At 67.3% G+C, this 57,384-nt stretch carries 48 protein-coding genes (1 of these 48 running past the window's edge); 24 read left to right on the forward strand and 24 right to left on the reverse strand.

Translation table 11 applies throughout. From position 1 onward, the window contains the following. Positions 1 to 526 carry the end of a pyridoxal-phosphate dependent enzyme gene (locus J5T34_RS18595; protein WP_208581763.1) on the forward strand. It extends 656 nt beyond the left edge of the window, so 526 of the gene's 1,182 nt are visible here — the last part of the coding sequence; the start codon falls outside the window, past its left edge; its stop codon occupies positions 524 to 526. A gap of 25 nt (positions 527 to 551) precedes the next feature. Next, a complete protein-coding gene (locus J5T34_RS18600; protein ID WP_208581641.1) occupies positions 552 to 1,520 on the forward strand; it encodes a tripartite tricarboxylate transporter substrate binding protein in 969 nt (322 codons plus the stop codon). A 41-nt stretch (positions 1,521 to 1,561) separates the two neighbouring features. On the opposite strand, the gene J5T34_RS18605 is transcribed toward J5T34_RS18600, so the two are convergent. The 10 genes from J5T34_RS18605 to J5T34_RS18650 all read right to left on the reverse strand — a co-directional run bounded on the left by J5T34_RS18605 (position 1,562) and on the right by J5T34_RS18650 (position 14,496). Beyond that, on the reverse strand, positions 1,562 to 3,028 hold the full coding sequence (locus J5T34_RS18605) for a 3-deoxy-D-arabino-heptulosonate 7-phosphate synthase (protein WP_244259053.1): 1,467 nt from the start codon (positions 3,026 to 3,028) through the stop codon (positions 1,562 to 1,564). A 98-nt stretch (positions 3,029 to 3,126) separates the two neighbouring features. Beyond that, entirely contained in the window at positions 3,127 to 4,236 is a 1,110-nt protein-coding gene (locus J5T34_RS18610; RefSeq protein ID WP_208581643.1) for an NAD(P)H-dependent flavin oxidoreductase, read from the reverse strand. Positions 4,237 to 4,262: 26 nt separating this feature from the next. Further along, positions 4,263 to 5,150: a LysR family transcriptional regulator gene (locus J5T34_RS18615; RefSeq protein WP_208581645.1), complete on the reverse strand. Its 888-nt coding sequence runs from the start codon at positions 5,148 to 5,150 to the stop codon at positions 4,263 to 4,265. Between the two features lie 465 nt (positions 5,151 to 5,615). Continuing rightward, the gene (locus J5T34_RS18620; protein ID WP_208581647.1) at positions 5,616 to 7,082 is read right to left on the reverse strand and encodes an MFS transporter; all 1,467 of its coding nucleotides are present in this window, start codon (positions 7,080 to 7,082) and stop codon (positions 5,616 to 5,618) included. A 122-nt stretch (positions 7,083 to 7,204) separates the two neighbouring features. Beyond that, positions 7,205 to 8,131, reverse strand: coding sequence for a VOC family protein (locus J5T34_RS18625; protein WP_208581650.1), 927 nt, complete (start codon positions 8,129 to 8,131; stop codon positions 7,205 to 7,207). A 199-nt stretch (positions 8,132 to 8,330) separates the two neighbouring features. Further along, a complete protein-coding gene (locus J5T34_RS18630) occupies positions 8,331 to 9,683 on the reverse strand; it encodes an MFS transporter (RefSeq protein ID WP_208581652.1) in 1,353 nt (450 codons plus the stop codon). A gap of 54 nt (positions 9,684 to 9,737) precedes the next feature. Further along, complete coding sequence (locus J5T34_RS18635) at positions 9,738 to 10,553, reverse strand: alpha/beta fold hydrolase (protein WP_208581654.1); 816 nt, start codon at positions 10,551 to 10,553, stop codon at positions 9,738 to 9,740. After that, on the reverse strand, positions 10,550 to 12,286 hold the full coding sequence (locus J5T34_RS18640) for a benzoate-CoA ligase family protein (RefSeq protein ID WP_244259054.1): 1,737 nt from the start codon (positions 12,284 to 12,286) through the stop codon (positions 10,550 to 10,552). Before J5T34_RS18640 ends, J5T34_RS18635 begins: the two co-directional genes overlap by 4 nt. A gap of 150 nt (positions 12,287 to 12,436) precedes the next feature. Beyond that, positions 12,437 to 14,005 carry a 3,4-dehydroadipyl-CoA semialdehyde dehydrogenase gene (locus J5T34_RS18645; protein ID WP_208581656.1) on the reverse strand — a complete coding sequence of 523 codons (1,569 nt, stop codon included), beginning with the start codon at positions 14,003 to 14,005 and terminating at the stop codon, positions 12,437 to 12,439. Further along, a complete protein-coding gene (locus J5T34_RS18650) occupies positions 14,002 to 14,496 on the reverse strand; it encodes a DUF4863 family protein (RefSeq protein ID WP_208581658.1) in 495 nt (164 codons plus the stop codon). Before J5T34_RS18650 ends, J5T34_RS18645 begins: the two co-directional genes overlap by 4 nt. 430 nt (positions 14,497 to 14,926) lie before the next feature. Here J5T34_RS18650 and boxC point away from each other — a divergent pair, with 430 nt between their 5' ends. The 3 genes from boxC (at position 14,927) to boxA (ending at position 19,458) form a co-directional block, all read left to right on the forward strand. Continuing rightward, positions 14,927 to 16,585, forward strand: a complete 1,659-nt coding sequence (gene boxC, locus J5T34_RS18655; protein WP_208581660.1) for a 2,3-epoxybenzoyl-CoA dihydrolase — start codon at positions 14,927 to 14,929, stop codon at positions 16,583 to 16,585. A 70-nt stretch (positions 16,586 to 16,655) separates the two neighbouring features. Next, complete coding sequence (boxB, locus tag J5T34_RS18660) at positions 16,656 to 18,083, forward strand: benzoyl-CoA 2,3-epoxidase subunit BoxB (RefSeq protein WP_208581662.1); 1,428 nt, start codon at positions 16,656 to 16,658, stop codon at positions 18,081 to 18,083. 85 nt (positions 18,084 to 18,168) lie between these two features. Beyond that, on the forward strand, positions 18,169 to 19,458 hold the full coding sequence (boxA, locus tag J5T34_RS18665; protein ID WP_208581664.1) for a benzoyl-CoA 2,3-epoxidase subunit BoxA: 1,290 nt from the start codon (positions 18,169 to 18,171) through the stop codon (positions 19,456 to 19,458). 107 nt (positions 19,459 to 19,565) lie between these two features. On the opposite strand, the gene J5T34_RS18670 is transcribed toward boxA, so the two are convergent. The 4 genes from J5T34_RS18670 to J5T34_RS18685 all read right to left on the reverse strand — a co-directional run bounded on the left by J5T34_RS18670 (position 19,566) and on the right by J5T34_RS18685 (position 24,761). After that, positions 19,566 to 20,702 carry a CaiB/BaiF CoA transferase family protein gene (locus J5T34_RS18670; protein WP_208581666.1) on the reverse strand — a complete coding sequence of 379 codons (1,137 nt, stop codon included), beginning with the start codon at positions 20,700 to 20,702 and terminating at the stop codon, positions 19,566 to 19,568. 12 nt (positions 20,703 to 20,714) lie between these two features. Further along, on the reverse strand, positions 20,715 to 21,698 hold the full coding sequence (locus J5T34_RS18675) for a tripartite tricarboxylate transporter substrate binding protein (protein ID WP_208581668.1): 984 nt from the start codon (positions 21,696 to 21,698) through the stop codon (positions 20,715 to 20,717). A 235-nt stretch (positions 21,699 to 21,933) separates the two neighbouring features. Continuing rightward, the gene (locus J5T34_RS18680) at positions 21,934 to 23,145 is read right to left on the reverse strand and encodes an acyl-CoA dehydrogenase family protein (RefSeq protein ID WP_208581670.1); all 1,212 of its coding nucleotides are present in this window, start codon (positions 23,143 to 23,145) and stop codon (positions 21,934 to 21,936) included. A 62-nt stretch (positions 23,146 to 23,207) separates the two neighbouring features. Further along, positions 23,208 to 24,761, reverse strand: coding sequence for an AMP-binding protein (locus tag J5T34_RS18685; protein WP_208581672.1), 1,554 nt, complete (start codon positions 24,759 to 24,761; stop codon positions 23,208 to 23,210). Between the two features lie 106 nt (positions 24,762 to 24,867). Here J5T34_RS18685 and J5T34_RS18690 point away from each other — a divergent pair, with 106 nt between their 5' ends. Further along, complete coding sequence (locus J5T34_RS18690; protein ID WP_208581674.1) at positions 24,868 to 25,758, forward strand: LysR family transcriptional regulator; 891 nt, start codon at positions 24,868 to 24,870, stop codon at positions 25,756 to 25,758. Between the two features lie 206 nt (positions 25,759 to 25,964). Beyond that, positions 25,965 to 26,384 carry a hypothetical protein gene (locus J5T34_RS18695; protein WP_208581676.1) on the forward strand — a complete coding sequence of 140 codons (420 nt, stop codon included), beginning with the start codon at positions 25,965 to 25,967 and terminating at the stop codon, positions 26,382 to 26,384. On the opposite strand, the gene J5T34_RS18700 is transcribed toward J5T34_RS18695, so the two are convergent. After that, the gene (locus tag J5T34_RS18700) at positions 26,356 to 28,449 is read right to left on the reverse strand and encodes a TonB-dependent receptor (protein ID WP_208581678.1); all 2,094 of its coding nucleotides are present in this window, start codon (positions 28,447 to 28,449) and stop codon (positions 26,356 to 26,358) included. The two genes, J5T34_RS18695 and J5T34_RS18700, sit on opposite strands and share 29 nt — an antisense overlap. A gap of 249 nt (positions 28,450 to 28,698) precedes the next feature. Between J5T34_RS18700 and J5T34_RS18705 the strand changes: the two genes are divergently transcribed. Next, positions 28,699 to 29,406 carry a DUF2062 domain-containing protein gene (locus J5T34_RS18705; RefSeq protein WP_244259056.1) on the forward strand — a complete coding sequence of 236 codons (708 nt, stop codon included), beginning with the start codon at positions 28,699 to 28,701 and terminating at the stop codon, positions 29,404 to 29,406. Here the strand turns inward: J5T34_RS18705 and J5T34_RS18710 are convergent. From J5T34_RS18710 to J5T34_RS18725, 4 genes are read right to left on the reverse strand one after another with little or no spacing between them, the layout of a single operon-like run. Beyond that, on the reverse strand, positions 29,375 to 30,085 hold the full coding sequence (locus tag J5T34_RS18710; protein ID WP_208581680.1) for a ribonuclease activity regulator RraA: 711 nt from the start codon (positions 30,083 to 30,085) through the stop codon (positions 29,375 to 29,377). The genes J5T34_RS18705 and J5T34_RS18710 overlap by 32 nt on opposite strands. A 25-nt stretch (positions 30,086 to 30,110) precedes the next feature. Further along, positions 30,111 to 31,841, reverse strand: a complete 1,731-nt coding sequence (gene araD, locus J5T34_RS18715; protein ID WP_208581682.1) for an L-arabinonate dehydratase — start codon at positions 31,839 to 31,841, stop codon at positions 30,111 to 30,113. 48 nt (positions 31,842 to 31,889) lie between these two features. Further along, the gene (locus J5T34_RS18720) at positions 31,890 to 32,720 is read right to left on the reverse strand and encodes an HpcH/HpaI aldolase family protein (RefSeq protein ID WP_208581684.1); all 831 of its coding nucleotides are present in this window, start codon (positions 32,718 to 32,720) and stop codon (positions 31,890 to 31,892) included. Then, positions 32,717 to 33,703: a Bug family tripartite tricarboxylate transporter substrate binding protein gene (locus J5T34_RS18725; protein ID WP_208581686.1), complete on the reverse strand. Its 987-nt coding sequence runs from the start codon at positions 33,701 to 33,703 to the stop codon at positions 32,717 to 32,719. Before J5T34_RS18725 ends, J5T34_RS18720 begins: the two co-directional genes overlap by 4 nt. 148 nt (positions 33,704 to 33,851) lie before the next feature. Here J5T34_RS18725 and J5T34_RS18730 point away from each other — a divergent pair, with 148 nt between their 5' ends. Beyond that, on the forward strand, positions 33,852 to 34,886 hold the full coding sequence (locus J5T34_RS18730) for a LacI family DNA-binding transcriptional regulator (RefSeq protein ID WP_208581688.1): 1,035 nt from the start codon (positions 33,852 to 33,854) through the stop codon (positions 34,884 to 34,886). A 189-nt stretch (positions 34,887 to 35,075) separates the two neighbouring features. After that, a complete protein-coding gene (locus J5T34_RS18735; protein WP_208581690.1) occupies positions 35,076 to 35,261 on the forward strand; it encodes a hypothetical protein in 186 nt (61 codons plus the stop codon). A 172-nt stretch (positions 35,262 to 35,433) separates the two neighbouring features. Here the strand turns inward: J5T34_RS18735 and J5T34_RS18740 are convergent, their stop codons facing one another. From J5T34_RS18740 to J5T34_RS18755, 4 genes are all read right to left on the reverse strand, one after another. Beyond that, positions 35,434 to 35,805 carry a 2Fe-2S iron-sulfur cluster-binding protein gene (locus tag J5T34_RS18740; RefSeq protein ID WP_244259057.1) on the reverse strand — a complete coding sequence of 124 codons (372 nt, stop codon included), beginning with the start codon at positions 35,803 to 35,805 and terminating at the stop codon, positions 35,434 to 35,436. 55 nt (positions 35,806 to 35,860) lie between these two features. Beyond that, the gene (locus J5T34_RS18745; RefSeq protein ID WP_174104902.1) at positions 35,861 to 36,154 is read right to left on the reverse strand and encodes a ferredoxin; all 294 of its coding nucleotides are present in this window, start codon (positions 36,152 to 36,154) and stop codon (positions 35,861 to 35,863) included. Between the two features lie 22 nt (positions 36,155 to 36,176). Next, the gene (locus tag J5T34_RS18750; RefSeq protein WP_208581692.1) at positions 36,177 to 36,539 is read right to left on the reverse strand and encodes a 2Fe-2S iron-sulfur cluster-binding protein; all 363 of its coding nucleotides are present in this window, start codon (positions 36,537 to 36,539) and stop codon (positions 36,177 to 36,179) included. A gap of 71 nt (positions 36,540 to 36,610) precedes the next feature. Continuing rightward, positions 36,611 to 38,149: a hypothetical protein gene (locus J5T34_RS18755; protein WP_208581694.1), complete on the reverse strand. Its 1,539-nt coding sequence runs from the start codon at positions 38,147 to 38,149 to the stop codon at positions 36,611 to 36,613. A gap of 277 nt (positions 38,150 to 38,426) precedes the next feature. On the opposite strand from J5T34_RS18755, the gene J5T34_RS18760 reads away from it, so the two are divergent. From J5T34_RS18760 to J5T34_RS18825, 14 genes are all read left to right on the forward strand, one after another. Next, positions 38,427 to 39,224, forward strand: coding sequence for a sulfite exporter TauE/SafE family protein (locus J5T34_RS18760; RefSeq protein ID WP_244259058.1), 798 nt, complete (start codon positions 38,427 to 38,429; stop codon positions 39,222 to 39,224). A 55-nt stretch (positions 39,225 to 39,279) separates the two neighbouring features. Next, positions 39,280 to 40,197: an ornithine cyclodeaminase family protein gene (locus tag J5T34_RS18765; protein WP_208581696.1), complete on the forward strand. Its 918-nt coding sequence runs from the start codon at positions 39,280 to 39,282 to the stop codon at positions 40,195 to 40,197. A 173-nt stretch (positions 40,198 to 40,370) separates the two neighbouring features. Then, positions 40,371 to 41,108, forward strand: a complete 738-nt coding sequence (locus J5T34_RS18770) for a TenA family transcriptional regulator (protein WP_208581699.1) — start codon at positions 40,371 to 40,373, stop codon at positions 41,106 to 41,108. An 84-nt stretch (positions 41,109 to 41,192) separates the two neighbouring features. After that, positions 41,193 to 42,638: an aldehyde dehydrogenase family protein gene (locus J5T34_RS18775; RefSeq protein WP_208581774.1), complete on the forward strand. Its 1,446-nt coding sequence runs from the start codon at positions 41,193 to 41,195 to the stop codon at positions 42,636 to 42,638. Positions 42,639 to 42,681: 43 nt separating this feature from the next. Continuing rightward, positions 42,682 to 43,161: a GlcG/HbpS family heme-binding protein gene (locus tag J5T34_RS18780; RefSeq protein ID WP_208581701.1), complete on the forward strand. Its 480-nt coding sequence runs from the start codon at positions 42,682 to 42,684 to the stop codon at positions 43,159 to 43,161. 63 nt (positions 43,162 to 43,224) lie between these two features. After that, positions 43,225 to 44,226: a 2Fe-2S iron-sulfur cluster-binding protein gene (locus J5T34_RS18785; RefSeq protein ID WP_208581703.1), complete on the forward strand. Its 1,002-nt coding sequence runs from the start codon at positions 43,225 to 43,227 to the stop codon at positions 44,224 to 44,226. Between the two features lie 160 nt (positions 44,227 to 44,386). Beyond that, positions 44,387 to 45,091, forward strand: coding sequence for a GntR family transcriptional regulator (locus J5T34_RS18790; protein WP_208581706.1), 705 nt, complete (start codon positions 44,387 to 44,389; stop codon positions 45,089 to 45,091). A 229-nt stretch (positions 45,092 to 45,320) separates the two neighbouring features. Then, positions 45,321 to 45,512 carry a hypothetical protein gene (locus J5T34_RS18795; RefSeq protein ID WP_208581708.1) on the forward strand — a complete coding sequence of 64 codons (192 nt, stop codon included), beginning with the start codon at positions 45,321 to 45,323 and terminating at the stop codon, positions 45,510 to 45,512. A gap of 519 nt (positions 45,513 to 46,031) precedes the next feature. Continuing rightward, on the forward strand, positions 46,032 to 47,438 hold the full coding sequence (locus tag J5T34_RS18800) for an amidase (RefSeq protein WP_244259063.1): 1,407 nt from the start codon (positions 46,032 to 46,034) through the stop codon (positions 47,436 to 47,438). A gap of 98 nt (positions 47,439 to 47,536) precedes the next feature. Then, a complete protein-coding gene (locus tag J5T34_RS18805; protein WP_208581710.1) occupies positions 47,537 to 48,871 on the forward strand; it encodes an MFS transporter in 1,335 nt (444 codons plus the stop codon). Between the two features lie 386 nt (positions 48,872 to 49,257). Beyond that, positions 49,258 to 49,578 (forward strand): cobalt-zinc-cadmium resistance protein, encoded by a 321-nt coding sequence (locus J5T34_RS18810; protein ID WP_244259059.1) that lies wholly within the window; start codon positions 49,258 to 49,260, stop codon positions 49,576 to 49,578. 155 nt (positions 49,579 to 49,733) lie between these two features. After that, entirely contained in the window at positions 49,734 to 51,188 is a 1,455-nt protein-coding gene (locus J5T34_RS18815; protein WP_208581714.1) for a TolC family protein, read from the forward strand. Between the two features lie 2 nt (positions 51,189 to 51,190). Then, positions 51,191 to 52,351 (forward strand): efflux RND transporter periplasmic adaptor subunit, encoded by a 1,161-nt coding sequence (locus J5T34_RS18820; protein ID WP_208581715.1) that lies wholly within the window; start codon positions 51,191 to 51,193, stop codon positions 52,349 to 52,351. A gap of 5 nt (positions 52,352 to 52,356) precedes the next feature. Continuing rightward, the gene (locus tag J5T34_RS18825) at positions 52,357 to 55,476 is read left to right on the forward strand and encodes an efflux RND transporter permease subunit (protein ID WP_208581718.1); all 3,120 of its coding nucleotides are present in this window, start codon (positions 52,357 to 52,359) and stop codon (positions 55,474 to 55,476) included. 85 nt (positions 55,477 to 55,561) lie between these two features. Here J5T34_RS18825 and J5T34_RS18830 read toward each other — a convergent pair whose 3' ends face one another. Beyond that, positions 55,562 to 57,214 (reverse strand): hypothetical protein, encoded by a 1,653-nt coding sequence (locus J5T34_RS18830; RefSeq protein ID WP_208581720.1) that lies wholly within the window; start codon positions 57,212 to 57,214, stop codon positions 55,562 to 55,564. Positions 57,215 to 57,384 lie beyond the last annotated feature (170 nt).

The following is a 57,384-nucleotide window of genomic DNA, read 5'->3' on the forward strand; positions in this document are numbered from 1 at the left end:
GGTGGGTAGTCCGGTGTTCGGCGTGGAAGGCTATCGCGCGGCCGCGTTCGAATGGGTGCATCAGGGATGCGAGCCGGACCACGTCATCGTCCCGACCGCGCGAGGCGATCTGCTGTGGGGCATCTACAGCGCGCTGCGCGATCTGGTGGCGGCAGGGCGGCTGGCCCGCATGCCGAAGCTATGGGCGGTCGAGCCGTTTCCACGGCTGTCGCGCGTGCTGGCCGGCGAGCCGCAGCAGGCGGATTTCCCTGGTGCCACGCAGCAGTTTTCCACCGCGGGCTCGACGGTGACCGCCCAGCAGGTTCAGGCGGTGACGCGCTCGGGCGGTGGGGCCGTGGTCGTTGGCGATGATGCCGCCCGCGCCGGCACCGCCAGGCTTGCGGCAGCGGGATTCTGGGTCGAGTTGTGCGCGGGAGCAGGGCTGGCCGCGGCGCAAATGCTCCGCGCCGACGGGCGCATCGATGCATCGCAATCGGTTCTTCTGATGTTGACCGCACGGGGCGATCGCGACCCCGCGCAAGGCTGACGCTTACACAGGCTGGAGTCTTCCCATGAAGCTGCGCTATCTGATCGCTGCACTGTCCTTCTGCTTCACCGCCCATGTGCCGACGGCACATGCCGCCTATCCCGACAAGCCGATTCGCATCGTGGTGCCCTGGGCCGCGGGCGGCAGTACCGATGCGCTGGCGCGCGCCGTGGCGCAGCGGATGAGCGAGTCGATGGGTCAGCCCGTGGTCGTGGAGAACCGGGCAGGGGCCTCGGGCCGTATCGGCGCCGAAGCCGTGGCCAAGGCCGCGCCGGACGGCTACACGCTGGGTGTTATCGAGCTGGCCCATACCGTGGCGCCGTCGGTGTTTCGGCAGATGCCCTACGATGTGCTGCGCGACTTCACGCCGGTCTCGCTGCTCGGCGAATCGCCGCTGGTGCTGTTCGCCGATAGCGCGCGTTATCGTCCGGGCGAGGCACAGCGGTTCCTGGCCGATGCGCGCAAGCAGGGCGCGCCGCTGCAACTGGCGACGAGCGGCAACGGCACGATCAGCCATCTGGCGGCGAAGATGCTGGAGGCGCAGGCCGCCATCCCGATCGATGCGGTTCCCTACCGCGGCTCCGCGCCTGCGCTGACCGATGTGTCGAGCCAACTGGTCGCCGGCCATTTCGCGACGCTGGTCAGCGGCAGCAGCCTGCTTGGCGCGGGCAAGATCACGGCGCTGATGGTCACCGGGCCTGCCCGCATTCCCGCGCTGCCCAATGTGCCGACGGCCGCGGAGGCGAAACTGCCGTCGCTGCAGATCAGCCAGTGGTGGGCGCTGGTGGCGCCGGCCCGCACGCCGTCAGCCGTGGTAACCCGGCTGGGGGACGAGGTGCGCGTGGCGCTGGCGAACCCGCAGACCAAGGCACGGCTGGACAGCCAGGGCATCGACCTGAAGGCCTCGTCGTCCGCGCAACTCGGTGACAGGCTGCGCGGCGAGGTCGATCGTTGGGCGACGGTGGTCAAGCAGGCGGGCATCCAGCCGGAATAGAAGCCGGCGCGGATATCCGCATCGAGGCGTGAATGCGCGATTCAAGAACCTTGGCCCACATCGCAGATCGCGGACAGCAGGTCGTCCGTATGGACCATCAATTCCCGGCCTCGCTGCAGCGTCCGGTATTGGTTCAGCACAGCGGCCCACTGCCGCGATTCAAGTAATGGATGCCAGACGGGCTCGAGTTTTCGTGGATCCGCATCCTGCTTCTCGGCCAGCTCGCTCGCGAACTCGAGGCTGGCCGGTGCAGACAACAGCTGCATCCGCGCGGCCGCACCGAGCAGACGTGGATTCGATTCGGCGGGGGCATCGGTGCAATACAGAACCCGGCTGGCGAGACCCGCTTCGTCGGTCGGCAGCGCGCGCAACGAGGCACCGCGCAGGCGTACCGTCTCTTGCTCCGTCTGGAATGCATAGATGACGTGTTCCTCGGCATGGGCCAGCAAGCGCAATCCACGCAGCAGCCGGGGGAGGTCGGTCGTGACCGCGTCCGCGGAGGCCTTCGCTTCCACCAGCAGGCAGACGTCCCAGACAGGCGTTTCGTCGTCCGCTTCATCGGCCGCTTCATGGGCCACTCGATCGTCCGATTTATCGTCCCGCGTGGCCCGCCTCAGCAAGACCGCATCCCATTCGGTCTTGGCGCGCTCATGGCTGGCCGGCAGCGATGCCGGCACACGCATCGACGTGACGACGCGGTAGGGCGCCGACGCTCCCTCACGCTCGTTGAGTCGTTGCGCCAACGCGCGAAGCGCCTGCGCGGCCAACGCTTCAACGGCGGCCCCACGCTGCCGCGACGAAACGCCGTGCGCCGTGGCGGTAGCCGTTCCCGAGCGCGGACCATGTCGTTCCCACAGCGATCGATACTGGCGGACCAGCGCATCCGAGCTCAGCGCTTCGAGACGTCGCAAGCGTTCCAATGCAGGACTGTCGAGCAGTGGCGTCAGTGCGCGCTGGATGGACGTCGCGTTGGGCGTTCCATCCGAGATCGCCGGCATGGCAAGCAGGCGTCGAACGGTATCGTGCAGCGCCGCCCACGACGAAGCGGACGCGGACGCGTGGAGCCGGGCCATTTCCTCACGCTGCGCACCGGGAGCGATTCGCTGCTGCTTGTTCGGATGCGCCACCGCATTGACGGCCGACAGGACCATCCTGCGGTCCTGCTCCGCGCGAGCGGACAGCGACGCGTACTCTCGCACATGCGCCACCCGATGCCGAAGCACCATCGCCTGAAACACCGGGTCGCCGGCATCCGCGCGCATCGCTTCCCGCACCATCCGAGCGAGCGATTCGATGAACAGATGCTTCAGCGCGGCGCCGGGAACTTCGCCGTTTGCCAAGGCCATGCGAGCCTGCTCGATGGCCACCGCGAGGGCAGTCGCCGGATTGGCCTCTCCAATGTGTTCCGAGACGGCGCCGATCGCCGGCAAGCGATACCGACGGGCGACGGCGCGCAGCGTCTCATCGAGCAAGGCGAGCGATGGCGGTAGCGGCAGCGGCAGTGACATGGAGCAATGGTAGCAATGACGACGATGCCCCAACATGCCGCGATGCCGTGCGGTCCCCAGGGGCGGCTGCCAAGCCCTCGTTGCCCTCGGTGCCCTCGTCAGCCCGCGCGCGCCATGGCGCCGAGGCGTCCGAGTACCTCGTCCAGTTCCGTCTTCAGCGTCGCCACCAATTCCGCCGCGGGCAGCGACCGCGCCAACGGTGCCGCCTGACCCGCCCACTGCGCGGCGAATTCCGCGCTGCCGGCCGCCTTGGCCGCGGCATGCAGCGCCTTGCCGGCGTCATAGGTGATCGGGTAATCGGGGATCGGCGGCGCATCGGGCGCGACGCCCAGTTCGGTGAGGCGATTGACGAAACCGCGCGCGGGGCGTCCGGAGATGGCGCGCGTCAGCGTGGTGGGGCGGGCTAGCGCTCCCGCCAGCAGCGCGTCGCGATACGGGGCGTCGGCCATTGTCTCGGGGCACGCTACGAAGGCCGTGCCCAGCTGCGCAGCCTGCGCGCCGAGAGCCAGCGCAGCGGCGATGCCGGCGCCATCCATGATGCCGCCCGCGGCGATCACCGGCAGCCGGGTGTGGCGCACCAGCAGCCGGACCAGCGCCATCGTGCCCAAACCTTCGTCGACACCCTGCGTATCGAACATGCCGCGATGGCCGCCGGCCTCGACGCCTTGCGCGACCACAGCATCGATGCCGGCCGCTTCGACCTGGCGCGCTTCGGCGATCGTCGTCGCCGATGCCAGCAGCACGATGCCGGCCTCGCGTAGGGCGTCGATCCTGGCCTGTGCCGGCAATCCGAAGTGGAAGCTGACGACCGCCGGCCTTTCCTGCAGCAGCATCTCGTACATCGCGTCGTCGGCGACGAAGCTCAGATAGATCTCGCGCAGCGCGGTCGGCGGCGTCGCGCCGAACTCGGCAAAGCGCGGCGCCAGATAGTCGAGCCAGCCGCGCTCGCGTTGCGCATCGGCCTTGGCGGGCGGATGGCAGAACAGGTTGATGTTGAATGGTCGGTCGGTCAGCGCGCGCGTGTCGCGGATGGTCTGGCGTGCGGCATCGGCGTTCATCGCGCCGACGCCGAGCGACCCGAGGCCGCCGGCGTTGGAGACGGCCGCGGCGAGCGCCGGCGTGCTGACGCCTGCCATCGGGGCCTGGATGATCGGCGTCGACATGCCAAGCCGGGCCAGCAGCCCGTTTGCAGCGGAAGTGGGGGTCATGGGTTGCTCCTTCGGGATCGGGCCGCTCAGCCCTGGCGCAGCTCGTGCAGCAATGCTTCGCAGGCGGCGGTGGTGAAGCCGGCGCGCTTGACCAGAAAGGTATGCGCGGAACGCACCGGCACGGTATGGAAGTCGGCGCTGTCTCGATGCAAGGCGAGCAGCGATTTGGGCAGGATGGCAAACGCCGAGCCCGCGCTGACGCAGGCGAGGATCGCGTGATAGGACGGCATTTCGCGCACGGTCAGATTGCGGCGCAGCGTCTCGTCGGCCTCGGCCAGCCACTCCTCCGCGCAGCGGCGATAGGTGCAGCCGCGCGAGAAGCCGGCCAGCGTGCGCAGCGTGACGTCCTGGGGCCGGCGTACGCGCGGATGGCCGGCCGGCAGCACCAGCACCAGTTCCTCGGTGAACAGAAACGCCCCTTCGAGGCCCGGCGCCATGTCTTCCATCGACAGCTGTCGCGGCGAGCCGATGCCCGGATGCGCGACGATCGCGCAGTCGAGCTGATGCGATGCCACCGCATCGGCCAGCGCCTGCGCGGTGCCGGTGCGGATCTCGACGTCGACCAGTGGATAGTTGGCGTGATAGCGGGCCAGCGGTTTGGGCAGGCGGGCGGCCGCGGCGCTCTCCATGGTGCCCAGTCGCAGCTTGCCGGTGGGAACGTCATGCCGCATCGCTTGCCGCGCTTCCTCGGCCAGCGCCAGCAATCGCTCCGCATAGCCAAGCAGCTTTTGCCCTTCGGCGGTCAGCGTCATGCGCTTGCTGTCGCGCTGGAACAGCGTCACGCCCAGGCTGTCCTCGAGCTGCTTGATGCGCGTGGTGACGTTCGATTGCACGCGGTCCAGCGTGCGGGCGGCTCGCGTGACGCTTTGCTCTTGCGCCACTGCGCGGAAGATTTCGAGTTCGGCCAGTTCCATCGGTGTCCGGCGCGATGCTTCGCGTCGTTCTCAATTTCAGAATGAGGGTGGATTAAATATCCTGTATCGAGAACGGGAAGTCAAGGAGGTGGTTGGAGGACGTAGGGGCTTTGCGTGGCGTAGAGAGTCAAGACCACCCCCTCTCCCCAGCCCTCTCCCCCTGAGGGGGAGAGGGAGAACACAGAGCGCTTCCCCTCGGGGGTGCAGCACAGCGCGCCAATGGCAAGCGTCAATCGCAAGCCCCGATGGCAAGCCCCAATCGCAAGCCCCAACGGCAAGCCTCAACGGCAAGCCCCAATCGCAAGCCCCAACGGCAAGCCCCAACGGCAAGCGCCAAAACGAAAAGCGCTTCCCGAAGGAAGCGCAATCGCAATGCAGCCGCTGGCGGTTTTCTCCCCTCTCCCGCTTGCGGGAGAGGGGTGGGGGAGAGGGCAGGCGCGCGAAGCGCGCAACCTCACGCCCCAATCAAAAATCCTCCGCATCCACATCGTAATTCGCCGGCTCCCAGCGGATCGCCAGCAGCGCCAGCAGGCCGGCCAGCGGGGCCAGCGCGATGACCCAGAATACCTTGGTGCTCAGCGCGGCGGCCAGCACCGGGAACAGGAACAGCGACAGCGTGGAGCTGGCGCGCATCAGCGTCTGGTTGAAGCCCACGCCGACGCCGCGCAGCGAGGTTGGATAGCTCAGCGAGGCATAGGTCATCGTATGCGCGCCGGGGCCGAAGCCCTGGCCCAGCAGGAACACGGCGAGCAGCGCAATGGCGGCGACGACCTCGCTGACGCCGTCCGGCTTGCCGACCAGCGCCAGGCCGACCAGCGCGGCCAGCTGGAAGGCGTAGCCCACCACCGTCAGCTTCCACGCACCGACGCGCGGCACCAGCCGCACGCCGATCAGTCCGCCGACGAAGGCGAACAGCAGGTTCAGCGCCAGCGAGATCAGGATGGTGTTCAGCATGGTCTGCGCGAGGAAGCTGGCGATGATCACCGGCAGGCCGAACGCCACTGCGTTATAGGCGAACGACGAGGCGATCGACATGATCGTCGCCAGCACCGTGCGGCTGCGATACACGCCCTGCAGCAGCACCGCGTAGTTGCCCCACGAGGCCGCGCGCTTGGCGGGCTTGGCCACCGCATCGGGCGCGACCACCGCGTCGATACCGTAGGACCGCTTCAGGATCCGCGCCGCCCCTTCGAGGTCGCCCTGGTTGGCGGCCCACACCGGCGATTCGCTCATGTACTTGCTGCGCACCGCGATGATGACCAGCGCCGGCACCGCACCGAAGCCGAGGATGATGCGCCAGAGCAGGCCGCTGTGCGACTCCGGCAGGACCGCGTAGCACAGCAGCACCAGCAGATAGGACACGCAGATCGCCGCATACCAGGTCGGGCACCACATCGCCACGCGCGAGGCCTTGTTGCCGCGGCCCTGCAGCCTGGAAAACTCGGCGAGGAAGGCCATCGCCACCGGCAGGTCGATGCCGACGCCCAGGCCCATCACGAAGCGGGCGCCCGCGAGCACGTATTCGTTCGGCGCCAGCGCACAGGCAATGGCCGCCACGACGAAGAACAGCATGTCGGCCATGAAGACGCGATAGCGGCCGATGCGGTCGGTGAAATAGCCGCCGAGGAAGGCGCCGACGATCGCGCCGAAAGTAATCGCCGACGCGACCATGCCCGTGCCGGCCGGCGTCAGATTGAATTCGCGGGTGACATCCTTCAGGCCGAATGCCAGCGCACCGAGATCGTAGGCGTCGAGGAACACGCCGCCCAGCGCGATCGCGACCACCATGCGCGCATTGCTGGCCTGGGCACCGCCCTGGTTGACCAGTTGCGAGACATCGGCGGCGGAGCGGATGACGGCCTTGTTGGATGAGGCGGCGGTGGCGGGCGCCTGGTGCGCTTGCGCGGAGGAGAGGGTCAGGTCGACGGACATGGGATCGTGATGGGAGCATGCACCGCGCGCCCGGACGGCGGCGGCGCGGCGAATGCTACGCCAGCACGATCACTGATCCAAATGACTTATTGTTATATCTTTAAGGGCGCGGAAATTCCTGCCTACTTCCCCTCGAAAGCCGCCCGCAGCGCCGCGACATCGAGCTTCTTCATCGGCAGCATGGCCTGGACCAGCCGGTCGATGCCGGCCTGATCGCCGGACCGCATCAGCGCCTCCATGTCTGCCGGCACGATCTGCCACGAGACGCCGAATCGATCCTTGCACCAGCCGCACGCCTCGCCTTCCGGTACCGCGGACAGCTTCGACCAGTAGCGGTCGATGGTCGCCTGATCCTCGCACTGCACGAGGAACGAGATGGCTTCATTGAAGGCGAAACCGTGCGGGAATCCGCTGTCCATCGCGGCCATCCAGGTATTGCCGAGGCGGAAGTCGGAGAACATCACCGTTCCCTCCGGATTCGGTTCCATGCCCGCTCCATAACGGACCAGCTGCCCTGCTTGCGAGCCGGGAAAGACTTCACGCCAGAACGTGCCCGCCGCCTCCGCCTTGCCGCAGGCCTGGCCGGTGAACATCAGCGCCGGCACGATCGGCGGCCGGGATTCGCCCGAGGTATCGGTCAGCATCAATTGCCACGACAGGCCGTAGCGGTCCTGCACCCAGCCAAAGCGCGCGCTGAAGGGATAGGCGTCGAGCGGCATCAACGCCTGGCCACCGTCGACAAGCTTGTCCCACATGGCATCGAGCCGTTCCCGCGCCTGCGGATCGCGGCCCGGGTCGAAGTAGACGAAGAACGAGATCGATGGATTGAAACGGAACAACGGTCCCGCCGAGATCGCCATGAATGGCTGGCCCCACAGCGTGAACCGGACGATATCGCAGTCCCCGGAGGGCGTATTGCGGACCTGTCCGACGAAATCGACGGCCGAGTCCGGAAATACGGATACGTAGAAGCGCGCGGCTTCCACTGCCTCGCGGTCGTACCACAGGTGCGGGATCAGGGTGACAGGCGGGGTGACAGGCTGGGTCATGTGCCGGGCTCCTTTTCAGGCATGTCGAAAGGAAAACGGCGCCAGATCGGCCGCCGTTTCGCGATAAAACTCCAGAGTAGTCGCCCGCACGCCATCGACAAAGTGGACAAAAAAATCCCCAAGGCTGGATTGCCTTGGGGATCAGGGCGTCAGCGGACTGGGCCGCTTCGCTGAGGGAAGGAAAAGGACCGCGGCCGCGCTACTTTTGCACTGCGGGAGCCGGGGCGCCGAGCGTCGTCTGATGGCTGGCCGAGGCCGAACGCCGGTGGTCGATCATCGAAACCGCGAGCGCGGCAATCACGGCCGGAATCGCGATGGCGACGAAGTTCTGCTGCAGCGGCAGCGCCATGCCGACCAGCATGCCGATCACGATCGGCGCGAGGATGGCGCCGCTGCGGCCCACGCCCGAGGCCCAGCCGATGCCGGTGCCGCGCGCCGCCATCGGATAGAACTGCCCCGCATAGGCGTAGGTCACGATCTGCGTGCCGATGGTCGAGGCACCGGCCAGGCCGACCAGCACGAACAGCACCGGCGTCGGCACCGGATAGCCGAGCAGCGTGATCGAGACCGCGGCCAGCCCATACATGCCGACCAGCACGTGCTTGATATTGAAGCGGTCCGCCAGCCAGCCGCCGCCGACGGCGCCGATCATCGCGCCGAAGTTCAGCACCAGCACGAAGGTCAGTGCGGAACCGAGGCTGTAGCCGGCGCTGGCCATCAGCTTGGCCAGCCACGAGCTCAGCGCATAGACCATGAACAGGCACATGAAGAACGCGACCCAGAACATCACGGTGCTGAAGCCGCGGCCGTCCTGGAACAGCTTGCCGATCGGCGCCTCGCCGGCCTTCAGCTCGGGCAGCGCGAAGCGGTCGTCGGCTTGCGGCCGGTAGGCCGGTTCGAGCCGGCTCAACACGTGCTTGACCTCGTCGAGGCGTCCCGAGCGGATCAGGAAGGGCATCGATTCCGGCAGCGACTTCATCACCATCGGGATCAGCAGCACCGGCAATCCGGCGGCGAGGAACACCGACTGCCAGCCGTAGCTCTCGATCAGGCCCTTGCCGACCACCGCGGCCAGCATACCGCCGACCGAGTAGCCGCTGAACATCAGCGTGACCATGGTGCCGCGGATCTTGCGCGGCGAGTACTCGGTCATCTGCGCGACGACGTTGGGCATCACGCCGCCGATGCCAAGTCCGGCGAGGAAGCGCGTGACGCTGAACGTCACCGGATCGCTGGTAAAGCCCGCCGCGGCGGTGAACACCGAGAACAGCACGATGCAGATCGCAATGGCCCAGCGCCGGCCAATGCGGTCGGCGATGGTGCCGAGGAAGATGGCGCCGAACATCATGCCGAACAGCGCGGAACTGACCATGAAGCCAGCCTGCGTCGCATCGACGCCCATCGACTGCATGATGGACGGCAAGGCGATGCCGGCCACGGCCAGGTCGTAGCCATCGAAGATGATGATCAGCGCGCACCAGAACAGCACGAGCCCATGAAAGCGGTTGAAGCGGGCCTCGTCGGCCAGCTGGTGGACGTCGATTTGACGCATCGGTTGTCTCCTTGCCGAGCTCGGATGGCTCGGCTTGTCATCGTGGATGTTGGCCTACTGCACCGTTTCGCCGACGAAATCGACGATCGCCGCGATCAGCGCATCGGGCTGATCGCGATGCGGCGAATGCCCGCAGTCCGGCAGCTCCAGCAGGCGCGTCTGCGGCACGCGGCGCGCGATGCCGCGGATCTGCTCGAGCGTGCCGTACTCGTCGTCGAGCCCCTGCACCGCCAGCAGCGGGCAGCTGATGCTCGCGATCTCGGCCTCGATCGACCAGTGGCGGAACGGCGGATGCAGCCAGATGCCATTCCATCCCCAGAAGGCCGAGTCCGGATCGTCGTGATAGCGCGCCAGACGCTGGCGCAGGTCGGTGTTCAGATAGGCTTCGCGCGCCTTCTCGATGCTGGAGACCGACAGGTCCTCGACGAGGATGTGCGGCGCCAGCACGATGGTCCCGCCGACGCGCGAGGGAAACCGGGCCGCGTACAGCAGCGCGATCGAGCCGCCATCGCTATGCCCCAGCAACCAGGGCGGGTCGGCCTCGGTGTCGATATGGAGCGCCGCGAGCAGCGCGGGCAGAACCTCATGCGCCTGGCGGTGCATGAAGTCGGGCTGCCACACCTCGTCGGCGGCCCGCGGCGTCGAGCGTCCATAACCGGGCCGCGAATACACCAGTCCGCGGCAATCCAGCGCCTCGCACACCCGCTGCGGGAAGTCCCGCCACATCGCCACCGAACCCAGGCCCTCGTGCAGGAACACCAGCAGCGGGGCGTCGCGATTCGTCTTGCCGTCCGTGCCCAGCCATTGATATTCGATCCGCACCGGGCGGCCCGCCCACTCGATCTCGACGAACTCGACCGGTGCGCTCATTGCAGCCCCGCCAGTGCCAGTTGCCCATCCGGCGACAGCAGCACGTTCGAGGCGACGCCGGCGTCGGGCTCGCCGGGCTGCGGATGTTGCTGCTGGTGTTGCTGCTGCTCCCGCTCGCGCTCGCGCAGCCGGAAGCGCTGGATCTTGCCGGTCGCGGTCTTCGGCAGGCCGTCGACGAACTCGATCAGGCGCGGGTACTTGTACGGCGCCAGCCGTTCCTTGACGAAGGCCTTCAGCTCGGCCTCGTCGCATTGCGTACCCGGCTTGAGCACGACGAAGGCCTTGCTGCGCGTCAGCCCCTGCGCGTCGTTGACGCCGATCACCGCGGCTTCCAGCACTGCCGGATGCTGCATCAGCGTGCCTTCGACCTCGAACGGCGAGACATAGATGCCGCTGACTTTGAGCATGTCGTCGCTGCGGCCCGCATAGCAGTAGGTGCCATCGGGGTTGCGCACGTACTTGTCGCCGCTCTTGGTCCAGCTGCCCTGGAAGGTTTCGCGCGACTTGTCGCGGTTGCCCCAATACATCAGCGCCGAGCTGGGGCCCTGGATATAGAGATCGCCGACCTCGCCGTCGGACACCGGCCGGCCTTCCTCGTCGCGCAATTCGATGGTGTAGCCCGGCACGGGCCAGCCGGTGGTGCCGTAGCGGACCTGGCCCGGCCGGTTCGACAGAAAGATGTGCAGCATCTCGGTCGAGCCGATGCCGTCGATGATCTCGCAGCCGAAATGCGCGGTGAAACGCTGGCCCAGCTCGGCGGGCAGCGCCTCGCCGGCCGAGGAGCACAGCCGCAATGCGACCTGTTCGCGCGCGGGCAGCGCGGGCGAGGCCAGCATGCCCGCATAGCCGGTCGGCGCGCCGAAGAAGACCGTGGCGCGATGGTCGAGCCAGCGCCGGAAGATCGCCTCGGGCGTCGGCCGCTCGGCCATCAGCACCACGGTGGCGCCGACGCTCAGCGGGAAGGTCAGGCCGTTGCCCAGCCCGTAGGCGAAATACAGCTTGGCGGCCGAGAAGCAGATGTCGTCTTCGGTCAGGCCCAGAATCGGCTTGGCGTAGAGCTCGGCGGTCCAGTACGGGTTGGCCTGGCTGTGCAGCACGCCCTTGGGCCGGCCGGTCGAGCCGGACGAGTAGAGCCAGAAGCCGGGATCGTCGGGACCGGTCGCGGCGGCAGCCGCCTGCGGCGCATGGTCGGCGATCAGGGTATCGAGCGGGATCGTGCCGGCGGGCGGGGCGTCTTCGGGGCGCGACACGATCACGTGGTCGAGTTCATGGCCGCCTTCCGCCGCCGCCTTCGCCATCGCCTGCTCCAGCACCGGCAGCAGCGCCGCCGACACCAGCGCCGCGCGGGCGCGGCTGTGCTGCAGCATGTAGGCGTAGTCGTCCGCGGTCAGCAGCGTGTTGACCGCGACCGGAACGATGCCGGCGTAGATCGCGCCAAGAAAGCAGACCGGCCAATCGCTGCAGTCGTGCATCAGCAGCAGCACGCGTTCCTCGCGACGTACACCGAGGGTTTGCAGCGCGGTGGCGAACCGGCGCACGCGCTCGGCCAGCTCGCCGTAGCGCAAGGTGCCTTGGTCGTCGATATAGGCGATCTTGTCGCCGCGTGTTGCGTTGGCTTCCAGCAGGTACTGGGCGAAGTTGAAGGGCGCGGTGGGTGCTGCCACCGGCGTCGGGCTGGAGCCCGGCGCGGTTGCTGTCAGTGTGGTCGCGGTAGTCGTCGTTGCGGCTGCCATGCGTTGTCTCCCCATCTGTTCTACGAATGCTGCAAATGCTTCGAATGCTTCGAATGCTTCGAATGCTTCGAATGCTTCGAATGCTTCGAATGCTTCGAATGCTTCGAATGCTCAATGTCTGCGGCGCGAGCGTGGCCCGCTGTCGGCTCCTTACAGTCGGTCCAGTACGGCCGTGCTCGCCTGCACGGCGCTGCGGCGATGGTAGAAATTCAGTGCGCGCAGGCCGCCCAGCTCCTCGCCGCCACCGGCGCGGCCGGGGCCGCCATGCAGCGATTGCGGCATCACGTTGCCGTGGCCGGTATGCAGTTGCGCGACATCGGGCGAGATCACGTGAACGCGGCCGTGGCTGTCGGCAAGCTGCAGCGCCGCCGCAGCGAGCGCCGCGGGGTCGCTGCCATAGAGCGAGGCCACCAGCGAGCCTTCGCCGCGGCGAGCCAGCTCGAAGGCATGGCCGGCGTCGATGCCGTCCTCGCCTTGCCGCTCGCGATAGGCCATCAGCGTGGCGACCGGGCCGAACACTTCGATCTGATGCACCAGCGCGTTGCCATCGGGATCGCGCGTGCCCAGCAGCGTCGGACCGATGCAGCAGGCCACCGCCGGGTCGGCATCGATCAGCGCCTGGCCGGCGCCATCGTGCAAGGTCTGCGTCTGTGCCTGCAATTGCGCCAGGCCGTCCTTCACGGTGGCCAGTTGCACGCGGCTGACCAGCGAACCCATGCGTACCTCGGGATGGCGCGGATTGCCGACGGTGATCTCGCGCAGCTTCGTCGCGATGGCTTCCCCGGCGGCGTCGTACAGCGACTCGGGCACCAGCACGCGGCGGATCGCCGTGCATTTCTGTCCCGACTTGACGGTCATCTCGCGCACGACTTCCGAGGCCAGCAGCGGCAGCGTATCGTTGCCGCCGGCCTCGCGCGGCAACAGCAGCGCCGAGTTGACGCTGTCCGCCTCGATATTGACGCGCACCGAGCGCTGCGCGATCGCCGGATGCGAGCGGATCTGCGCGGCGGTCTGCGCCGAGCCGGTGAACGACACCACGTCGAACGGCTCCAGCGCATCGAGCAGCCCGTCAGAACTGCCGCAGACGATCGACAGCGCGCCCGGCGGCAGGATGCCGGCCTCGACCACATCGCGGACCATGCGGTGGGTCAGCCAGGCGGTGGACGTGGCCGGCTTGACGATCACCGGCACGCCCGACAGCAGTGCCGGCGCGGCCTTCTCCCACAGTCCCCAGGAAGGGAAGTTGAACGCATTGATGCACAGCGCGACGCCGCGCGTGGGCACCAGCACGTGTTGCGACTGGAACAAGGGATCCTTGCCGAGCCGCGCCGCTTCGCCGTCGAGCAGGTAGCGCCGATCGCCGAGCGTCTCGCCCAGCTTGGCATAGCTGCCCAGCGTGAAGATCGCGCCGTCGATATCGACGGCGGAATCGCGCTTGACCGTGCCGCTGTTGGCGGTCGCGATCTCGTAATAGGCGTCGCGGTGTTGCTGCAGCACCTGCACGACGGCGCCCAGCAGTTGCGCACGTTCGCGATAGGTCAGTGCCCGCAGCGCGGCGCCGCCTCGCTCGCGTGCGAAGGCGAAGCCCTCGGCCAGATCGAGCCCGGTGGCATCGACGCGCGCCAGTTCGTCGCCCAGCACGGGGTCGAAGAGGGCCGTACCCTTGCCGCTGCCATGCTGCCAGCGGCCGGCCAGATAGCTCGGTAGCAATTCGCTCACGCTGCCTCCTGTCGGGTGAATTCGATGCGCCCTTCGGGCAGCAGGTAAAGGACCAGCGCGCGGCCGTTCGACACCGTGGGGCGATGGGCGCTGCCGGGCGGACACACCAGCCAGCCGGCAGGCCGTCCGTCGAAGCGGGCGTCGCCCTCGATGGGCATGATCAGATCGATTTCGCCTTTGGGATGGGTGTGATGCGGACCGGCGATATCGTTCATGTCGACCACGTCGACCGAAAAGCCATGCAGGTCGTCGGCGGGTTTGAAGATGCGGCCGTAACGGATGCCGGCGCCTTCGCGATCGCACAGCCAGCCTTCGGCCACGCCGGTTTCGCAGGCGGCTTTCAGTGCGCGGTAGGACTCGGTATCGGGGCCGTATTCGGCGTTGAGCCAGGCATCGAGCTCGGTGTCGAGCGGACGGCCGGCGAGGCGGGCCGTCAGTTGCGCCAATTGCTGGCGGAAGGCCTGGGCGGCCGGTGGGAGAGTGGGGGACATTGGCAAGCGCTCCGTGAAATCGGGGAAAACCGAACCGGTTTGCACGTCTGCTGTTAATGCATTATTGTGCATGGGCGAACCATAGAGGTCGACGCTGACCGTGTCAAGAACTATATTGCAGTGGTGGCGGCCAATGCACCGATGCATGGAAGGGGAGCGGCCTGGCGAACAGACGGGGGTATAGGGCTTATTGGGCGGGACTGCTTTGTGGTCTTCCTCATGTAATGACGCCGTCGCCACCCTCTATATGCAGTAAAGCGCAGCAAAGCTGTCACCCTTCAACATGCACAATAATTCTTGACGGTACGCAAGATGCTGCACTATGATGCGTGACATCGGATTCAGAATCCATGCACTATCGTGCTTCGCGGCGCGAGGTGCATCACCTGAACAGACAGCGATGTCAGCACAGAGAACAGGAGACAATGCCGTGACCCAGGTCCCCCGCGTCGACTACCAGACCGACCCCTCCCAATACAAGCACCTGAAGCTGCGGTTCGACGGACCGGTCGCCACGCTGGTGCTCGATATCGACGAGAACGCCGGACTGCGTCCCGGCTACAAGCTCAAGCTCAACAGCTACGACCTCGGCGTCGACATCGAGCTGAACGACGCGCTGAACCGCATCCGCTTCGAACATCCCGAAGTGCGCAGCGTCGTGATCACCAGCGGCAAGGAGAAGGTGTTCTGCTCGGGTGCCAACATCTTCATGCTCGGCGTCAGCAGCCACGCGTGGAAGGTCAACTTCTGCAAGTTCACCAACGAGACGCGCAACGGCATCGAGGATTCCTCGAAGCACAGCGGCCTGAAATTCCTGGCCGCGGTCAACGGCGCCTGCGCGGGCGGCGGCTATGAACTGGCGCTGGCCTGCGACGAAATCCTGCTGGTGGACGACCGCTCGTCGGCCGTCAGCCTGCCCGAAGTGCCGCTGCTGGGCGTGCTGCCGGGCACCGGCGGCCTGACGCGCGTCACCGACAAGCGCCATGTGCGTCACGATCTGGCCGATATCTTCTGCACCACGACCGAAGGCGTGCGCGGCCAGCGTGCCAAGGACTGGCGCCTGGTCGACGAGATCGCCAAGCCCGCCGTGTTCGCGCAGAAGGTGCAGGAGCGCGCGCTGGCGCTGGCCGCGCAGAGCGACCGGCCCGCGGATGCCCAGGGCATCGCGCTGACGCCGCTGGAGCGCACCGTCGACGCCGATGCGCTGCGCTACGGCTATGTCGACGTGCAGATCGATCGCGCCGCCCGTACCGCCACGTTCACCATTGACGCCCCGCGCGGCCCGCAGCCCGAGACCCCGGCCGCGATCGCCGAAGCGGGCGCCGCATGGTATCCGCTGCAGCTGGCGCGCGAGCTCGAGGACGCGATCCTGTCGATGCGCACCAACGAACTGGAAATCGGCACCTGGCTGATCAAGACCACCGGCGACGCCGATGCGGTGCTGCAGATGGACGCCACGCTGCTGGCGCATCGCGACCACTGGCTGGTGCGCGAAACGATCGGCCTGCTGCGCCGCACGTTCAGCCGCCTCGACGTGTCGTCGCGCAGCCTGTTCGCGCTGGTCGACGAGGGCACCTGCTTTGCCGGCTCGCTGCTGGAACTGGCGCTGGCCTGCGACCGCATCTACCACCTGGCGCTGCCCGACGACGAGGCGCGCGCGCCGAAGATCACCGTCGGCGAGACCAACTTCGGCCTCTATCCGATGGTCACCGGCCAGAGCCGCCTGGGCCGCCGCTTCTACGACGAAGCGCCGGCGCTGGAAGCGGTGCGCGCCAAGGCTGGCCAGCCGCTCGATGCGGATGCCGCCTTTGCGCTGGGCCTGGCAACGTCGAACCCGGACGACATCGACTGGGCCGACGAGCTGCGCATCGCCATCGAGGAACGCGTGGCGATGTCGCCGGACGCGCTGACCGGCATGGAGGCGAACCTGCGCTTCAACGGCCAGGAAACCATGTTCACCCGCATCTTCGGCCGGCTGACCGCCTGGCAGAACTGGATCTTCCAGCGGCCCAACGCCGTCGGCGACAAGGGCGCACTGAAGGTCTACGGCAAGGGCGACAAGGCGGCATTCGACTGGAATCGCGTCTGACCCGCAGGTCGGCGACGCGGCAACGACACAACGCTCAACGGCACAACGACATATCACCGGGAGACCAACGATGTCCGGTATCAACTACAGCGACAAGATCCCCAACAACGTGAACCTCAGCGAAGACCGCACGCTGCAGCGCGCGCTGGAACAGTGGCAGCCGAACTACCTGAGCTGGTGGAACGACATGGGGCCGGAAGGCTCGCAGGGATTCGACGTTTATCTGCGCACCGCGATCAGCGTCGATCCGCAGGGCTGGGCGCAGTTCGGCTACGTCAAGATGCCGGACTATCGCTGGGGCATCTTCCTGAACCCCGCCGAACAGAACCGCAAGATCCATTTCGGCGACCACAAGGGCGAGGACGCGTGGCAGGACGTCCCCGGCGAATATCGCGCCAATCTGCGCCGCATCATCGTGACGCAGGGCGATACCGAGCCGGCCTCGGTCGAGCAGCAGCGCCATCTGGGGCTGACCGCGCCGAGCATGTACGACCTGCGCAACCTGTTCCAGGTCAACGTCGAGGAAGGCCGCCACCTGTGGGCGATGGTCTACCTGCTGCACAAGTACTTCGGCCGCGATGGCCGCGAGGAAGGCGAGGCGCTGCTGGAGCGCCGCAGCGGCGAGCAGGACAACCCCCGTATCCTGCAGGCGTTCAACGAGCGCACGCCGGACTGGCTGTCGTTCTTCATGTTCACCTACTTCACCGACCGCGACGGCAAGTTCCAGCTGTGCGCGCTGGCCGAGAGCGCCTTCGATCCGCTGGCCCGCACCACGAAGTTCATGCTGACCGAGGAAGCGCACCACATGTTCGTCGGCGAATCGGGCGTGTCGCGCGTGATTCAGCGCACCTGCCAGGTGATGAACGAGCTGAAGACCGATGACCCGGCCAAGCTGCGCGCCGCCGGCGTGATCGATCTGCCGACGATCCAGCGCTATCTGAACTTCCACTACAGCGTGACGATCGACCTGTTCGGTGCCGACGAGTCGAGCAATGCCGCGACCTTCTACAGCACCGGCCTGAAGGGCCGTTTCGAGGAAGGCAAGCGCAACGACGACCATCTGCTGAAGGACAGCACCTATCGCGTGCTGCAGGCCGCCGGCGGCCAGCTGGTCGAGAAGGAAGTGCCGATGCTGAACGCGTTGAACGAGGTGCTGCGCGACGACTACATCAAGGACAGCGTGGCGGGCGTCGAGCGCTGGAACCGGGTCATCGACAAGGCCGGCATTCCGTTCCGGCTGAAGGTTCCGCACAAGGCCTTCCACCGCAATATCGGTGCGCTGGCCGGCGTCAAGGTGTCGCCGGACGGCCGCGTGATCTCCGAGGCCGAATGGCAGGCCAATGTCGACCAGTGGCTGCCGAGCGAGGACGATCGCGCCTTCGTGGCCAGCCTGATGGGCCGCGTGGTCGAGCCGGGCAAGTTCGCGAACTGGATCGCGCCGCCGGCGATGGGCGTCAACCGCCAGCCGGTGGATTTCGAGTACGTACGCTTCAATTGAGCGGCAGCAATAACGGCAGCAATAACGACAGCGACCGCGCGTGACAGAACGTAGCGCCGAGCCGCGGCAGCATCTGGAGACCGCCATGGATATGGCAGACATGCAAATCATCAAGCAGCATCTGATCGACCCCGAGATCTGCATTCGCTGCAATACCTGCGAGATGACCTGCCCGGTCGGCGCGATCACGCACGATTCGCGCAACTACGTGGTCGATGCCGACAAGTGCAATCTGTGCATGGCCTGCGTGTCGCCGTGTCCGACCGGCTCGATCGACAACTGGCGCATGGTGCCGCGCACGCGGCCCTATACGCTGGACGAGCAGTTCGGCTGGGACACGCTGCCGGAAGAGCTGAGCAGCGAGCAGCTGGCCGCAAGCGGCGTCGGTGCAGAGGCGATTGCCGAAGCCCAGGCCCTGGAGGCGGTGGAGGAGCCGGTCGATCCGGCCCTGGCGCAGATCGCGCCGTTCAACAGCGCGCAGTACGGTGCCACGCTGCCGCCGTGGTCGGCCGCGCATTGCTACACCAATCTGTACGGGCCGAAGTCGGCGATCAAGTCGGTGACGGCCACCGTGGTCGGCAATGTGCGCGTAACCGAAGTCGGCCGCGACTACGACACGCATCATCTGGTGCTGGACTTCGGCGCGATGCCGTTCCCGGTGCTGGAGGGCCAGTCGATCGGCATCGTGCCGCCCGGCGTCGACGAACAGGGCCGCCCACATCATGCGCGCCAGTACTCGGTGGCGAGCCCGCGCAATGGCGAGCGCCCAGGCTACAACAATCTGTCGCTGACGATCAAGCGCGTGCTCGAAGACCACCAGGGCAATCCGGTGCGCGGGGTCGCCTCGAACTATCTGTGCGACCTGCAGGTCGGCGACACGGTCGAGGTGATCGGCCCGTTCGGCAACAGCTTCCTGATGCCGAACCACCCGCGCTCGAACATCGTGATGATCTGCACGGGCACCGGCAGCGCGCCGATGCGGGCGATGACCGAATGGCGGCGGCGCCTGCGCAAGTCGGGCAAGTTCGAGGGCGGCAAGCTGATGCTGTTCTTCGGCGCCCGCACCCAGGAGGAGCTGCCTTACTTCGGTCCGCTGCAGAACCTGCCCAAGGACTTCATCGACATCAACCTGGCGTTCTCGCGCACGCCGGGCCAGCCCAAGCGTTATGTGCAGGACGTGATGCGCGAGCGCGCCGCCGATCTCGCCGCGCTGTTGGCCGATCCGGACAGCTACTTCTATGTCTGCGGCCTGAAGAGCATGGAGGAGGGCGTGGTGCTGGCGCTGCGCGATATCGCCGAGCAGGCAGGTCTGGATTGGGAGGGGGTGGCCGCATCGCTGAAGCGCGAAGGGCGGCTGCATCTGGAGACGTACTGACCTCGCCGGGACGGGCTCGGTGTTGCGAAGGCCGGCCGCCGCGGAAACGCGGGGCCGGCCTTGTTCGTTCAGCCCGTTCCTTCAATCGGTCTCTTCAATCGGTCCCTTCATTTGGTCCAGCCTGGGCGATGCTCGCCCAAATCGGGCACGTGATCGTCGCCATCGGGCAGGCCGAGCGAGAAGCGCACCGGAAAGCGGACCGCGATGCGATGCTGGTCCGGGTCCGACACCTCCCGCACCGTGCCGCGCGCCTGCACGTGCGGGTCTTGCAGCAGTTCTTCGGCGTTCAGCACCGGCGAGATCGGCAAATCGACGCCGGCCAGCAGGTCCAGCCATTGCGCCAGCGTGCGGCTGACGAAGATCTGCGCCAGCAGCGCATTGACCTCGACCTTGTGACGCTGCCGGCCGGCACGCTCGGCAAAGCGCGGATCCTTCAGCGATGGAAACTTCTGGCCCAGCGCGTCGCACAGGTTCAGCCAGAACTTGTTCTCCAGAATGCCGAGCGCCAGATGCCGGCCGTCGCGCGTCTCGAACAGATCGTTCTCCGGCATCACCGTGGGCGAGCGCAGCGGGGCGTCGGCATGCTGGCGTGCGGCCCAGGCGCCGTGCGCGGTCCAGGACAGCACCGCATCGTGGATCGAGACATCGAGATGCTGGCCGCGTCCGTGCTGGCGCGCGCTGAGGATGGCGACGGTCAGCGCGAGGGCGGCGTAGCTGGAGGCGGCATAGTCCGATACCCGTACGCGCGGCCGCGCGACCTTGTCGCGGACCTGTACCGGCGCCGCCCAGTAGCCCGCCAGCGCCAGATAGTTCAGATCGTGGCCGGCATGGTCGGCATACGGGCCGGTCTGGCCGAAGCCCGAGATCGAACACAGCACGATGGCCGGATTGACCTTGGCGAGTTCGGCGTAGTCGAGACCCAGACGCTGCATCACGCCGGGACGAAAGCCCTCGACCACGGCGTCGGCATCGCGCACCAGGTCGAGGAAGGCCGCACGTCCCTCGGGTTGCTGCAGATTGAGCGCGATCGAACGCTTGCCGCGATTGAATTGGGCGAAGACGGAGGTGCCGAGGGAGCGCGAGGTATCGCCGACGCCGGGCCGCTCGACCTTGATCACGTCGGCGCCCAGCTGCTGCAGCTGCAGCGTGGCGTGCGGGCCGGGCAGCAGCTGGCTCAGGTCGATGATCCTGACGTCCTTCAGGCAGGACCAGTCCGGCTTGGTTGGTGGCGTGGTCGATATCATCGCGGCGACCGCTCAGCCGATGTCGGCCGTCATGCCGATATCGCGCATCAGCGATGCGTAGCGTTTGGTCTCGGCGGAGACCATCTCGCGGAATTGCGCCGGCGAGGCGCTGCGGCGCAATTCGCCGGCGCTGGCCTCCAGCATCGCATCGAGCTTGCCGCTGGCCTGCACCTCGTTGATCGCGGTGAACAGCCGCTGCGTCAGCGCCGCGGGCATGCCCGCCGGCGCGAACAGGCCACTCCAGTTGTCGAGCACGAAACCGGGAGGCAGCGCCTCGGCCAGCGTCGGCACATCGGGGAAGTAGCGCGAGCGCTCGGCCGTGGTAACCGCCAGCGCGCGGACCTGGCCGTTGCGCAAGTACGAGGTCGCGGTGCTGAGCACCGGCATGCCGAACTGCGTCTGCCCGGTCAGCATCGCCGTCAGGATCTCGGGCGCGCCCTTGTACGGCACGTGGACCGCATCGGTACCGGTCTGATGCAGCAGCGATTCGACGGCCAGATGGGCGATGCTGCCTTTGCCGCCGGAGCCGTAGTTCAGCTTGCCCGGCGCGCGTTTCATCGCCGCGATCAGATCGGCCGCGGTGCGGTACGGCGAATTGGCCGGCACCACCAGCGCGGTCGGGCCGCCCGACAACGGCGCGATGCAGGTGAAGTCGCGCGCCGGGTCGTACGGCATCTGCTTGTACATATGGATGTTGATCACATGCGTGTTGGCCAGCACGCCGAGCGTGTAGCCGTCCGCCGTGGCGCGCTTCAGGGCCCTGCCGCCGATGATGCCGCCCGCGCCGGGCATGTTTTCGACCACCAGCGGCTGGCCGAGCTTCGGCGCCAGCTCGGCCGACAGTGCGCGCGCCATGTTGTCGGGCGAGGTGCCGGCCAGGAAGGGAACGATCAGCCGGATCGGCCGGTTGGGGTAGCCGTCGGCGGCGTACGCGCGCGGCAGGATGCCGCCCAGTGCCGCGGCGCCCGCGGCGGCAAGCCATGTTCTGCGATGCATTTGGTGTCTCCTGTACTGGTGGCGCAGTCGTTGCTGTGCCTGTTTTGGGCGGTGGCGGAGTTTTCGGGATGATGAGCGCTTTTTCCCTCTCCCCCGACCCCTCTCCCGCAAGCGGGAGAGGGGAGCAAACCCGCGGCGCCTCACCATTGCTGCCAGCATTCGTCCTCGGCTCCCCTCTCCCGCCTGCGGGAGAGGGGTGGGGGAGAGGGCAACCGCCGCTCGATAAACCGAAGCGCTACCGCGCCACCCCCGCCGCACGCTCCTTCCCCGCCTGCTCCATCAACGGCTCCAGAATCGCGCGCGCAATGGTATTGCGCTGGATCTCGCTGGTGCCCGTGAAGATGCGGAACATGCGCAGCTTGCGGAAGGTCTGCTCGACCGGATGCCCGCGCGTGACGCCCACATTGCCGTGGATCTGCACCGCCTTGTCGGCGACCTCGAAGCAGCGCTCGGAGACGAACAGCTTGCACGCCGCGGCCTTCATGCGCAGATCGGCGCCGCTGTCGGCCAGCGCGGCGGTCTGCGCGATCATCGCCTCGCACGCCCACAGCGCCGCCGCCATATCGGCGAGCATATGCTGGATCGCCTGGAATCGCGCGATCGGGCCGCCGAACTGGCGGCGCTTGCCCGCGTATTCCACCGAGGCGCGATACGCGCTGGTCGCCAGCCCCAGCATGCTCGGGCAATGCAGCAGCCGGTTGACGTTGATGCGCGACATGCTGAGCTTGAAGCCGTTGCCCTCGCCGCCGAGGATATTGCCGCGCGGCACGCGCACATCGACCATGCGGATATCGGCATCGATATGCTGGCCCGACATCGGCGTGTATTCGGTATCGACGGTGACGCCCGGCAGATCGAGATCGACCAGCACCGCGCTGATCGACGGCGGCGTGGTGCTGGCGTCGGTCACGCACAGCACGATGGCGAAGTCCGCGAACGGCGCGCCGCTGATGTAGTGCTTGTGGCCGTTGATGACCAGCTCGTCGCCGTCGACCAACGCGGTCGTCGAAATGCTCATCGCATCCGATCCCGAATGCGGTTCGGTCATCGCAAAGCAGGTCGAGCGCTCGCCGCGGATCACTGGGCCGAAATAGCGCTCGATCTGTTCGGGCGTGGCGTACTTCAGCATATTGCCCACGCGCGGCGGTCCGCCGAGATCGCCCAGCACATGCGGCGCCAATGAGCAGCCGCTGGCGGCGATATCGGCCTTCAGCGCGCACTGCTCGGCGATATTGAGCCCCTTGCCGCCCAGCTCGACCGGCAGGCAGGCGGCGTAAAGCCCCAGCTCGCTGGAGCGGCGCCAGACCCGGCGCAGGACCTCCTTCGGCCACGGATCTTCCGAGCCCAGCCCAAGCTCGCGCTCCAGCGGCCGCAGTTCCTCGTCGATGAAGCGCCGGATGGCGGCCCGCGTCTCGACCAGCACGGGATTGGTCAGATATTCGAACATGGCGTCGTTCCTTGGTGTCGTGAGCGGTGCGTCGCGTGTCGGTTCATGGGTCGGTTCATGCGTCAATTCACGCGGCGTTCCTGGCCTTGCCAATAGCGCTCGCGCACCACCTTGCGGGCCAGCTTGCCGCTGGCGTTCTTCGGCAGCTCGCTGACGAAGTCGATCGAGCGGGGCGTCTTGTAGTCGGCAATGCGCGCGCGGCAATGCGCGATCAGGTCGGCCGCGCTCAGCTCGCGTCCCGGCCACAGCGTGACCACCGCCTTGACGCTCTCGCCCCAGGTCGCATCGGGCACGCTGATCACGCAGGCTTCCATCACGTCGGGATGCTGGTACAGCGTGGCTTCGACCTCGGTGGGATAGACGTTGAAGCCGCCCGAGATGATCATGTCCTTCTTGCGATCGACCAGATAGATGAAGCCTTCCTCATCGACGCGGGCGAGATCGCCGGTATGCAGCCAGCCGTCGATCAGCACTTCGCGGGTCAACTCTGGCTCGCCCCAGTAGCCCTGGAACACGTCCTCGCCGCGGATCACCAGTTCGCCGATCTCGTCGCCGCTGACCTCCTCGCCGCGCTCGTTGACCACGCGCACCTCGGTCTCGCCCATCGCCCGGCCGCACGAGGCCAGGCGCTCCGGACGATTGGCCAGCGCATCGGCATGGTCGGCGGTGGACAGCCGCGTGACGCCCGAGGTCGATTCGCTGGCGCCATAGCCCTGCGACAGGATCGGGCCGATGCGGTCCCACGCCTCGCGGATGCGGGCGGGGGCCATCGGCGCCGCGCCATAGGCCAGCGTCTTCAGGCTGGACAGATCGGCGGTGGCCAGCGACGGCTCGGCCAGCACCATATTGATCATCGCGGGCACCATGAAGACATGGGTGATGCGCAGGCGCGCGATCTCGGCGAGGAAATGCGCCGGCTCGAACTTGTCGAACAGCACCAGCGTGGCGCCGCAGTACAGATACGGCTGCATCAGCATGCCGGACGCGTGCGTGACCGGGCCGATCAGCGCGAGCCGGTCGCCGGAGCGGGCAGGGCGGTCCATGCCCAGCACGATCTTGCGCAGCGAGGCGATGCGGTTGCCGTAGCTCTGCATCGCCGCCTTGATCTTGCCGGTCGAGCCGGAGGAGAAATGCAGCACCGCCAGGTCGCTGGCCTGCGGCGCGTAATCGGGCGCCTGCGTGCCGCCACGGGCGAGAAGATCTTCGTATGGCAGATAGCCCGGCGCGGTCTCGCCGATCGCGATAAAGGTCTGGACCGAGCCGAAGCCGGCCGTCTGCGGGCCATAACCGGTGTAGCCTTGCCCCGCGATCATCACGCGCGGCGTGCAGTTGTCGACCACCTGCGTCGCCTCGGCGGCGGTGAAGCGCGGGTTCAGTGCTGCCTTGACCAGCCCGGCCTTGAACAACGCGCATTCGATCTCGACCAGTTCCGTGCAATTGCGCGACTGCACTGCGACGCGATCGCCCTTGACCAGCCCCAGCCCCAGCAGCGCATTGGCCAGCCGGGTCGAACGCTCGTCCAGCTGGCGATAGCTCAGCGCGCGGTCGCGATACAGCACCGCGGGGCGCTCGCCCCAATAGCGCGCGGCACGCCGCAGGAAATAGGCGAAGGTCATCGATGTCTCCTTGATCTGCTTTGGCGCAGTTTGGAAGACGCGAGACATCACTACAATGCTGCGTTGGAAATAAAGTCATAACCGACTGGAATGCGAGGAGTGCGGCATGGAGACACGCGATCTGGAGTACGTGCTGGAGGTGGCCGCCCACGGCGGCATCGGCCGGGCCGCCGAGGCGCTTGGCATGAGCCAGCCGGCGCTGACCAAGGCGGTGCAGCGGGTGGAAGGACAGATCGGCCTGCCGCTGTTCGAGCGCACCGCGCTGGGCATGCGGCCGACGCAGGCCGGCGCGGCCTTTATCGACCGCGCCCGGCGCATCCGGCTGGAATACGAGGACGCGCTGGCCGAGATGCGCGGCATCCGCACCGGCGAGCAGGGCGTGCTGCGGCTCGGCTATTCGCCGTCGATTCCGAATCCGGTGGTGCTGGACGCCTGCCGCCAGCTGATGCAGGAGCGGCCGGTAGCACGGCTGCGGCTGAGCCGCCGGATGGCGCGCGACCTGATGGATCCGCTGCGGGCCGGCGAACTGGATCTGGCCATTGCGCCGGTGCCGCGTCAGCGAACGGACGAGTTCGTCGTGCACGACCTGTTCGACGACACGCTGGCGGTGGTCGCCGACGAGTCGCATCCGCTGCATCGCAAGCGTGGCCTGCGGCTTGCCGATCTGGTCGATCAGGAATGGCTGCTGCCCGGCGCGCATATCCTGCTGCGCCAGCAGCTCGAGGCGGCCTTTCAGCAGCGCGGCCTGCCGCCGCCGAATCTGCGCGTCGAAGCCGATTTCGGCAGCGCCTCGCTGTTCTATCTGATGCGGGGCACGCGCATGCTCAGCATTGCGGGGGCACAGATGGCCAGGCCGCTGGCGGGGTTTCGTGCGCTGCGGCTCAGCAGCGAAGAATTGGACTTGCGTCGGCGGGTCGGTGTGATCGCGCGCGCCGGCGCTTATTTGTCTCCGCTGGCGCAGCGAATGGTGGCGATCCTGCAGGCGAGGGCGAAATAGGGGGGCGTCCGGATCGCACATACGGCCATTCCAGAAATCGGCGCGATTCCGGTCTCGCTTTTTAATGGCGGGATAAAAATACAACGTTCACAGAGATTTAAAAAGATTTCATATCGGCATCCCCGTGGTTGTTGTATTTGTAATCGCCAAAACGGGTTTCCCATAAATACAAGGGGTCGGCGCGAGCCAGCGCCAATGCCGATACGATGAAATTCTCTGTCTTTCTGCTCGGAGCCGGAACCATTGCCGTGATGCTGATGGGCGCGGCACAGGTAAAGGGCACGCTGACGAACGCGCCGATTGCCGCGCTAGCTCCGGGCTTTCACGCCGATGGCGACCATTTTGGCGGCAGGCCGTGCGCCGCGCCGTGCGCCGAGTTGTTCCAGGGCTATGCGTGGGCGCTGATGCACGACGTGCGTCACGCCAGGTCGTGTGAAGGGGTACAGCCGGCCTATCGGGCCGGCTGCATGCAGTACGTGGACGATCTGGTGATGCGCCGTGCCGCGAGAGCGGTGGCGCAGCGGCAATCGGAGGCCCCGGTGACAAGCGGGGCCGAACAACGGATCGGGCCCACGCCGACGCTGATTCTCCCGGTGTCTACATCCGGTACCGCAACGTCGCCATGACGCTGCGCGGCGCGCCCGGCAGGTTCAGGTTGGCATTGGAACCGTGGGCCGACACGATATAGCCCTTGTCGAACAGGTTGTACAGGTTCAGCTGCAGTTCCAGCGGGCCGCGCCGGTACCAGGCCATCATGTCGGCGGTGACATAGCCGGGCAGCGTGACCGTGTTCTGTGGATCGGCCATGCGCGCACCGATCAGATTCAGGCCGCCGCCGATGCCGAAGCCGTGCCCGAGATCCTTGGTCACCCAGACATTGCCGCTATGGCGCGGCGTCAGCGTGGCGCGCTTGCCTTCGAGCGCGCTGCTCGAGCGGGTCACGCGCGCATCGAGATAGGCGTAGCCCGCCAGCACCTTCCAGCCTTGCCCCATATCGCCGGCGACGGTCAGCTCCGCGCCGTCGGTGCGCTGTTCGCCGATCGGCATCAGCGCGGTATTGGTGGCATTGGCGACCTTGATATTGGTGCGCTCCAGCCGGAATACCGACACCGTGGTGCTGAGGCGGCCATCGAGGAAATCGTATTTGGCGCCGATTTCGGTATTGCTGGTTTTTTCCGGTGCCAGTTCGGCGTTATTGGCCGCCAGCGAGAACGTTTCGCCCGACGGCTGGAACGAGCGGCTCCACGACAGGTAATACGACTGCGTCTTCGACGGCTGCCACACCAGCCCGGCGCGCGGGCTCCACGCATCGTCGGTGCGCGATAGTCCGCGCTGGTTCGGGCGACGGTCGACGGTCTCCTGTTCGAAGCGGTCGTAGCGCACGCCGACCAGCGCCTTCCACTGTTCGCTCAGCGTGATCATGTCCTGGGTGTAGAGGCCCAGGGTCTTGAAGGTGCCGCGGTTGGTGCTGCCCGGCGTGCCGCCGAGCAGCCGCGGCAGCGTCGGCAGCACCGGATGGAACAGGTCGATGGTGGCGACGTTGTTGCGCGAATAGTTGACCAGATCCTTGTTCTGCTGGCCGACCTCGACGCCGTACAGCAGCTCGTGCTTCATGCCGAACAGCGTGGCCTTCTGCGTCAGGTCGGTCTGGTTGAACCAGCCATGTTCCTCGCGATAGACGTTGGAGCGGTTCAGCGACACCGTGCGCTGCGCCGCGTTGACGGTGCCCGGCAGCGTGTTGTTGCGGTCCAGCGAGTAGTGGTAGTAGCGCGTCGCGTTACGGATCGACCATTGGTCGTTGAAGCGATGGGTCAGCGTGGCGGTGCCCGAGTACACACGCGACTGGCTGTAGTCGACGTCGCGCGCATTCGCGGCGCCGTAGTAGGTGGACGCCGGCACTTCGACCGGGCGGCCGTTGAAGGCCGGAATGCCGAAGTCGGTCACGCGGCGGTCTTCCAGGTAATCGGCCTGCAGCAGCAGCTTGGTATCCGGCGCCAGCTTCAGGTCCAGCGACGGCGCGATCGCGGTGCGGTCCAGAAACTGCTGCGAGCGGTAGCTGTCGGCGCGCTGCACGGCGCCGGTGATGCGGAACGCCGCCGCGCCGTCGCCGAACACCCGGCCAACGTCGACCTCGCCGCGCCGGTCGGCCCACGAGCCGTAGCTCAGGCTCAAATCCGTGACATCGAGGCCGGGTTTCCTGGTGACCCGGTTGATCAGGCCGCCCGACGAGCCGCGGCCATACAGCACGGCGGCCGGTCCCTTGATCACTTCGATCCGCTCGACGTTCGACAGGTCGCGGAAATACAGCGCGTCGTCGCGGATGCCGTCGACGAATTGATCGGCAATCGCGGTAAAGCCGCGGATCGTCACCTGATCGCGTTGTCCGTCCCCATGCGAGAAGCCCACCCCCGGCACATTCTTCAGCGTGTCCTGGATCGAGGTCGCGTGCTGGTCGCGCATGACTTCGGCGGTCACCACGTTCACGGTTTGCGGCACGTCGCGCAGCGGCACATCCATCTTGGTCGCACTGACGGTATCCGGCGGGTTGTAGCCCTCGCCCAGTTCGCGGCTGGCGCTTGCCTTGACCTTGACTTCGGGCAGGGTCTCGGCGCTTTGCGCCCGGACGGCCGCAGGGGAAAGAACGGACGCCGCCAGCAGGGCGGCAGTGATTGGGTGACGCTTGGCTCGCATTTTGTAATGAACTGTAATAATTTTAGGGAATGCGAATTATTATCATTACAAGATATGCGGTCAACTGCCTAATCACCCGTTCGTGGGGTGCGGCCAACACCGCGCCAAGGGGGTGTGACGTTCCCGCAGCATGAGGGGAAGGGCCCTTGACGTGGCCGCCCCCGGCGCGGTTGAAGAATTCGAGACAAGAACCGTCCGCCGTCGCATGACGGAGGTATCCTTGCACGGTAGTCAGCCGTCCCCCTTCCGATGCCGCCGCTCCGCTCCTGCCGTCAGTCCGCCGATTCCGACACCCCGCGCAGTTCCTCGCCGTTCCGCCACTTCCGCCGGTTTCTGCCCGATCCCGAACGATTGCAGCAGCACCGGTGGCTGCGCTGGATGGGACCGATCCTGCAACACCCCCGCCTGTGGCATGTCAGCCGGCGCGGCATGGCATTGGGCGTGGCGCTCGGCATGTTTTTCGGCCTGCTGCTGCCGATCGCGCAGATTCCGATGAGCGCCGCCGTGGCGGTGGCCTTGCGCGCCAACGTGCCGGCCGCGGTGGCAAGTACCTTCGTCAGCAATCCGCTGACCTTCGGCCCGATCTATTACGCGGCATGGAAGCTCGGCAGCGCCGTGTTGGGCGAACCCGGGCAGCCGCCGGCGCCGGAAACGCTGGCCGCTGCCGCTGAATCGGGAGCGGTGCTGCATATCGTGCCGGATAGCGCGGGCAAGGCCGCGCTATCGGACGAGGCGGAGGAGGAAAGCTGGTGGGCGCAAACCAGCCGCCGCGTGCTGGGCGTGGGCAAGCCGCTGGTGCTCGGCCTGGCGTTGATGGCCAGCGTGACCAGCCTGCTGTTCTATTTCGGGGTGTCGTGGGTGTGGGCGCTGCGCACGCGCCTGATTCGGCGCCGCCGTGTCAGGGCGGCGCGAGAGGAAGACGGGCTCAACGCCCGTGGGCCTCGCGCCAAGCCTTGAACTCGGCGCGCGTGGCTTCTTCGGTGGGCGGGTAGAGGCCGCGGATCGAACGGCCCTCCATCACCTTCTCCTGCACGAAATCCTCGAACACGGTCATCTCGGCGGCTTCGGCGGCGATCTCGTCGGCCAGGTGCGCCGGGATGACGACCACGCCCTCGGCATCCCCCACCACCACGTCGCCCGGAAACACCGGCACATCGCCGCAGCCGATCGGGCCATTGATCTCGATGGCCTCGTGCAATGTCAGGTTGGTCGGCGCGCTGGGACGGCTGTGATAGGCCGGCATCCGGTATTTGGCGATGTCCGGGCTGTCGCGAAAGCCGCCGTCCGTGACCACGCCTGCCACGCCGCGTTGCATCAGCCGCGCGACCAGGATGCCGCCCGCCGACGCGGCGCGTGCGTCCTTGCGGCTGTCGATCACCATCACCGCGCCGGGCGGACATTCCTCGACGGCCTTGCGCTGCGGATGTTCACGGTTCTGGAAGACTTCGATGCCGTTGCGATCCTCGCGCGCCGGAATGTAGCGCAGCGTATAGGCCTCGCCCACCATGTTCGGCAGGCCGGGGTTCAGTGGACGGACGTCCTGGATGAACTGGTTGCGCAGTCCGCGCTTGAACAGCGCGGTGCAAAGCGTGGCGGTGCTGACCTGGGCCAGACGTTGGCGGGTTTCGGCTTTCATTGGTGGACTTGTTCGGTGTACTGGTTCAGAAGATGTCGGGCTCGGGCACCGGCTTGCCAAAGCTGGTTTCCAGAAAGTCGAAGTCGCAGCCGTCGTTGGCCTGCAGGATGTGCCGTCCGAACATCCAGCCGTAGCCGCGCTCATAGCGCACGGGCGGCGGCGTCCAGGCAGCGCGCCGGGCGGCCAGTTCCTCGTCGGTGACTTCCAGGTGGATGGTGCGCGCGGGCACGTCGATCATGATCCGGTCGCCGGTGCGCACCAGCGCCAGCGGTCCGCCGATGGCGGCCTCGGGCGTGCAGTGCAGCAGGCAGCCGCCATAGCTGGTGCCGCTCATCCGCGCGTCCGACAGCCGCAGCATGTCGGTGACGCCCTGCTTGAGCAGCTTGGTCGGGATCGGCAGCATGCCCCATTCGGGCATGCCGGCGCCGCGCGGGCCGGCGTTGCGCAGCACCAGAATGTCTTCGGCGGTCACATCCAGATCCGGGTCGTCGACCGCCTGTTTCAGCGATGGATAGTCGTCGAACACCAGCGCGCGCGCCGTGTGCCGCAGCAGATGTGGGGCGCAGGCGCTCGGCTTGATGACCACGCCGTCGGGCGCGATATTGCCGCGCAAGACGGCGAGCGCGCCTTCCGCATAGATCGGGTTGTCGAGCGGCCGGATCACGTCGTCGTGGTAGACCTGCGCGCCGGCGATGTTCTCGCCCAGCGTCTTGCCGTTCACCGTCAGCGCCTCGGTGTGCAGATGCCCGCGGATGCGCTCGAGCAGCGCCGGCAGGCCGCCCGCGTAGTAGAAGTCCTCCATCAGATAGGTGGTGCCGCTCGGACGGATGTTGGCGATCACCGGCACGTGGCGGCTGACCTTGTCGAAATCGTCCAGGCTGACCGGATGCCCCGCGCGGCGCGACATCGCGATCAGATGAATGATGGCGTTGGTCGAACAGCCCATCGCCATCGCGCAGGCAATGCCGTTCTCGAAGTTGGCGCGCGTCAGCAGCCTGGCGGGCGTCAGGTCTTCCCACACCATCTCGACGATGCGGCGGCCACACTCGGCGCTCATGCGGATGTGGTTGGCGTCCGCGGCGGGAATGCTGCTGGAGCCCGGGAGCGCCAGGCCGACGGCCTCGGCAATGCCCATCATCGTCGCGGCCGTGCCCATCGTCATGCAGGTGCCGTGGCTGCGCGCAATGCCGGCTTCCATCTCGCGCCAGGACTCGTCGGACAGACGGCCGGCGCGGCGCTCGTCCCAATACTTGAAGGCATCGGAGCCGGAGCCCAGCACCTTGCCCTTCCAGTTGCCGCGCAGCATCGGGCCGGCCGGCAGGTAAATGAAGGGCAGGCCCATGCTCAAGGCGCCCATCGTCAGGCCCGGCGTGGTCTTGTCGCAGCCGCCCATCAGCACCGCGCCGTCCACCGGGTGGCTGCGCAACAGCTCCTCGGTCTCCATCGCCAGGAAGTTGCGGTACAGCATGGTGGTCGGCTTGACCATGCTCTCCGACAGCGAAATCGCCGGCAGCTCCAGCGGAAATCCGCCCGCCTGCAGAATGCCGCGTTTGACGTCGTCCACGCGTTGCTTGAAGTGGGCGTGGCACTGGTTCGCGTCGCTCCACGTATTGATGATGGCGATGACGGGCTTGCCCATCCAGTCGTCGTAGCCATAGCCCATCTGCAGCACGCGCGAGCGGTGGCCGAAGGAGCGGAAGTCGTCAGGCGCAAACCAGCGTGCGCTGCGCAGGGTCTCGTAAGTGCGTCGGGTCATCGGGACAGTCTTGGGTGAACAGGGCCGTTGCCCCTCAATCTCTCAATCTCAATAGCTGCTGGTCGTCGGCGACGTCGCAGTCGTCGGCGTTGACGTACGGAAGCGGGCGGCGGTCGCATCGAGTCCGTCGCGCAGCAGCACCGTGTCGAGCGCGACGGCGACGAACTGGGCGCCCAGATCGAGGCATTGGCGTGCCCGGGTCTCGTCGACCATCAAAATGCCCGGCGCCTTGCCGCAGGCGCGAATACGGCCGATGGCATCGTCGATCGCCTGGTTGACGGCGGGGTGGCGTGCCTGGCCGGGGTAGCCAAGGCTCGCCGACAGATCCGCCGGGCCGATGAAGATGCCGTCAATACCGTCGATGGCCGCAATCGCCTCGATCTGCTCTAGCGCCTCGGCGGTTTCCACCTGCACCAGCAGGCACAGCTCCTCCGCCGCGCGGGCCACATAGTCCGTCGTGCGGCCAAAGTTGGTGGCCCGCGTGGAGCCGCCCATGCCGCGGATCCCCTCGGGCGCATAGCGGATCGCGCGCACGGCAGCCTGCGCCTCCTCCGCGTTCTGGACGAAGGGCAGCAGCAGCGTCTGAGCGCCGATGTCGAGGTAACGCTTGATCAGGACCGGGTCGTTCCATGCGGGCCGCACGACCGCGTGCGTCGGCAGTGAGCCCGGCGCCGGCTGCGCCGCAGCGACCGCCTGCAATTGGTTGAGCATCAACGGCACGTCGGTGGGCGTGTGCTCGGTGTCCAGCAGCACCCAGTCGTACCCCGCGCCACCGATCAGCTCGGAAACGAAGGGAGAGGGGATGGTGGACCAGATGCCGATCTGGGGTTGGCCGGCGCGCAGCGCGCGTTTGAAATGATTGACTGGCAGCATGCTCATTGAACCTGGATGTTTCCGTTCTTGACCACATCGGCCCAGCGCGCGACTTCGGCAGCAATGAAGCTGGTTGCCTGCGCGGGTGTGCCCGGTGTGGGCTCATTGCTCATCGTGGCCAGCCGCGCGACCACGTCAGGTTCGGCCAGGATCTCCCGGCAGGCCTGGTTGAGTTTTTGCACGATCTCCGCCGGCATGCCCGGCGGCCCCGCCAGGCTGGTCCACGAGTAGTTGATGACACGGGGCTGGCCGGCCTCCGCCATGGTCGGCACATCGGGCAGCGCGGCGAGACGCTTGTTGCCCGCCACGGCGAGCGGGCGCAGCTTGCCGGCCTGCGCAAAATTCACCGCGGAAGTCGCCGGCACGAACAACAGATCGGCCTGGCCTCCCATCACGTCGGTCATCGCCGGTACGTCGCCCTTGTAGGGCACGTTGTTGAAGGTGATGCCGGCCGCCTGCTTGAGCAGTTCGGTCGTCACGTGGCTGGACGAGCCGATGCCCGTGAGCGCCATGTTCACCGAGTTGGGCCTGGCCTTGGCCAGCGCGACGACGTCCGCCACCGAATTGGCCTTCAGCGCCGGCGACGCCAGCAGCAGCATCGGCACCCGTCCGAGCATGGAGATATGGGTGAAGTCCTTGCGGGCGTCGTACTTGACGTTCGGGTTGACGAGCTGGTTGATCGCATGCGTGCCGGGGCCGCCGATCACCAACGTGTAGCCGTCGGGTTTGGCGCGCGCGACGAGTTCGGATGCCAGGGAGCCGTTGACGCCGGGCCGGTTTTCCACGACGACCGGTTGGCCAAGCCGTTGGGCGAGGCGGTCGCCGATCAGTCGACCGACCACGTCCGTCTGTCCGCCTGGCGGGAACGGGATCACCAGCGTGATCGGCCTGACGGGATAGGCGGTCTGTGCGATCCCGGTCAGTGGGGTCGCTGCCAAGGCAAGCAGGGCTGCCAGGGCGGAGCGTCGGTTGAGCGTGGCGCTGGGCATCGATGTCTCCCCGTAATGATTGCGCAATCATTTCACGGTCGGGGCCGCGCTCCCATACGTAACTTTACTAGGCCGGGATCTGTTTCGTGTCATCGATGTCATCGTTATCATGACAGCGCAATCATTCGATCATTCTCCATTACCGCCCATGTCGAACCGCTCACCACGCAGCCCATCCGCTCCGACCCTGAAAGATCTGGCCCGGCTGGCGGGGGTCTCGCCCATCACCGCTTCCCGCGCGCTGCATCGCCCGGAATTGGTGGCAGAGGCCACGCGGGCACGGGTCGCGCAAGCGGTCGAGCAATCCGGTTATGTGCCGAATTCGCTGGCTGGCGGACTGACCTCGCGCCAGACCCGGCTGGTGGCGGCCATCGTGCCCTCGGTCGGACATTCGCTGTTCTCGGATATGGTCGACTCGCTGATCACGACGCTGGCGGCGCAGCGCTACGAAACGACCCTGGGGATCTCGAACTACGACCCAGGCCATGAGGAAACCTGGCTTGCGGCCATGCTGAGTCGAAGGCCGGACGGTGTCGTGCTGACGGGGACCGAGCACACGACGCGAACTCGGCGCCTGCTGCTCAACGCCGACATCCCGATCGTCGAGCTATGGGACTACACGCCCCATCCGATGGATGTCGCGATCGGCTTTTCGCACGAGGACGCGGGCCGGGCGGCATTCCGCCACCTGACGGCTTGCGGCTACGTCAGGCCGGCGATCCTGCGTTCGGACGACAGCCGTGCCACGCGGCGTGCACAAGGCTTTCTGCGCGCGGCGGCCGAAGTCGGGGCGCCGACGCCCGTACAGATCGTGTTTTCCGAACAGCTGCCGCAGGCCGGGCGAGGGCGGGAGGCGCTCAACGCGTTACGGGCTCAGGCGCCGGACGCCGATGCGGTGTTCTGCAGCTCCGATGCGCTGGCCCAGGGGGCGCTGGCGCAGGCACACGCGCTCGGGCTCCAGGTCCCGCAGCAGTTTGGCGTGCTCGGGTTCGGGGATCAGGCGCTGGCTGTCGATACCGTGCCGTCTCTGTCGACGGTCAGGGTCGATGGTGCGCTGATCGGGCGGTTGGGGGCCGAGGCGCTGATTTCGCGGATGCGGGGGAATGTCGCACCGCCGGCGCAGGATGTCGGGTTCGAGGTGATTGGGAGGGCGAGCACGCGTTCGGGAGTCGGAGGTCGATAAGCGGCTATTGAGCCCCTTATTGACGTGAATCGCCGCGCCCTGCAGCGAACGCGTCACTCAGATCTGCCAGACTTTGCTGTAGATGTTGCTTTCCAACATACGCATTTCTACCTAATGTTGCATTGCGTCAATCCTTTGTCTACAATTCGGGAAAACCCCATAAGGGTAATCCCTGAAAGGAAGGACGCCATGAACACCCAATCCGATATCAAGCTGACCGACCAACTCGAACGCGATCTGATCGACCGCGAGCTGGACGCCCCGCGCCTGGGCTTCGCCTACGACATCAAGCGCGCCATCGCCGCCGTGCAAGCCGTGTTTGACCGCCTGCAGGCGGACGCCCGCAAGGCGAAGGTCGTCTTCGCGAACGGCTAAGAACCGCGCAGGAAGTCCGCTGGACCCCCGCATCGCGACAGTCCCCCGCTGTTGCGCCGCGGTCTGCCAATAGGGCAGCCGTCAGGGTCAGCCAATAGAAAACCGGCCCGGTATCGGCCTGGCAGCAACGCGCTGCGGGACCGATACCGGGCCGGTTTTTTTGTGCCGACGGTCAGCCTGCGGAGCTGTCCGACGTCTTCGGCTCGTCGACCGGGGCGCGGGCAGGGCCGACCGCCGTGCGAGCGCCTGCCGCAGCCGGCCGCGGCTGCCACGACACGCTGATGTCGCCGTTGACGAAGGTCTGGCAGGCCAGCCGGTGGCCGCTGGCCAGTTCCTCTTCGGTCAGCAGCTTCTTTTCCTTGGCCTTGACCTCGTCGGTGTGTTCGAGGCCGCTGTCGATGTGGCACTTGCAGGTGCCGCAAAGGCCGCCGCCGCATTTGAACGGAATGCCGCCCTGTTCGCGCAGCGAGACGCGCAGCAGGTTGCTGTTGGGCGGGGCGGTGGCGGTCTTGCCGTTGTTGCTGACAAAGGTGATCTGGATCATGGCAATGCGCTGCGGCGGAGCGGGTTCGGGAGTTCGGGGGTTCGGGGGTTCGGATTCAGATCGCGACCAGCGTCAGTTCCATGCTGCCGAACGAGGCGAGCCGGCGCAGTTCCTCACGCGCCGCGTCGACGGTGGCGTATTTGTCCAGGAACTTGGTCGGGACATGGTTGACGATGCCGGGCGGCGTTTCCTCGACCACGCGGACCTTGGTCTCGTGGTCGAGCTGCGCGATGACGAAGCGCACGGTGGGTTTGCCGTAGAAGCGGTACTCGTAGCGTTCCACCGGGGTGATGCCGTCGACGGGCTCGGTGCGGAACTGGCCGGGGCGGCTGGTCAGGATGATGTACATGGTGCCTGCCTTGCGAGGTGCCTCAGGACGAGCATGCCTTGACGCCGGCCGGCACCCGGCCCGCCGCGCCGGCGGCTTCCTCGGCCGGCGACAGTTCGTCCTGCGCCAGTTCGATGTCATGCTCGATCCACAGTTGGCAGATCAGCCGGTAGCCCTGCTCGAGCCGCTCGCCCAGCTGCTTTTTTTCCTTCCAGTTCGGCGGCGGCAGGTGCTCGGCGCCTGCCAGCACGCGGCAGGCGCATTTCGAACACTTGCCCATGCCGCACTCGTAGCGCAGGTTCGGATAGGGAAACTGACGGATGCCGGCGCGCACGACCAGATTGGTGCGCGGGGCGACCTCGTCGCTGTGGAGCTGGCCGTGCCGGTGAAGAAGAACCTTGGGCATGATGTTGTCCTGCTTGTTGCTGTCTACGTGTCTATCTATCTATGGATGGTGCGGGCGAGGGCGGCGGCCGGTCATGACCACAGCAGCATCGCCGCCACGGTCGAGCACGCGAGACCGATCACCACCGGAATCAGCAGCGCCCGCACCGCATCCAGCACCGGTACCCGGGCGAAGCCGGCCACTGCGATCAGCGAGGACCAGGCGATCAGCGTGCCGCCGCCGGTCCAGACCGCACCCATCTGACCGACCGCCGCCAGCGTGGCCGGATCGAAGCCGACCACCGGGCCGAGCGCGCCGGCCAGCGTGCCGGTCAGCGGCAGGCCGGCGAAACCCGATCCATCGATGCCGGTGATCATGCCGACCAGCAGCACGCCGAACGCGACCAGCATGTGGTTGTCGGGAATCAGGTGCTGATACGACTGGATCAGCTCGAACAGCAGGCTGGGTGCCTTGCCGGGCGGCAGGCCGAGAATCTGCGCGGCGGTCTCCCCGGCGCCGACGAAGAAGAAGCCGGCGATCGGCAGCACCGACCCCATCGCCTTGAAGGCGAACACGAAGCCGTCCGTGATGTGCTCGGGGCAGACGTCCAGCATCTTGCGCGGGCCTTCGGCGGCCAGCGTGGCCAGCATCATCAGCACCGCGGCGACGCCGCCGACCAGGGCCGCGGCTTCGCCGCCCTTCAGATCCTGCACGCCGGCGCCAAGCTTGGGCAGCACCATCACGGTGACCACGGCGAGGAAGGCGATCGGCGTCACGATGGCAAAGCACTTCGACCATTTGATGCGCTTGCGCTCGACCATCGACAGGCTGGCCTCGATATTCGATTCCGTGGCGAGCGGCTCCTCGTGCGCGGTGCCGCGGGCGATCTCTGCCTTGTCGAAGGTGCCGCCGCCATCGACGCCGAGCGCCGCACCGCTGGCGCGCTGTTGCCAGCGGTCCAGCAGCGTGCCGCTGGCGGGGACGATGTGCTTGCGCATCGATAGATAGGCCAGGCACAGCGCGATCAAGCCGGTAATGATCGACAGCGTCAGCGCACGGTCCGCGACCACGGATGCGCTGACCGCGGCGCCGGCCGCCTTGGCGCTGATGCCCGGGGCGACGCCGATCACGTAGTCCGAGGACAGCGCCATGCCCTGGCCGGCGATCGCGATCGCCATCGCGCCCGCCAGCGGCGGCAGGCCGGCGGCGATCGCGGCCGGCAGCAGGATGGCCGAGACCAGCGGCACCGCGGGCGTCGGCCAGAAGAACAGCGAGATCACGTAGGTCACGCCGGCCAGGATGAAAAAGGCGCTGTGTCCGTTCTTCATCACCACCCGGAACGGCTCGACCATCCGGATATCCGAGCGCAGCGTCTTCAGCGCGTTCAGCAGCGCGGTCATGAAGGCGATGACCAGGAAGATATTGAACAGCTCCTTGGCGGCGACCAGGCTCGCCGAAAACACGCCCGCCAGCGCCGACACCGGGCTGCCGGTCAGCGCGTACACGACGAGCGCGGTGCCCACGATCGAGGGCACGACGACATTGGCGCGCAGGATCATCGTCAGCACGATGACCGCGACCCCCATGAGATAGATCCAGTGCGCGGCACCGATCACGACTTCGTGTTGCATGAAAGCTCCGTGGGGCGATAGGGTGGGTTCGTGATGCTCGACCGACCTTCGGGCGGGGGGTCTAAACGGTATACTATATTCCGTATGGCGATGCCGCCAAGCGAAATCGTATCCGGATATACGCGAATACCGGGCCTTGGATGGAGGCCCGGAAGGCGCACCACAACAGGGAAGGCGGCGATTGCGAAACCCCGTTCCGGTGCGTGGCGTAGAGGAATCGGTTGCGTTTTGGGAAGTGCAGTATGTAGACTGTATACCAATAAGCGCAACCTTTGCCATGACGACCACGCTGCCCGCACTGCTGACCAGCCTTTCGCCGACGCTGTCGCCTGCCGCGGCGATGCTGCCCGCCGTGCCGCTATCCGATTACGGGGTGATGGGCGCGATGATCTTTGCGGGCGCCTGCCTGCAGGGTGTCGGCGGTATCGGCTTTGCGATGCTGGCGGCGCCGCTGGCCGCGATGTTCTTCCCGCAACTGGTGCCGGGGCCGCTGCTGGCGATGGGCGGCTGCGTCTCGCTGCTGGCGGCGCTGCGCGAACGTCATGCGATCGCCTGGCGGCTGACCGGCACCGCACTGATCGGCCGCACCATCGGCGGGCTGATCGGCGTGCTGGCCATTGCCTGGCTGCGGCCGCAGTGGCTGGCGGTGGTGTTCTCGCTGTCGATCCTGCTGGCCGTCGCGCTCAGCGCCCTCGGCTGGCGCGTGCGGCCTTCGGCCGGCAATCTCGCCATCGCCGGCACCGCCTCGGGCTTCATGGCCACGCTGACGTCGGCCGGCGCGCCGCCATTTGCCATCGTGATGCAGCACATGTCGCCCGCGGCGATGCGCGCCACGGTCGGCTGCATTCTCGGCGGCGGCGCGGCGTTGTCGCTGGCGATGCTGGCCGGGGCGGGGCGCTTCGGCATCGCCGACCTGACGCTGAGCGCGCTGCTCGCGCCCTTTCTGCTCGCCGGGTTTGCCATCTCGAGCCGGCTCAGGAGCCGCGTTTCTGCCGCGGCAGTGCGCCGCCTGCTGCTTGCCTTGTGCGCCGCGGGCGCCATCGGCGTACTGGTGCGCATGGCGCTGCCGGCTTGAGCCGAATGACCCGAGGCATTCGATTCCATCCCAACCCACCCATGCAGGGGACCAGATGCAGCACATCACCGATGACATGGTCGATCGCCATGTCGGCGCCGAAGACGCGCAACGCATCCTGCTCGAAGCGTTTCGCAGCTTCGGCGAGGGCTGCGCCGCCATGCAGCAGCGCATCCGCACCGAGGCCGGCGGCATCAAGCTGTCGACGCTGGGCGCAGTGATACCGGAGCAGGGCGTCGCCGGCGCCAAGGTCTACACCACCATCGACGGGCAGTTCTCCTTCGTGATCCTGTTGTTCTCCACCGAGGACGGGCGGCCGCTGGCGTCGTTCGATGCGGGCGCGATCACGCGGCTGCGCACCGCGGCCTGCACGGTGATCGCGGCGCGCCATCTGGCGCGGTCCGATGCCCGCACGCTGGCGCTGTTCGGCGCCGGCACGCAAGGCGCGGCGCACGCCAGGCAGTTGAGCGCCGCGCTGCCGCTCGAACGGATCCTGCTGTGCGATCCGTTCGCGCCGGCCGATCTGGCCGAGCGCCTCGGCCAAGCCTGCGGCATACCGGTGATCCCCACGCAGGCCGAGGCGGCCGTGAAAGACGCCGATATCGTCGTCACGGCCTCGCGCTCGACCACGCCGCTGTTTCCGGGCGAGGCGATCAAGCCCGGGGCGTTTGTCGCGGCGATCGGCTCGAGCCTGCCGCATACGCGCGAGCTGGACGACGTGGCGCTGTCGCGCGCATCCGCCGTGGTCGTGGAATGGAAGCCGCAGTCCACCCGCGAAGCCGGCGACATCGTGATGGCGGGGCCGGGCGTGTTGCCCGAGTCGAAGTTGTTCGAGCTGGCCGACGTCGTGCTGGGCCGGGCCGAGCCGCGGCGCAATGACGACGACATCGTGATCTACAAGTCGGTCGGCGTCGGCCTGGAGGATGTGGCATTGGCGGGGCTGGCGTGGCAGCGGCTGCAGGCGGCGCGGTGATCTTCCTGCGCGCCCAGGCAAACCATTCGACGCCAGAACCAAGGTAAACCCCGACGAATAAAACCCCGCAGGCCCTTGTCCGCCTGCATCAGGTGTATATAGTATACATACATCGAGCGAACAACGCGCCCGACCCAACCCATTCCGAACCGTCAGCCAACAAGGAGCCCCACATGGCCGAACTGATGAACCGAGAAGAATTCCGTGCCGCGCTGGAAGAAGCGATCAAGGGCAAAAGCGCCAACCAGGCGCCTTTCAGCAAGGCCTGGGCGAGCGGCAAGCTCAGCCGCGCCCATCTGGCCCGCTGGGCCGAGAACCACTATCACTACGTCGGTCCGTTCGCCGATTACCTGGGCTATATCTACGCCCGCATGCCGGATCGGTATACCGAGGCCAAGGATTTCCTGCTGGCCAATATGTATGAAGAGGAAATCGGCGGCGACCGCCACACCGATCTGCTGATCCGCTTCGCCGAGGCCTGCGGCACCACGCGCGAGCGCGTGGTCGACCCGGACAACATGTCGCCCACCACGCGCGGCCTGCAGGCCTGGTGCTATTCGGTGGCGATGCGCGAGGACCCGATCGTCGCGGTGGCGGGCCTGGTGGTCGGGCTGGAGTCGCAGGTGCCGTCGATCTACCGCAAGCAGACGCCGACGCTGCGCGAGAAGTACCAGTTCACCGACGAGGAGGTCGAGTTCTTCGACCTGCATATCGTCTCGGACGAGATCCACGGCGAACGCGGCTACCAGATCGTGCTCGAGCACGCCGATACGCCGGAGCTGCAGCAGCGCTGCCTGAAGATCTGCGAGATCGGCGCACAGATGCGGCTGCTCTATACGACCGCGCTGTACTACGACTATGTCGCGCACGAGCTGCCGCTGCCCGAGCTCGAGCTCGAGCTGGCTGCCTGAACCCGGCCGCTTCAATCGCGCCCTGCGCGCGGCGCTTTCCCGCGCCGCGCGCCTTTCCCTAACCGCCTGATGAGCGCCGCACAGATGGAAACGTTCTTCAACTACATCGATGGCGAGTGGACCGCGTGCCAGTCCGGCCGGACCTTCGACAACATCAACCCCGCCGACACCGATGACGTGGTGGGCCGCTTCCAGGCCTCGGCCGCCGCCGACGGCGAAGCCGCGGTGGCCGCTGCCGCTGCCGCGTTCGAGGGCTGGAAGAACACGCCGATCGGCCGCCGCGCGGCGATCCTGAACCGCGCCGCGCAGCAGCTGGAAGCCAATGCCGACGGCATCGCCCGCGAACTGACGCGCGAGGAGGGCAAGGCGCTGAGCCTGGCCCGCGACGAGGTCCTGCGCTCGGCGCAGACGCTGCGCTTCTATGCCGTCGAGGGCCAGACCTTCACCGGCGAATCGTTTCCGAACGACGACGGCGACATGCTGGTCTACACGCAGCGCGAGCCGCTGGGCGTGGCGACGGTGATCTCGCCGTGGAACTTCCCGATCTCGATTCCCGCGCGCAAGATCGCGCCGGCGCTGATCACCGGCAATACCGTGGTGTTCAAGCCGTCGTCCGATGCGCCGCTGAGCGGCTATCGGCTGGCCGAGGCGCTGATCGATGCCGGTCTGCCCAAGGGCGTGTTGAACTTCATCACCGGCAGTGCCGCCGACGTGGGCGCCGCGATCACGCAGGCGCCGGCCGTGCGCGCGATCTCGTTCACCGGCTCGACGCGCGCCGGCGAGCAGATCCATCGTTCGGTGCCGCTGACCACGCGCACGCAGATGGAGCTGGGCGGCAAGAATCCGCTGCTGGTGATGGAAGACGCCGATCTGGACCAGGCCGTCGAGCTGACGATCAAGGGCGGCTTCTCGCTGAGCGGCCAGGCCTGCACCGGCACCAGCCGCGTGCTGGTCGCCGAGTCGGTGCGCGAGGCCTACACCGAGAAGCTGTTGGCCCGGGTCAGGACCCTGAAGATCGGCAGCGGCATGACGCCGGGCATGGATCTCGGTCCGCTCGCCACGCGCAACCAGCTCGACAACGTGCTGCGCTATATCGACATCGGCAAGTCGGAGGCCACGCTGCTGTGCGGCGGCGAACGGCTCAGCGGTCCCGAGTTCGACAACGGCTTCTACGTCTCGCCCGCGGTCTTCACCGATGTCACGCAGGACATGCGCATCGCGAGAGAGGAGATCTTCGGGCCGGTGATCGCGATCGTCGCGTTCAGCGACTACGCCGACGCCATCGCCAAGGCCAACGACACGGAATACGGCCTGGCCGCGGCGATCGTCACGCGCAATCCGCGCTATATGCATCGCTTCGCCGCCGATATCGAGGCCGGTACCGTGAAGATCAACCGCACCACCACCGGCAACCTCGTCAACGCGCCGTTCGGCGGGCTCAAGCGTTCGAGCACGTCGACTTTCCGCGAATCGGGCCGCACCGGCCTCGAGTTCTATACACAGATCAAGACCGTCTACCGCGGCCTGTAAACATCGCAGCGTCGCAGCATCGCATCGACCAGGAGGACATCGCATGAAACAAGCCATCAAGCTCGAACTGCGCGAAGCGCGCCATATGGTGGCCGCGGCCATCGCCAGGTCCGAGGAGATCGGCGTGCTCGAATCCATCTGCGTGGTGGACGAGGGCGGCTATCCGCTGGTGCTGGAGCGGATGGACGGGGCCCGCATCACCGGTCCGCAGATCGCCTGGAACAAGGCGTTTACCGCGGCCGGCCACAAGCGCTCGACCCATCTGTTCACCACGCCGCCGAACGGGCCGGCGCTGCCGGGCAACGAAGCCTTCGGCATCCAGTGGAGCTTCGAAGGCAAGTTCGCCGCGTTCGTCGGCGGCTTTCCGATCGTCGTCAACGAGCAGGTGATCGGCGGCATCGGCCTGAGCGGCGGCAACGGCGAGCAGGACACGCAGGCCGGCCTGGCCGCGTTGCAGGCGCTGCAGGAACTGCTCGCACCGCAGGACCTGGTGGTGGTGGTGCAGGCCGATATCAAGCGCTGACACCGACACTGCCATCGACTCTGACACTCGCCGCATCTGTCCATCGGCTACTGGGAACGCATCATGTCTCACCGCATCCAGATCCTCGAAACGCAGCAGGCCTTTTTCGTCGAACGCGGCGAAACGCTGCTGCAGGCGGCGCTGAAGGCCGGCATCGCGCTGCCGCACGATTGCCAGCTGGGCGGCTGCGGCACCTGTCGGCTGAAGCTGGTCGAAGGCGAAGTCCGCTATGACGAGGAGCCGATGGGCCTGGCGCCGGACGAGGCGGCGGCAGGCTATGCGCTGGCCTGTCAGGCGCAGCCGGTCGGCGATCTGTTGATCAGCACCGCTCGGGAGGACGAGATCTGTGCCGAGCCGACGCGGCATCGCGCGCAGATCGAAGCGGTGCGCGCGCTGACGCCGACCGTGCTGCAGGTCCGGCTGCAGGTGCCCGATGTCGATGCCGCGCTCGACTATCGGCCCGGCCAGTATCTGAAGCTCTTCACCGAAGACGGCCACGCGCGCAGCTTCTCGATGGCGTCGGTGCCGCAGGGCGGCAACATCGAACTGCATGTCCGCCGCATTCCGGGCGGCGCCGTCACCGACCGCATCCTGCCGGGACTCGCGCCGGGCGACGCGGTCGAGGTCGAGCTGCCGCACGGCACCTTCTTCTATCGCGCCCGCGACTACCGTCCGCTGCTGATGGTGGCCACCGGCACCGGCATCGCGCCGATCAAGGCGATTCTCGAATCGCTGATGGACGATCCCGATTGCCCGCCGGTCTCGCTGTACTGGGGCATGCGGGAGGAGAGCGATCTCTACCTGCACGAGCAGATCGAAGGTTGGGCCGAGCGGCTGTACGACTTCCGCTACGTGCCGGTGCTGTCGCGCGGCGGGGTCGGCTGGCAGGGCCGGCGCGGCTATGTTCACCACGCGGCGATCGACGACCTCGGCGATCTGTCCGAGCATGCGGTCTATCTGTGCGGCTCGCCGGACATGATTCGCGACGCGCGCCTGGCGTTCCTGGAGCGCGGCGCCGGCACCGAGCATATCTACGCCGACAGTTTCACGTTCCAGCGGGACTGAGCAGCGGGAACGAGGCAGGGCGACGGCGCCGCTGCGGCCGGTAGCTGGTATACAATGGCGCCAGCCTTTGACGCGGGTCGTGCACCGGCCTGCCGCCAGGGCTGCCGCCACGATCCCGTCAATTCGCGCGCTTTCCAAACCGATCGCCTCGCCATCCGCCATGTCCCTCCGCCCCTCCGTTTCCGCCGCGCCCGATCAGGAAGTCGTGAGCCTGGGCGCCAGCCATTCGCCGCTGTTCGCGCTGGTCACCGACAAGCTGCGCGAGCGCATCCTGAAGGGCGCCTACGCGCCGGGTGAGCGGCTGGTCGAGAACAAGCTGTCGGCGGAACTGGGCGTGTCGCGCATCCCGGTGCGCGAGGCGCTGCGGGCGCTGGCCAGCGAAGGGCTGGTGCTGATCGAACCCCGGCGCGGCGCCTCGGTGGCCAAGCTGTCGCCCGACATCGTGCGCGAGATGGTCGAAGTGCGCGCCACGCTGGAAGGGCTGAACGCCAAGCTCGCCGCGCAGCGGCGCGATCCGTCGCTGGTCGCGGAACTGCAGGCGGTATTGCAGCAAGGCATGGAAGCCGCGGCGCAGGGCAGGGCGGACGAGCTGCTGACGCTGAACTCGCGCTTTCACGAGGTGCTCGGCAACATTGCCGCCAACAGCGTGCTGCAGGAAATGATGCGCTCGCTGCGGGAACGCACCGCGGTGCTGTTCGGGCCGGCCAATGTGGTGCGGGCCCGGCAGAACTGGGACGAGCATGCGCAGATCCTGCAGGCGGTGATCGCCGGCGATGCCGACCTGGCCGCCTTGCTGGCCGCGCGGCATGTCTACAGCGCCGCGAAGGCGGCCGAACTGCCGGTAGGCGAGCAGCACGCTGCCTGACGCCTGGGCGTCCCTCCCTCTCGTCTTCTCTCTTTTCCGTTTTCTCTGTCGCGACGCACCACGGTGACGGTGCGGCGTCCGCGCGTCTGCCATGGCGTCCAGGCTCTTGCGGCCGTGGCCGGCACATGGGCGACGCGCACGGCTTCGGGGCACCCCGTTGCACCGTCATGGCGCAATGCACAAAATCTGTGTATACTGTCAACCGTTGTAAACGCAATAGAGAAAGACCATGACTTACCGCGACACCAATGCCCAGGCGTCGTACCTGGACACCCCGGTCGGCCAGCAACTGCTGCGCCACTACGCCTCCCGCGACGCCGTCCGTCATGCCACACCGCTGATCCCGCTGCGAGCAGCCGACGTGCTGCGCTTCGTCCAGTGCCTGTTGGGCCGTGCCGGGTGCGGACACCGCGCGGCTTGATGGCCGGACCGGCCGCCAGGCGCGGCTGATAGCGCGAGAACCGCCCTTCGGGGCGGTTTTTTCTTTCCCGCTTCCGTCCTTGCGTCGGGCATTCGCCCGCACGGTCGCCCGTCACTCCCTTCCTGTCCTCAGCGCAATGCGGTTCCCCGCATGGTGCGCCATCCACACCGGACCGATTCTTGCGTAAAGCGCGCCCAACGCATCGATGGCTCGTCCCTCGGTGCGAGGGTTTCTGCCAATGCCAGCAGATCTTGGTGCCGCCTAAACTATTGCATATAGTATACCGACACAGCACTTGCCGAGGTCTCCGACAGAGAGGCTGGCGCGCTGCCGTCAGGGTCGCGGCATAACAACAGGCAACAACAAGCAACAACAAGAACAGGAGCCGACGTGAGCCTGCCAACGTCCCCGTCCATCGACGACCGCGCCAGTGTTGCAGCGCGCGCCGAAATCCCTGCGGCCGAACGTCCGCGCGAACCTGCCGCGCGCTACCGCCCGCTATGGCAAGCGGTCGACGATCTGGCGGCTGGCCGCACCACCGCCGAGCAACTGCTCGATAGCTGCCAGGCCGCGTGGGCCGAGCGCAATCCCGAACTGAACGCCGTCGTGCTGGCCGATTTCGCTGCCGCACGCGAACAGGCGCGCGCCAGCGATGCGCGTCGCCGTCAGGGCAGGGTGCTCGGGCCGCTCGATGGCGTGCCGTTCTCCATCAAGGAGTCGTTCGACGTGGCCGGCTGGCCGACCACCTGCGGCAGTCCGGCGCTGCGCGGCCACGTCGCCCAGCGCGACGCCACGGTCGTCCAGCGGCTGCGCGAGTCCGGCGCGGTGCTGATCGGCAAGACCAACGTGCCGCTCGGCCTGCGCGACTGGCAAAGCTATAACGCGGTCTACGGCACCACGCGCAATCCGCACGATCCGACGCGCACGCCGGGCGGTTCGTCGGGCGGCAGCGCGGCCGCCGTCTGCGCCGGCATGAGCCTCTTTGACATCGGCTCGGATATCGGCTCGTCGCTGCGCAACCCGGCGCACTACTGCGGCGTGTTCTCGCACAAGAGCAGCCACGGCATCGTGCCGTTGAGCGGGCATGGTACCGGTGCGCCTTCGTTCGGCATGCAGGACATCAACGTGGCAGGCCCGATCGCCCGCAGCGCGCGCGATCTCGAGTTGGTGCTGCAGGCCATCGCCGGTCCGGAAGGTGCCGATGCGCTGGCCTATCGCTTGGCCTTGCCGCCGTGTCCGCTGAACACGCTCCGTCAATTCCGCGTGGCCGTGCTGCCCTCGCATCCGCAGGCCGAGGCCGACCGCGAAGTCAGCGACTGCATCGAAGGACTGGGACGCTGGCTCGAAGGGCAGGGCGCCAGCGTCGCCTGGCATGTCCGTCCATCCTTCGACGCCGAGGCACTGTGGCGGACCTATGTGCTGCTGCTGCGCGCGACCACCTCGGTCCATATGCCGGACGCTGCGTTCGCCGACTCGCTGGACCAGGCCGCCGCGGCGAACCCGGACGATGCGCGCTACGCCGTGCTCCAGCATGCCGGCGCCACGCTGCACCACCGCGACTGGCTGCAGCTGCAGCGCGCGCGCGAGCGCTTCGCCCAGGCCTGGCAACGTTTCTTCGACGATTACGACGTGCTGCTGTGCCCCGCGGCAGCCACCACCGCCTTTGAACTGAACGAAGCCGGCGAGCCCTGGCAACGCCATCTGCGGGTCAACGGCCAGCCGCAGCCGATGACGACCCAGCTGTTCTGGGCCGGCCATTCCGGACTGTGCGGGCTGCCGTCGACCGTCGCGCCGATCGGCCCGGGCCGCAGCGGTCTGCCCGTCGGCGTGCAGATCGTCGCCGGACGCTATCGCGATCTGACTTCGCTGCGCTTCGCCAGCCTGCTCGAGGCGGCGGGCTTTGCCTTCCGGCCTCCGCCGGGCTGAGCACGCCGCCGGCAGACCTCAAGCACGCAGCCCCACCGAATTCGCACGCCACGCGGCCCGCCACGCCGCCACGATGCCCACACTGACAAGGAGCGATCATGCTGGACTGGTTCAAAGAGTTATCGCGGATGGAGCGCAAGGGTTTCTACGGCGCCTTCCTCGGTCATGCGGTCGACGTCTTCGACTTCATGATCTATTCCTTCCTGATCTCGACGCTGCTGACGCAGTGGCAGATGAGCAAATCGACCGCCGGCGCGATCGTCACGTGGACGCTGGTGTCGTCGCTGATCGGCGCGATCGGCGCCGGCATGCTGGCCGACCGCTATGGCCGCGTGCGCGTGCTGCGCTGGACCATCGTGGTCTTCACCGTCGCGTGCTTCCTGTGCGGGCTGGCCAATACGCCCGAGCAGCTGATGCTGTTCCGCATGATCCAGGGCATCGGCTTCGGCGGCGAATCGTCGCTGTGCATGGTGCTGGTGACCGAGATGATTCGCAATCCGGCGCACCGCGGCAAATACTCGGGCTTCACGGCGAGCAGCTATTCGTTCGGCTGGGGCGCGGCGGCGCTCGCCTATGGCCTGACCTTCAGCCTGTTCCCGGCCGAGACGGCCTGGCGCGTCTGCTTCTTCCTGGGCATCGTGCCGGCGCTGGTGGTGTTCTACTTGCGCCGCAACCTCGACGAACCGGAGGTCTTCGTCAAGACGCGCGCCGAGCGGGCCGCCTCGCGGGGATCCGCCTGGCAGGAACTGGGCCGTCTGGTCCGACGCCCGCTGCTGCGCAAGACCGTGCTGTGCAGCCTGCTGTCGGGCGGCATGCTCGGCGCCTACTACGCGATCGCGACCTGGCTGCCGACCTTTCTGAAGACCGAGCGAGGCCTGTCGGTCTTCGGCACCAGCTCCTATCTGGCCGTCACGATCCTGGGGTCGCTGGTCGGCTATGTGGCGGGCGCCTATGCGACCGACCGGCTGGGACGGCGCCCGACCTATGTGCTGTTCGCCGCCGGCGCGTTCGCGATGGCGCTGATCTACATGGTGATTCCGGTCTCGAACCTGTCGATGCTGTTTCTCGGCTTCCCGCTTGGCGTGCTGATGCAGGGCGTGTTCTCCGGCATCGGCGCGACCATCTCCGAGTCGTATCCGAACGATATCCGCGCGACCGGCTACGGCGTCTCGTACAACCTTGGCCGGGTGATCGGCTCCTTCTTTCCGCTGACCGTGGGCTGGCTCAGCTCGGGCCGCACCTCGCTGCCGCTGGCGATCGCCATCGTCGCCGGGGCGGGCTATGCGCTGGTGGTGTTCGCCGCGTTGATGCTGCCGGAAACGACCGGCATGGACCTGGACAAGGCGGGCGGCGACGAAGCCGATCGGGACGACACCGCGCCCGGCAAGGTCAGGTTGGCGCCCACCGCAGGCGTCGGCGGAACGGTGGCCTGACCGGCCCGAACCGGCCCCGGTCCGGCCCCGAACCGGCCCCGAACCGGCACCAATCCGACCGGATCGGGCAGGGCGGACACGTCCTGCCCGATACCCAAATCGTCACGTTCTCGGGAACAACCTAGGGCTAACCCTGTCCATGCGATTGCATTCGGTTACAATGCCGCACTTGCGTCTCGTTACGCAGCGCACTATCCGCCATATTCCTGGCGTCGTGCCCTTGCCTGCATACCGACGCCAAATTCCCCTTCATGCGAGCCTTACTACCGTTTCTGATCGCGTCCTGCCTGTTTCTGCTCTCCTTTGGAGCGCAGGCGAGCACGCGTCTGGACGCGGCGGCGGGGCTCGGACCCGGACAGATTCGGGTCGGACCGCTGGTCTGCAGCATGGCGGCAGTCGCCGCCGTCGCCGCGCGGGCGGTGTCCAGCGATGAGGGCGGCAGCCGCATCGTCGCGCCCGGCGACGACGGCATCCATGCCGACGACGACGTCGTAGAAGCCGCCTCCCATCCCGGCTACTGCAATATCTGGTCGGCCGATCTGCTCGATCCGCCCGACGTACTGGACGAAATCGAAGAATCGAGCGCGCTGTTCGCCTTGCCGACGGCGCCGCTCGAACTGCCTTCCGGCGATGTCTCTGCGCCTCGCCACGGCCGTGCGCCGCCTCTGCCTGCGGCGCTGTTCAAGCCCCCCATCGTTCTCGCCTGATCGCTGACGCGCCGGTCCGACCCCGTGTCGGGACTGGCCGCGCCTCCTATCTGCATGTCTTGCTCGCGGCGTTCGCTGCCGTGGGCCGTGTGCTTGTCGCGGTAACGCCGTCCGCGCGAAGCCGGCATGCAGTGGTCCGGCTTTTTCTCGTTGCCATGAAGATCTCTACGCTTACCCTGATAGCGTCGCTGTCGCTTGGGGTGTCGTCGGCCTTTGCCGCCGACGCCTTCTCGCTGGAGCAACTGCTGTCCCTGTCCCAGACCTCGAACAAGGGCGTGGTCGCCGCGCAGGCCGGCGTCGACGCCGCCAGCGCCGCCATCACCAGTGCGGGCGCCTATCCGAACCCCCAGGTCGAAATGATGTACGGCCGCCTACGCGGCCGGCAGGCCGGCGTGGCGGAGGGCAATACGCCCAGCTTCGCCATCACGCAGCGCTTCGACTACCCCCAGCAACGCAGCCTGCGCCGCTCGATCGCCGAGCGCAATCTCGACGCGACGGAAGCGGGCTTCCAGGCGTTCCACGCCGACCTCGCCGCGCGCGTCAAGACCGCCTACTTCGGCGTGCTGCGCCGGGAGAGCGAACTGGCGGCGGCGCGCGAAGACCTGTCGATGATGAAGCAGGTCCATTCGCGCGCCCGTCTGCGGGTCGAGGTCGGCGAGGCGCCGCGCTATGAGCTGATCCGCGCCGAGACCGAGCTGCTGGCCGCGCAGAAATCGCTGCAGAGCGCCGAGTACCGCGTCGACCAGGCCAAGGCCGCGCTGCGACAGCAGGTCGGCGGCGCGCTGCCGCCGAAGTTCGCGCTGAGCGGAAGCCTCGGCCAGAGTCCGCACGTGCCGGACCTGATGGCGATGCGTTCGCGCCTGAGCACCGCCAACGCCGAACTGGTCCAGCGCCGCATGGAGCTCGAGCGCGCCAATCTGGCGGTCGACTACCAGCGTTCGCTGCGGCTGCCCGATGTCGCGCTGCGCGCCAGCACGACGCGCGAGCCGGACAACAACGTCTCGCAGATCGGCGTGGTGCTGACCATTCCGCTGTGGGACCGCCGCAAGGGCCCGGTGGGCGAGGCCGTCGCGCAAGCCGCGCAGGCGCGCAACGCCTATGAGCTGCGCGAGTTCGAGCTGGGCCAGGAGCTCGAGTCGGCGTACCGCCAGCTGGAAATCACGCAGGCTCAGGTCACCGCGCTGGAATCCGGCATCGTGCGCGAGGCCGAGAACGCGCTGCAGGTCGCGCAGGCGGCCTACCGCTACGGCGAGCGCGGCATTCTCGAAGTCATCGACGCGCAGCGCACGCTGCGCAATGCGCGCAACGAGCTGATCGCCGCGCAATACGACCAGCAGATGGCGGCGATCCAGATCGAACGCCTGCTGTCGATGGCGCCCGGCATGTCGATGCCGGCGATGGCGCCCACGGCTTCGTTCACGCCGACGGCCACCCCTGCCGCGGTGCCGGGCACAGCGAACGCCACCGCCGCGCCGCCGGCTACGGGCGTGCCGACCCTGAACACGACACCGGCCGCGCCGGCCGCACCGGCCACCATCGCCCCCGCTCCGGCGATGTCGCCGAGCCCGGCGACCCCCGCCGCCCCGTCCACCGAATCGAAACAAGACTGACCATGCGCCCCTATTCCCTCCGTACCCTGGCGGTGGCTGCCGCCATGATGTTGACGCTCGCGGCCTGTTCCGAGGAACCGCCGCCCGCAGCCGAGGCGCCCAAGCTGCCGCCCGGCGTGGTCAAGCCCGAGCCCTCGCTGCAGCAGACGCTGAAGGTCGCGCCGGTGACCACCAGCCCGTTCAGCGAGATGCTGCACGTGGCCGGCCGCATCGATTTCGACGAGCAGCGCGTCGCGCGCATCGGCGCGTCGGTGACCGGCCGCGTCACCGACCTCTACGCAATGCCCGGCCAGGAAGTGAAGGCCGGCCAGGTGCTGGCGCGTCTGCACAGCAGCGAGCTGGGCGCCGCCCAGATGTCGTATATGAAGGCCTTGGCGCAATCGCAGCTGCAGGCGCAGAACGCCGAGCGCGCGCGCCAGCTGTTTGCCGCCGACGTGATCGGCCGCGGCGAACTGCAGCGCCGCGAGAGCGAATATGCGATCGCCAACGCCGAGATGCACGCCTATCGCGACCAGCTGCGCGTGCTCGGCATGTCGAAGGCTGCGATCGCCGAGCTGTCCAAGGGCGGCAGCATCAACTCGTATTCGCCGGTGTATTCGAGCATCAGCGGCACCGTAGTCGAGCGCAAGGTCGCGCAAGGCCAGGTGGTGCAGCCGGCCGACTCGCTGTACACCGTGGCCGATCTGTCGCGCGTCTGGGTCGTGGCCGAGGTGCCCGAACAGCAGGCCGCGCTGGTGGCCGAAGGGCAGACCGTCGAGATCGACGTGCCTTCGCTGGGCGCAGGCACGGGCCGCAGCCGGATCAGCGGCAAGCTGATCTACGTCGGCCGCACCGTCAATCCCGAGTCGCGCACGGTGCTGGTTCGCACCGAACTCGACAACCGCGAAGGTCGCCTGAAGCCGGCCATGCTGGCCAGCATGGTGATCGCCAGCCGGCCGACCGAGCGGCTGGTGGTGCCCGGTTCTGCCGTGGTCCGCGATGGCAACGAGGAGCAGGTCTACGTCGAGCAGGGCGACGGGCTGTATCGTGCGGTGCCGGTCAAGCTCGGCGCCGAGAGCGACGGCATGCGCGTGGTGCAGAGCGGCGTCAAGGCGGGCGACCGCATCGTGGTCAATGGCGCGTTCCACCTCGATAACGAGCGCAAACGCCTCGAACAAGGATAATCGCCATGATCCAATCCTTGGTCCAAGCCGCCATCAAACAGCGGCTCGTGGTCTGCGTGATCGCGGTCGTGCTGTTCTTCTTCGGGTTGCGTGCCGCCAGCAAGCTGTCGGTCGACGCGTTCCCCGATGTCACCAACGTCCAGGTGCAGATCGCCACCGAAGCGGCCGGCCGCTCGCCCGAAGAGGTCGAGCGATTCGTCACCGTGCCGATCGAGATCGCGATGACCGGCCTGCCCGGGCTGGTCGAGATGCGCTCGCTGAACAAGGCGGGCCTGTCGCTGATCACGCTGGTATTTACCGATGCGACCGACGTCTATTTTGCGCGGCAGCTCGTGATGGAGCGGCTGATCGAAGTCGGCGGCCGCATGCCGGAAGGCGTCTCTCCCGTGCTCGGTCCGGTATCGACCGGTCTGGGCGAGGTCTACCAGTACACGCTGGACCGCGCCGACGACGGCGATCGCGAGCTGACGCAGGAGGAGCTGTCCGAACGCCGCATCGTGCAGGACTGGGTCGTGCGTCCGCTGCTGCGTTCGATTCCGGGCGTCGCCGAAATCAACTCGCAGGGCGGCTACGTCAAGCAGTACCAGGCGCTGATCAATCCGGACCGGATGCGCCACTACGGCATCTCGGTGCAGCAGGTCTACCAGGCGCTGGCCAACAACAACGCCAACTCGGGCGGCGGCGTGCTGCCGCACTATGCCGAGCAGTACCTGATCCGCGGCGTGGGTCTGGCCCGGGGCGTCGAGGACCTGCAGAGCATCGTGCTCAAGGAGGTCAACGGCACGCCGGTCTATCTGCGCGACGTGGCTGAGGTCACCATCGGCCATGAGGTCCGGCAGGGTGCGCTGATCAAGAACGGCCAGACCGAGTCGGTCGGCGGCATCGTGATGATGATGCGCGGCGGCAATGCGAAGGAGGTCGTCAGCCGCGTCAAGCAGCGCGTCGCCGAGATCAACGAGCGCGGCATGTTGCCGGGCAAGCTGCAGATCGTGCCGTATTACGACCGCAGCGAACTGGTCGACGCCGCGTTGTGGACGGTGACCAAGGTGCTGCTCGAAGGCGTGGTGCTGGTGGTGATCGTGCTGTTCCTGTTCCTGGGCGACCTGCGCTCGTCGGTGATCGTGCTGGCCACGCTGGTGCTGACGCCGCTGCTGACCTTCATGGTGATGAACCAGGTGGGGCTGTCGGCCAACCTGATGTCGCTGGGCGGTTTGGCGATCGCCATCGGCCTGATGGTCGACGGCTCCGTGGTGGTGGTCGAGAACGCGTTCGAGCGATTGGGACGCAAGGATGAGCTGAACCTGACCAAGACCGAGGTGCTGGTCAAGGCGGTGCAGGAGGTGGCAACGCCGGTGATCGTCGGCGTCGGCATCATCATCCTGGTGTTCCTGCCGCTGATGACGCTGACCGGCACCGAGGGCAAGATGTTCGCGCCGCTGGCCTTCACCATCGCGATCGCGCTGGCGATCTCGCTGGTGCTGTCGCTGACGCTGTCGCCGGTGCTGTCGTCCTACATCCTGAAGGGCGGTGCCGAGCACGATACGCGCGTGATCGCCTTCCTGAAGCGCCACTATCTGCGGCTGCTGAAGGTGGCGATGGCGAACAGCCGCAAGACCGTGGTGGCTGCCGTCATTGCGTTCTTCGGCACGCTGGCGATCGTGCCGCTGCTCGGTTCGTCGTTCATGCCGGAGATGAAGGAAGGTTCGATCGTTCCCGCGATCGACCGCGTGCCCAACATCTCGCTGGAGGAATCGATCAAGCTGGAGAAGGAGGCCAACAAGCTGGTGCTGAGCGTGCCGGGCGTCAAGTCGGTGGTCTCCGGTGTCGGCCGCGGCGAGAGCCCCGCCGATCCGCAGAGCCAGAACGAGTCGACCCCGATCGCCAGCCTGAAGGATCGCGACGAGTGGCCCGAGGGCTGGACGCAGGACGACATCGCCGAGCAGATCCGCCAGAAGCTGCGTGCCATTCCGGGCGTGCAGATCGTGATGGCGCAGCCGATTTCCGACCGGATCGACGAGATGGTCAGCGGCGTGCGTTCGGACATCGCGGTCAAGATCTTCGGCGACGACCTCGGCAAGCTGCGCGAGCTGGCCGGCGAGGTCGCCCGCGTGGCCGGCGGCATCCAGGGCTCGCAGGACATCCGCATCGAGCGCATCACCGGTCAGCAGTACCTGTCGATCGACATCGACCGCCAGGCGATCGCGCGCTATGGGCTCAATGTCTCGGACATCCACGACATCATCGAGATCTCGATCGGCGGCAAGCGGGCGACCGACATCTTCGAGGGCGAGCGCCGCTTCAGCGCCGCGGTCCGCCTGCCGGAGCGCTTCCGCCACGATGTCCAGTCGATCCGCCAGTTGCTGGTGACCACGCCGGACGGCATCCAGGTGCCGCTGCAAAGCGTCGCCAAGATCGAGGTCAGCGACGGCCCGGCGCAGATCAGCCGCGAAATGGCCAAGCGCCGCGTCGTGGTGATGATCAACGTCAAGGACCGCGACCTCGGCGGCTTCGTGGCCGAGCTGCAGCAGGCGACCGACAGCAAGGTCAAGCTGCCCGAAGGCTATTACTTTGAGTGGGGCGGCCAGTTCCAGAACATGGAACGCGCGATGGGCCACCTGAAGATCATCGTGCCGATCACGATCGCCGCGATCTTCTTCCTGCTGTTCCTGCTGTTCAACTCGCTGCGCTTCGCCACGCTGATCATCACGGTGCTGCCGTTCGCATCGATCGGCGGGATCATCGGGCTGTTCATCACCGGCGAGTATCTGTCGGTGCCGGCGTCGGTGGGCTTTATCGCGCTGTGGGGTATCGCGGTGCTGAACGGCGTGGTGCTGGTGTCGTACATCCGCAATCTGCGCAACAACGGCATGGAGCTCGACGAGGCGGTGATCCACGGCGCCACCATGCGGTTCCGTCCGGTGATGATGACGGCCACCATCGCCCTGCTGGGCCTGGTGCCGTTCCTGTTCTCGACGGGACCGGGCTCCGAGGTGCAGCGCCCGCTGGCGGTGGTGGTGATCGGCGGCCTGATCACGTCGACGCTGCTCACGCTGGTGATGGTGCCGACGCTGTATCGCTGGTTCGACGACCGCAAGCCGAATCCGGCGACGGACGAGCCGGTGTAACCGAAGGCCGGGCGCCGGCGGCATGCCGGCGCCATGGTGGTGCGATTGGGTCCCCGCGGTGGGGACCCTTTTTTTTGCGCAGCGCTCAGTCGTCCCGCGCCATCCGATGCACCGGCTCGGGCAGCGCATCGAGCAGCGGCTTGCCGAAGTACTGGCGATCGCTGGCCGCCAATTGCTTCAGCCCTTCGCGCAGCGAACGCAGCGCGCGCGCCGCCGGTGCCAGCTGCCCGGCATGGGCCGAATACCACGCCAGCTCGAACCACAGGCTGCTCTGTTGCAGCAGCGGGTATTTGCGTTCGCCGCGCTGCGATTCCGCCAGCCGCCATGCCGCGACTTCGTGCCAGGTATCGGGCCAGGCGGGCCCCGTGAAGGCGTCGGCGAAGGGTCCGGCCAACTGGCGCAGCGCGGCCACGCCGATCGGCGCGGTGGCCTGGAACTCGGCCAGCGTGGGACGCGGCGCGGTATGGCAGGCGCCGCGGGCGATCCGCATCAGATAGATCGCATTCCATGCCGAGGGATGGCGGTTGCCCGCGCCGCGGCCGAGCCATTCCGACAGGCCGATCCACTGGATCGCGCGCTCGGCCTCGCGCTCGGACGAGAGCCCGTACGAGCGCCCGGGCAAGGCGCCGGACCACGCGATGCCGGCCTCGCCGAACAGCCATAGCGCCATGCCGATATTGGCCGCCACGTGCTGCGCGGCATCGGAGACGTTCGATTCGAAGGCCGCCGCCAGCGCTTGCTCGAAATGGGCGACCGCCTGTTCGGCGAGCGTGCCGGCTGCGGCGGCGTCGTTCGAGGCTGCTGCCGACAGTGCATGCGAGCGCTGAATCAGCGCGGCGAGGTTGTGCCACTCGAAGCGAACGTGCGGATGCACCTGCACCAGCGTCGCGCCGGGCGGATTCTGCGCCAGCGCCTGCAGCAGGGCCAGCGCACCGCGCAGGTCGCGCTCGTCGTACGCACACCACGCCGCGACGATCCCTTCCATCGCGTCGAGATAATCGTTGCCCGCAATCGCGTGGCCACGCCGTCGGCGCCGCAGCGCGCGCAGCATCTTGCGGGTCTGTGCGCGATCGCCAAGCCGGCGCCACAGCAGCGCTTCATTCAGTGCGACGAAGGCGTGCTCGAATTCGCTGACGGCGAGCTTTCGCGCGGCGCGGAACGCGGTCAGCGCAGCGGGGGCGTCATGAGCGCCGACGCCGCCTGCCTCGTCGCGCGCCAGCGGCGTCAACAGCCGTCCTTCGCGCAGCGCCTGCTTGCCGTCGACGAAATGGCGCCAGAAGGACAGATCGGTCTGCGTGACCATCCGTTGGGGTGCCGCCGTCTTGCCTTGTCCGCGCCCGTCGCGATCCAGGCCCAGAAAGGCGGCAATCTCGCCCGCGCTGGCCGGCGCGCCGCCAACCTGGCAGACGATGCGCTGGCGCTCGTGCGCGGCCAGCCAGAATGGCCCCTGGCTGCGTCCCTCCAAATTGAGGAAGCGCGGATCGCGGCCAGCATCCTCGCCCCATCCGACCGCCAGTTGCCAGCGCGCGAAGTCCTGGAAGGCGCGGCCGATCGCCATCCGCAGCGTGCGCGCATTGCTCATGCGCTCGCGCAGATCGTCCGCATAGACCAGCGGCCGTTGGGGGGATTCCAGCGTCGCGTGGTACAGCCGCACCAGCAGCCAGACCGACTGGTAGGCGGCGCGCGTGCCGTTGACCGTTTGCGGGGCGGTGAGTTCGACGACGACGGGATCGGGCATGGGACAGGGGATCGATAGGTCAGTTTGATCCAAAGACGTGACAGCCGTGACAGGCGTGCCGGATTGTCGCATGGCCCGCATTGGACCGGAACTCTGCTATCGCTACGATGCGCACTGTCCAGTCGACGATGCGCCACGCCGGCCGGAACGGCGCGCACCAACCACGGCTG

The organism is Cupriavidus gilardii (assembly GCF_017598945.1).
GTDB lineage: Bacteria > Pseudomonadota > Gammaproteobacteria > Burkholderiales > Burkholderiaceae > Cupriavidus > Cupriavidus gilardii_E.

Coding starts and splice junctions, on each gene's coding strand:
- J5T34_RS18680 (WP_208581670.1), bottom strand. CDS start 23,145: ATGTTCGAATATCTGACCAATCCCGTGCTGGTCGAGACGCGGGCCGCC.
- J5T34_RS18745 (WP_174104902.1), bottom strand. CDS start 36,154: ATGTACATCATCCTGACCAGCCGCCCCGGCCAGTTCCGCACCGAGCCC.
- J5T34_RS18625 (WP_208581650.1), bottom strand. CDS start 8,131: ATGACCCAGCCTGTCACCCCGCCTGTCACCCTGATCCCGCACCTGTGG.
- J5T34_RS18685 (WP_208581672.1), bottom strand. CDS start 24,761: ATGACCTTCGCCTATTTCCTGCGGCGTGCCGCGCGCTATTGGGGCGAG.
- J5T34_RS18610 (WP_208581643.1), bottom strand. CDS start 4,236: ATGACCCCCACTTCCGCTGCAAACGGGCTGCTGGCCCGGCTTGGCATG.
- J5T34_RS18795 (WP_208581708.1), top strand. CDS start 45,321: ATGACTTACCGCGACACCAATGCCCAGGCGTCGTACCTGGACACCCCG.
- J5T34_RS18730 (WP_208581688.1), top strand. CDS start 33,852: ATGTCGAACCGCTCACCACGCAGCCCATCCGCTCCGACCCTGAAAGAT.
- J5T34_RS18650 (WP_208581658.1), bottom strand. CDS start 14,496: ATGTCCCCCACTCTCCCACCGGCCGCCCAGGCCTTCCGCCAGCAATTG.
- J5T34_RS18740 (WP_244259057.1), bottom strand. CDS start 35,805: ATGATCCAGATCACCTTTGTCAGCAACAACGGCAAGACCGCCACCGCC.
- J5T34_RS18600 (WP_208581641.1), top strand. CDS start 552: ATGAAGCTGCGCTATCTGATCGCTGCACTGTCCTTCTGCTTCACCGCC.
- J5T34_RS18825 (WP_208581718.1), top strand. CDS start 52,357: ATGATCCAATCCTTGGTCCAAGCCGCCATCAAACAGCGGCTCGTGGTC.
- J5T34_RS18630 (WP_208581652.1), bottom strand. CDS start 9,683: ATGCGTCAAATCGACGTCCACCAGCTGGCCGACGAGGCCCGCTTCAAC.
- J5T34_RS18705 (WP_244259056.1), top strand. CDS start 28,699: ATGCCGCCGCTCCGCTCCTGCCGTCAGTCCGCCGATTCCGACACCCCG.
- J5T34_RS18805 (WP_208581710.1), top strand. CDS start 47,537: ATGCTGGACTGGTTCAAAGAGTTATCGCGGATGGAGCGCAAGGGTTTC.
- J5T34_RS18735 (WP_208581690.1), top strand. CDS start 35,076: ATGAACACCCAATCCGATATCAAGCTGACCGACCAACTCGAACGCGAT.
- J5T34_RS18750 (WP_208581692.1), bottom strand. CDS start 36,539: ATGCCCAAGGTTCTTCTTCACCGGCACGGCCAGCTCCACAGCGACGAG.
- J5T34_RS18780 (WP_208581701.1), top strand. CDS start 42,682: ATGAAACAAGCCATCAAGCTCGAACTGCGCGAAGCGCGCCATATGGTG.
- J5T34_RS18690 (WP_208581674.1), top strand. CDS start 24,868: ATGGAGACACGCGATCTGGAGTACGTGCTGGAGGTGGCCGCCCACGGC.
- J5T34_RS18720 (WP_208581684.1), bottom strand. CDS start 32,720: ATGAGCATGCTGCCAGTCAATCATTTCAAACGCGCGCTGCGCGCCGGC.
- J5T34_RS18775 (WP_208581774.1), top strand. CDS start 41,193: ATGGAAACGTTCTTCAACTACATCGATGGCGAGTGGACCGCGTGCCAG.
- J5T34_RS18755 (WP_208581694.1), bottom strand. CDS start 38,149: ATGCAACACGAAGTCGTGATCGGTGCCGCGCACTGGATCTATCTCATG.
- boxB (WP_208581662.1), top strand. CDS start 16,656: ATGTCCGGTATCAACTACAGCGACAAGATCCCCAACAACGTGAACCTC.
- J5T34_RS18640 (WP_244259054.1), bottom strand. CDS start 12,286: ATGGCAGCCGCAACGACGACTACCGCGACCACACTGACAGCAACCGCG.
- J5T34_RS18830 (WP_208581720.1), bottom strand. CDS start 57,214: ATGCCCGATCCCGTCGTCGTCGAACTCACCGCCCCGCAAACGGTCAAC.
- J5T34_RS18700 (WP_208581678.1), bottom strand. CDS start 28,449: ATGCGAGCCAAGCGTCACCCAATCACTGCCGCCCTGCTGGCGGCGTCC.
- araD (WP_208581682.1), bottom strand. CDS start 31,841: ATGACCCGACGCACTTACGAGACCCTGCGCAGCGCACGCTGGTTTGCG.
- J5T34_RS18695 (WP_208581676.1), top strand. CDS start 25,965: ATGAAATTCTCTGTCTTTCTGCTCGGAGCCGGAACCATTGCCGTGATG.
- J5T34_RS18620 (WP_208581647.1), bottom strand. CDS start 7,082: ATGTCCGTCGACCTGACCCTCTCCTCCGCGCAAGCGCACCAGGCGCCC.
- J5T34_RS18670 (WP_208581666.1), bottom strand. CDS start 20,702: ATGATATCGACCACGCCACCAACCAAGCCGGACTGGTCCTGCCTGAAG.
- J5T34_RS18765 (WP_208581696.1), top strand. CDS start 39,280: ATGCAGCACATCACCGATGACATGGTCGATCGCCATGTCGGCGCCGAA.
- J5T34_RS18675 (WP_208581668.1), bottom strand. CDS start 21,698: ATGCATCGCAGAACATGGCTTGCCGCCGCGGGCGCCGCGGCACTGGGC.
- J5T34_RS18725 (WP_208581686.1), bottom strand. CDS start 33,703: ATGCCCAGCGCCACGCTCAACCGACGCTCCGCCCTGGCAGCCCTGCTT.
- J5T34_RS18820 (WP_208581715.1), top strand. CDS start 51,191: ATGCGCCCCTATTCCCTCCGTACCCTGGCGGTGGCTGCCGCCATGATG.
- J5T34_RS18810 (WP_244259059.1), top strand. CDS start 49,258: ATGGCGGCAGTCGCCGCCGTCGCCGCGCGGGCGGTGTCCAGCGATGAG.
- J5T34_RS18790 (WP_208581706.1), top strand. CDS start 44,387: ATGTCCCTCCGCCCCTCCGTTTCCGCCGCGCCCGATCAGGAAGTCGTG.
- boxA (WP_208581664.1), top strand. CDS start 18,169: ATGGATATGGCAGACATGCAAATCATCAAGCAGCATCTGATCGACCCC.
- J5T34_RS18635 (WP_208581654.1), bottom strand. CDS start 10,553: ATGAGCGCACCGGTCGAGTTCGTCGAGATCGAGTGGGCGGGCCGCCCG.
- J5T34_RS18785 (WP_208581703.1), top strand. CDS start 43,225: ATGTCTCACCGCATCCAGATCCTCGAAACGCAGCAGGCCTTTTTCGTC.
- J5T34_RS18710 (WP_208581680.1), bottom strand. CDS start 30,085: ATGAAAGCCGAAACCCGCCAACGTCTGGCCCAGGTCAGCACCGCCACG.
- J5T34_RS18615 (WP_208581645.1), bottom strand. CDS start 5,150: ATGGAACTGGCCGAACTCGAAATCTTCCGCGCAGTGGCGCAAGAGCAA.
- J5T34_RS18815 (WP_208581714.1), top strand. CDS start 49,734: ATGAAGATCTCTACGCTTACCCTGATAGCGTCGCTGTCGCTTGGGGTG.
- J5T34_RS18760 (WP_244259058.1), top strand. CDS start 38,427: ATGACGACCACGCTGCCCGCACTGCTGACCAGCCTTTCGCCGACGCTG.
- J5T34_RS18770 (WP_208581699.1), top strand. CDS start 40,371: ATGGCCGAACTGATGAACCGAGAAGAATTCCGTGCCGCGCTGGAAGAA.
- J5T34_RS18605 (WP_244259053.1), bottom strand. CDS start 3,028: ATGTCACTGCCGCTGCCGCTACCGCCATCGCTCGCCTTGCTCGATGAG.